This is a genomic window from Actinomadura darangshiensis, assembly GCF_004349235.1.
In the GTDB taxonomy this organism is placed as follows: domain Bacteria; phylum Actinomycetota; class Actinomycetes; order Streptosporangiales; family Streptosporangiaceae; genus Spirillospora; species Spirillospora darangshiensis.
This window is the reverse complement of record NZ_SMKY01000007.1, coordinates 1-56,683: the sequence shown is the minus strand read 5'-3', so window position 1 is coordinate 56,683 and position 56,683 is coordinate 1. Positions and strand designations below refer to the sequence as shown.

Annotated in this window: 55 protein-coding genes, 1 pseudogene and 1 riboswitch; of the genes and pseudogenes, 39 read left to right on the top strand and 17 right to left on the bottom strand. The window is 72.7% G+C overall.

The window, feature by feature from the left end; translation table 11 throughout:
• The first annotated feature begins 146 nt into the window (after positions 1–146).
• Positions 147–1,082: a methylenetetrahydrofolate reductase [NAD(P)H] gene (gene metF / locus E1293_RS03115; RefSeq protein ID WP_132193550.1), complete on the top strand. Its 936-nt coding sequence runs from the start codon at positions 147–149 to the stop codon at positions 1,080–1,082.
• On the opposite strand, the gene E1293_RS03110 is transcribed toward metF, so the two are convergent.
• From E1293_RS03110 to E1293_RS03100, 3 genes are read right to left on the bottom strand one after another with little or no spacing between them, the layout of a single operon-like run.
• Complete coding sequence (locus tag E1293_RS03110; protein WP_132193548.1) at positions 1,019–1,621, bottom strand: GNAT family N-acetyltransferase; 603 nt, start codon at positions 1,619–1,621, stop codon at positions 1,019–1,021. The genes metF and E1293_RS03110 overlap by 64 nt on opposite strands.
• 31 nt (positions 1,622–1,652) lie before the next feature.
• Positions 1,653–2,003, bottom strand: coding sequence for an arsenate reductase family protein (locus E1293_RS03105; RefSeq protein WP_132193546.1), 351 nt, complete (start codon positions 2,001–2,003; stop codon positions 1,653–1,655).
• Positions 2,003–2,467, bottom strand: coding sequence for a YbaK/EbsC family protein (locus E1293_RS03100; RefSeq protein ID WP_132193544.1), 465 nt, complete (start codon positions 2,465–2,467; stop codon positions 2,003–2,005). The genes E1293_RS03105 and E1293_RS03100 overlap by 1 nt, the downstream gene beginning before the upstream one ends.
• Positions 2,468–2,491: 24 nt before the next feature.
• On the opposite strand from E1293_RS03100, the gene E1293_RS03095 reads away from it, so the two are divergent.
• The 3 genes from E1293_RS03095 (at position 2,492) to E1293_RS03085 (ending at position 5,600) form a co-directional block, all read left to right on the top strand.
• A complete protein-coding gene (locus E1293_RS03095) occupies positions 2,492–3,277 on the top strand; it encodes a L,D-transpeptidase family protein (protein ID WP_132193542.1) in 786 nt (261 codons plus the stop codon).
• Positions 3,278–3,511: 234 nt separating this feature from the next.
• The gene (locus E1293_RS03090; RefSeq protein ID WP_132193540.1) at positions 3,512–4,015 is read left to right on the top strand and encodes an SAV_6107 family HEPN domain-containing protein; all 504 of its coding nucleotides are present in this window, start codon (positions 3,512–3,514) and stop codon (positions 4,013–4,015) included.
• Positions 4,016–4,412: 397 nt separating this feature from the next.
• Positions 4,413–5,600, top strand: a complete 1,188-nt coding sequence (locus tag E1293_RS03085; protein WP_132193538.1) for a CoA transferase — start codon at positions 4,413–4,415, stop codon at positions 5,598–5,600.
• Here E1293_RS03085 and E1293_RS03080 read toward each other — a convergent pair.
• The gene (locus E1293_RS03080; RefSeq protein WP_207938641.1) at positions 5,541–6,140 is read right to left on the bottom strand and encodes a hypothetical protein; all 600 of its coding nucleotides are present in this window, start codon (positions 6,138–6,140) and stop codon (positions 5,541–5,543) included. The two genes, E1293_RS03085 and E1293_RS03080, sit on opposite strands and share 60 nt — an antisense overlap.
• Positions 6,141–6,274: 134 nt before the next feature.
• On the opposite strand from E1293_RS03080, the gene E1293_RS03075 reads away from it, so the two are divergent.
• Positions 6,275–7,684, top strand: a complete 1,410-nt coding sequence (locus E1293_RS03075) for an MFS transporter (protein WP_243715977.1) — start codon at positions 6,275–6,277, stop codon at positions 7,682–7,684.
• 18 nt (positions 7,685–7,702) lie between these two features.
• Here the strand turns inward: E1293_RS03075 and bldD are convergent, their stop codons facing one another.
• The gene (bldD, locus tag E1293_RS03070) at positions 7,703–8,197 is read right to left on the bottom strand and encodes a transcriptional regulator BldD (RefSeq protein ID WP_132193536.1); all 495 of its coding nucleotides are present in this window, start codon (positions 8,195–8,197) and stop codon (positions 7,703–7,705) included.
• 439 nt (positions 8,198–8,636) lie between these two features.
• Here bldD and pyrR point away from each other — a divergent pair, with 439 nt between their 5' ends.
• From pyrR to metK, 13 genes are all read left to right on the top strand, one after another.
• Positions 8,637–9,212, top strand: a complete 576-nt coding sequence (gene pyrR, locus E1293_RS03065; RefSeq protein WP_132193534.1) for a bifunctional pyr operon transcriptional regulator/uracil phosphoribosyltransferase PyrR — start codon at positions 8,637–8,639, stop codon at positions 9,210–9,212.
• Positions 9,209–10,150 (top strand): aspartate carbamoyltransferase catalytic subunit, encoded by a 942-nt coding sequence (locus E1293_RS03060; RefSeq protein ID WP_132193532.1) that lies wholly within the window; start codon positions 9,209–9,211, stop codon positions 10,148–10,150. Before pyrR ends, E1293_RS03060 begins: the two co-directional genes overlap by 4 nt.
• Positions 10,147–11,433, top strand: coding sequence for a dihydroorotase (locus E1293_RS03055; RefSeq protein WP_132193530.1), 1,287 nt, complete (start codon positions 10,147–10,149; stop codon positions 11,431–11,433). Before E1293_RS03060 ends, E1293_RS03055 begins: the two co-directional genes overlap by 4 nt.
• Complete coding sequence (gene carA / locus E1293_RS03050; RefSeq protein ID WP_132193528.1) at positions 11,430–12,548, top strand: glutamine-hydrolyzing carbamoyl-phosphate synthase small subunit; 1,119 nt, start codon at positions 11,430–11,432, stop codon at positions 12,546–12,548. Before E1293_RS03055 ends, carA begins: the two co-directional genes overlap by 4 nt.
• Positions 12,548–15,934, top strand: coding sequence for a carbamoyl-phosphate synthase large subunit (carB, locus tag E1293_RS03045; protein WP_132193526.1), 3,387 nt, complete (start codon positions 12,548–12,550; stop codon positions 15,932–15,934). Before carA ends, carB begins: the two co-directional genes overlap by 1 nt.
• A 70-nt stretch (positions 15,935–16,004) precedes the next feature.
• Positions 16,005–16,892: an iron-sulfur cluster-binding protein gene (locus E1293_RS03040; protein WP_132193524.1), complete on the top strand. Its 888-nt coding sequence runs from the start codon at positions 16,005–16,007 to the stop codon at positions 16,890–16,892.
• On the top strand, positions 16,889–17,869 hold the full coding sequence (locus E1293_RS03035) for a dihydroorotate dehydrogenase (RefSeq protein WP_132193522.1): 981 nt from the start codon (positions 16,889–16,891) through the stop codon (positions 17,867–17,869). The genes E1293_RS03040 and E1293_RS03035 overlap by 4 nt, the downstream gene beginning before the upstream one ends.
• Positions 17,866–18,567, top strand: coding sequence for an orotidine-5'-phosphate decarboxylase (gene pyrF, locus E1293_RS03030; protein WP_132193520.1), 702 nt, complete (start codon positions 17,866–17,868; stop codon positions 18,565–18,567). The genes E1293_RS03035 and pyrF overlap by 4 nt, the downstream gene beginning before the upstream one ends.
• Before the next feature lie 746 nt (positions 18,568–19,313).
• A complete protein-coding gene (mihF, locus tag E1293_RS03025; protein WP_026405770.1) occupies positions 19,314–19,640 on the top strand; it encodes an integration host factor, actinobacterial type in 327 nt (108 codons plus the stop codon).
• A gap of 136 nt (positions 19,641–19,776) precedes the next feature.
• A complete protein-coding gene (gmk, locus tag E1293_RS03020) occupies positions 19,777–20,316 on the top strand; it encodes a guanylate kinase (RefSeq protein WP_132193612.1) in 540 nt (179 codons plus the stop codon).
• Between the two features lie 27 nt (positions 20,317–20,343).
• On the top strand, positions 20,344–20,598 hold the full coding sequence (rpoZ, locus tag E1293_RS03015) for a DNA-directed RNA polymerase subunit omega (protein WP_021597645.1): 255 nt from the start codon (positions 20,344–20,346) through the stop codon (positions 20,596–20,598).
• 106 nt (positions 20,599–20,704) lie between these two features.
• The gene (gene coaBC, locus E1293_RS03010; protein ID WP_132193518.1) at positions 20,705–21,925 is read left to right on the top strand and encodes a bifunctional phosphopantothenoylcysteine decarboxylase/phosphopantothenate--cysteine ligase CoaBC; all 1,221 of its coding nucleotides are present in this window, start codon (positions 20,705–20,707) and stop codon (positions 21,923–21,925) included.
• Between the two features lie 168 nt (positions 21,926–22,093).
• Positions 22,094–23,287, top strand: coding sequence for a methionine adenosyltransferase (gene metK / locus E1293_RS03005; protein ID WP_132193516.1), 1,194 nt, complete (start codon positions 22,094–22,096; stop codon positions 23,285–23,287).
• Between the two features lie 92 nt (positions 23,288–23,379).
• Here the strand turns inward: metK and E1293_RS03000 are convergent, their stop codons facing one another.
• On the bottom strand, positions 23,380–24,930 hold the full coding sequence (locus tag E1293_RS03000; protein WP_132193514.1) for an MFS transporter: 1,551 nt from the start codon (positions 24,928–24,930) through the stop codon (positions 23,380–23,382).
• Between the two features lie 255 nt (positions 24,931–25,185).
• Here E1293_RS03000 and E1293_RS02995 point away from each other — a divergent pair, with 255 nt between their 5' ends.
• The 8 genes from E1293_RS02995 (at position 25,186) to E1293_RS02960 (ending at position 34,456) form a co-directional block, all read left to right on the top strand.
• Entirely contained in the window at positions 25,186–27,255 is a 2,070-nt protein-coding gene (locus E1293_RS02995; protein WP_132193512.1) for a primosomal protein N', read from the top strand.
• 16 nt (positions 27,256–27,271) lie between these two features.
• Complete coding sequence (locus tag E1293_RS02990; protein ID WP_132193510.1) at positions 27,272–29,080, top strand: hypothetical protein; 1,809 nt, start codon at positions 27,272–27,274, stop codon at positions 29,078–29,080.
• 88 nt (positions 29,081–29,168) lie between these two features.
• Positions 29,169–29,714 (top strand): peptide deformylase, encoded by a 546-nt coding sequence (def, locus tag E1293_RS02985; RefSeq protein ID WP_132193508.1) that lies wholly within the window; start codon positions 29,169–29,171, stop codon positions 29,712–29,714.
• A 124-nt stretch (positions 29,715–29,838) separates the two neighbouring features.
• Positions 29,839–30,765, top strand: coding sequence for a methionyl-tRNA formyltransferase (fmt, locus tag E1293_RS02980; RefSeq protein ID WP_132193506.1), 927 nt, complete (start codon positions 29,839–29,841; stop codon positions 30,763–30,765).
• Positions 30,765–32,171, top strand: coding sequence for an RsmB/NOP family class I SAM-dependent RNA methyltransferase (locus tag E1293_RS02975; protein ID WP_132193504.1), 1,407 nt, complete (start codon positions 30,765–30,767; stop codon positions 32,169–32,171). The genes fmt and E1293_RS02975 overlap by 1 nt, the downstream gene beginning before the upstream one ends.
• 27 nt (positions 32,172–32,198) lie before the next feature.
• The gene (locus E1293_RS02970; protein WP_132193502.1) at positions 32,199–33,137 is read left to right on the top strand and encodes a phosphatase PAP2 family protein; all 939 of its coding nucleotides are present in this window, start codon (positions 32,199–32,201) and stop codon (positions 33,135–33,137) included.
• A gap of 12 nt (positions 33,138–33,149) precedes the next feature.
• Complete coding sequence (gene rpe, locus E1293_RS02965) at positions 33,150–33,827, top strand: ribulose-phosphate 3-epimerase (protein ID WP_132193500.1); 678 nt, start codon at positions 33,150–33,152, stop codon at positions 33,825–33,827.
• Positions 33,824–34,456 (top strand): HAD-IA family hydrolase, encoded by a 633-nt coding sequence (locus tag E1293_RS02960; RefSeq protein WP_132193498.1) that lies wholly within the window; start codon positions 33,824–33,826, stop codon positions 34,454–34,456. Before rpe ends, E1293_RS02960 begins: the two co-directional genes overlap by 4 nt.
• Here E1293_RS02960 and E1293_RS02955 read toward each other — a convergent pair.
• Together E1293_RS02955 and E1293_RS02950 are read right to left on the bottom strand one after the other, a co-directional pair.
• Positions 34,453–35,943, bottom strand: coding sequence for a P-loop ATPase, Sll1717 family (locus E1293_RS02955; RefSeq protein ID WP_207938640.1), 1,491 nt, complete (start codon positions 35,941–35,943; stop codon positions 34,453–34,455). The genes E1293_RS02960 and E1293_RS02955 overlap by 4 nt on opposite strands.
• A gap of 111 nt (positions 35,944–36,054) precedes the next feature.
• Complete coding sequence (locus tag E1293_RS02950) at positions 36,055–36,948, bottom strand: SDR family oxidoreductase (RefSeq protein WP_132193496.1); 894 nt, start codon at positions 36,946–36,948, stop codon at positions 36,055–36,057.
• Between the two features lie 165 nt (positions 36,949–37,113).
• On the opposite strand from E1293_RS02950, the gene E1293_RS02945 reads away from it, so the two are divergent.
• A complete protein-coding gene (locus E1293_RS02945) occupies positions 37,114–38,031 on the top strand; it encodes a LysR family transcriptional regulator (RefSeq protein ID WP_132193494.1) in 918 nt (305 codons plus the stop codon).
• On the opposite strand, the gene E1293_RS02940 is transcribed toward E1293_RS02945, so the two are convergent.
• A complete protein-coding gene (locus E1293_RS02940) occupies positions 38,024–38,434 on the bottom strand; it encodes a DoxX family protein (RefSeq protein WP_132193492.1) in 411 nt (136 codons plus the stop codon). The genes E1293_RS02945 and E1293_RS02940 overlap by 8 nt on opposite strands.
• A 178-nt stretch (positions 38,435–38,612) precedes the next feature.
• Positions 38,613–38,743: riboswitch (FMN riboswitch) on the top strand.
• Between the two features lie 71 nt (positions 38,744–38,814).
• Here E1293_RS02940 and E1293_RS02935 point away from each other — a divergent pair.
• From E1293_RS02935 to E1293_RS02905, 7 genes are all read left to right on the top strand, one after another.
• Entirely contained in the window at positions 38,815–39,408 is a 594-nt protein-coding gene (locus E1293_RS02935; protein ID WP_132193490.1) for a riboflavin synthase, read from the top strand.
• Positions 39,405–40,046: a nicotinamide riboside transporter PnuC gene (gene pnuC, locus E1293_RS02930; protein ID WP_207938639.1), complete on the top strand. Its 642-nt coding sequence runs from the start codon at positions 39,405–39,407 to the stop codon at positions 40,044–40,046. The genes E1293_RS02935 and pnuC overlap by 4 nt, the downstream gene beginning before the upstream one ends.
• Positions 40,043–41,302, top strand: a complete 1,260-nt coding sequence (locus E1293_RS02925) for a bifunctional 3,4-dihydroxy-2-butanone-4-phosphate synthase/GTP cyclohydrolase II (RefSeq protein ID WP_132193489.1) — start codon at positions 40,043–40,045, stop codon at positions 41,300–41,302. The genes pnuC and E1293_RS02925 overlap by 4 nt, the downstream gene beginning before the upstream one ends.
• Positions 41,299–41,805 carry a 6,7-dimethyl-8-ribityllumazine synthase gene (gene ribH / locus E1293_RS02920; RefSeq protein ID WP_132193487.1) on the top strand — a complete coding sequence of 169 codons (507 nt, stop codon included), beginning with the start codon at positions 41,299–41,301 and terminating at the stop codon, positions 41,803–41,805. Before E1293_RS02925 ends, ribH begins: the two co-directional genes overlap by 4 nt.
• A 136-nt stretch (positions 41,806–41,941) precedes the next feature.
• Complete coding sequence (hisG, locus tag E1293_RS02915; protein WP_132193485.1) at positions 41,942–42,817, top strand: ATP phosphoribosyltransferase; 876 nt, start codon at positions 41,942–41,944, stop codon at positions 42,815–42,817.
• Positions 42,810–43,256, top strand: a complete 447-nt coding sequence (locus E1293_RS02910) for a PH domain-containing protein (protein WP_341770172.1) — start codon at positions 42,810–42,812, stop codon at positions 43,254–43,256. Before hisG ends, E1293_RS02910 begins: the two co-directional genes overlap by 8 nt.
• A 60-nt stretch (positions 43,257–43,316) precedes the next feature.
• On the top strand, positions 43,317–43,943 hold the full coding sequence (locus E1293_RS02905; RefSeq protein WP_243715976.1) for a Uma2 family endonuclease: 627 nt from the start codon (positions 43,317–43,319) through the stop codon (positions 43,941–43,943).
• A gap of 29 nt (positions 43,944–43,972) precedes the next feature.
• On the opposite strand, the gene E1293_RS02900 is transcribed toward E1293_RS02905, so the two are convergent.
• From E1293_RS02900 to E1293_RS02890, 3 genes are read right to left on the bottom strand one after another with little or no spacing between them, the layout of a single operon-like run.
• Entirely contained in the window at positions 43,973–44,611 is a 639-nt protein-coding gene (locus E1293_RS02900; protein WP_132193483.1) for a hypothetical protein, read from the bottom strand.
• On the bottom strand, positions 44,608–46,008 hold the full coding sequence (locus E1293_RS02895) for a selenium-binding protein SBP56-related protein (protein WP_132193481.1): 1,401 nt from the start codon (positions 46,006–46,008) through the stop codon (positions 44,608–44,610). The genes E1293_RS02900 and E1293_RS02895 overlap by 4 nt, the downstream gene beginning before the upstream one ends.
• A gap of 11 nt (positions 46,009–46,019) precedes the next feature.
• Positions 46,020–47,267, bottom strand: a complete 1,248-nt coding sequence (locus E1293_RS02890) for a sulfite oxidase (RefSeq protein WP_132193479.1) — start codon at positions 47,265–47,267, stop codon at positions 46,020–46,022.
• Positions 47,268–47,396: 129 nt separating this feature from the next.
• Between E1293_RS02890 and E1293_RS02885 the strand changes: the two genes are divergently transcribed.
• From E1293_RS02885 to E1293_RS02870, 4 genes are read left to right on the top strand one after another with little or no spacing between them, the layout of a single operon-like run.
• Complete coding sequence (locus tag E1293_RS02885) at positions 47,397–48,299, top strand: AAA family ATPase (protein WP_481725961.1); 903 nt, start codon at positions 47,397–47,399, stop codon at positions 48,297–48,299.
• 2 nt (positions 48,300–48,301) lie between these two features.
• The gene (locus tag E1293_RS02880) at positions 48,302–49,420 is read left to right on the top strand and encodes a vWA domain-containing protein (RefSeq protein WP_341770171.1); all 1,119 of its coding nucleotides are present in this window, start codon (positions 48,302–48,304) and stop codon (positions 49,418–49,420) included.
• On the top strand, positions 49,413–50,537 hold the full coding sequence (locus E1293_RS02875) for an XdhC family protein (protein ID WP_132193477.1): 1,125 nt from the start codon (positions 49,413–49,415) through the stop codon (positions 50,535–50,537). Before E1293_RS02880 ends, E1293_RS02875 begins: the two co-directional genes overlap by 8 nt.
• Positions 50,538–50,555: 18 nt before the next feature.
• The gene (locus E1293_RS02870; protein ID WP_132193475.1) at positions 50,556–51,149 is read left to right on the top strand and encodes a nucleotidyltransferase family protein; all 594 of its coding nucleotides are present in this window, start codon (positions 50,556–50,558) and stop codon (positions 51,147–51,149) included.
• On the opposite strand, the gene E1293_RS02865 is transcribed toward E1293_RS02870, so the two are convergent.
• Complete coding sequence (locus tag E1293_RS02865; protein WP_132193473.1) at positions 51,127–51,636, bottom strand: MarR family winged helix-turn-helix transcriptional regulator; 510 nt, start codon at positions 51,634–51,636, stop codon at positions 51,127–51,129. The genes E1293_RS02870 and E1293_RS02865 overlap by 23 nt on opposite strands.
• Before the next feature lie 90 nt (positions 51,637–51,726).
• Here E1293_RS02865 and E1293_RS02860 point away from each other — a divergent pair, with 90 nt between their 5' ends.
• Positions 51,727–52,602 carry a nitroreductase/quinone reductase family protein gene (locus E1293_RS02860; protein ID WP_132193471.1) on the top strand — a complete coding sequence of 292 codons (876 nt, stop codon included), beginning with the start codon at positions 51,727–51,729 and terminating at the stop codon, positions 52,600–52,602.
• Here the strand turns inward: E1293_RS02860 and E1293_RS02855 are convergent.
• The 4 genes and pseudogenes from E1293_RS02855 to E1293_RS02840 all read right to left on the bottom strand — a co-directional run.
• Positions 52,599–53,819 carry a DUF6986 family protein gene (locus E1293_RS02855; RefSeq protein WP_132193469.1) on the bottom strand — a complete coding sequence of 407 codons (1,221 nt, stop codon included), beginning with the start codon at positions 53,817–53,819 and terminating at the stop codon, positions 52,599–52,601. The genes E1293_RS02860 and E1293_RS02855 overlap by 4 nt on opposite strands.
• 50 nt (positions 53,820–53,869) lie before the next feature.
• Positions 53,870–54,775 carry an aldose 1-epimerase family protein gene (locus E1293_RS02850; protein WP_132193467.1) on the bottom strand — a complete coding sequence of 302 codons (906 nt, stop codon included), beginning with the start codon at positions 54,773–54,775 and terminating at the stop codon, positions 53,870–53,872.
• 29 nt (positions 54,776–54,804) lie between these two features.
• Positions 54,805–56,217, bottom strand: a complete 1,413-nt coding sequence (locus tag E1293_RS02845; protein ID WP_132193464.1) for a YlbE family protein — start codon at positions 56,215–56,217, stop codon at positions 54,805–54,807.
• Positions 56,214–56,683: pseudogene (locus E1293_RS02840) on the bottom strand (FdrA family protein); the annotation flags it as partial. The gene E1293_RS02845 and the pseudogene E1293_RS02840, both read right to left, overlap by 4 nt.

Here is a 56,683-nt window from a genome sequence, read left to right as displayed (position 1 = left end):
CGAGATCGTATCCACCTGGGCGGTTTCAACCTCCCGTCGAAAACGTGAGAGGTCACTGGATTGTCGGAAATAGGGACATAACGCCCGTGCAGTGTGGTGAGCATCACGCGGAACGTCGGCCGGGGCTCCTTCTGTAGGCTTGGGGAATGCGACGCCTACGCCCCGATCGGCCCCCCACCGTGCGAGAGCTGCTGGCCTCCGGAGACCGGTCCTTCTCGTTCGAGTTCTCCCCGCCCAAGACCGACAAGGGCGCACGGAACCTGTGGCGCGCGATCCGCGAACTGGAGTCCCTGCACCCGACGTTCGTGTCGGTGACCTACGGCGCGGGCGGCGGCACCCGCGACAAGACCGTCGACATCGTCGAGCGGATCGCCACCGACACCACGCTCACCCCCGTCGCGCACTTCACCGCCGTAAACCACTCGCAGGCGGAGCTGCGCAACCTGATCGGCCGGTTCGCCGCGGCCGGCGTCCGCAACATCCTCGCCGTGCGCGGCGACCCGCCCGGCGACCCGATGGGGGAGTGGGTCAAGCACCCCGACGGCGTCGAGTACGCCGCCGACCTCGTCCGGATGATCCGCTCCTACGGCGACTTCAGCGTCGGCGTCGCCGCGTTCCCCTACAAGCACCCGCGCTCGCACGACGTGGAGAGCGACACCCGCTACTTCGTGGACAAGTGCCGGGCCGGGGCCGACTACGCGATCACCCAGATGTTCTTCCGCGCCGAGGACTACTTCCGGCTGCGCGACCGCGTCGACGCCGCCGGCTGCGACGTGCCGATCCTGCCCGGCATCATGCCGGTCACCCAGATCAGCACGATCGAGCGGTCCGAGCAGCTGTCGGGCGCGCCGTTCCCGCCCGAGGTCAGGGCCCGGTTCGACGCCGTCGCGGACGACCCGGAGGCGGTCCGCAGGCTCGGCATCGAGCACGCCGCGCAGGTGTGCGGCGAACTGCTCGACCAGGGCGCGCCCGGCATCCACTTCATCACGTTCAACAAGTCCACGGCGACGCGCGAGGTCTACTCGCTGCTGGACGGCGCCGGGTACGGCGCCAGGGGCAGCGTCCCGCCCATGACCGCGTAGCGGGGCCCGCCGCCGGGAAACTCGAAGCCGGCCAGCAGATCGACCATGCCGACCGAGCGGTACAGGGTGCGCGCCGGAGTGTCCGGCGTCCTGTCGAGCGTCGACAGGACGACCGTCCGCTCGGGCCGCCCCTCGCACAGCGCGCCGAGGAGGCCGCGGCCGAGGCCCTTGCCCTGCGCCTGCGGATGGACGTGCAGCTCCGCGACCTCGAACGTGTCCTCCAGCCACCCGTCGGCGTGCTCGGGGCCCTCCAGGTCGCACAGCGCCTGGTGGACGACGTCGTGCCACCACTGGCCGCGCGTCCCGTGGAACCCGTACGCGAACCCCTGGACCGGGCTCGGCATGACGCGCAGCGCACCGGGCCGCTCGGCCACGAACGCGCGGAACCCCGGATACGAGGTGTGCCGCTCCATGATGGTGTGCCGGCCCGGAAGCTGCTCGTTCGGCGGTTCCATCGCGGCCGCGTACACGTCCAGCATGGGGCTGAGCCTGCGCAGGAAGGCGCGTTGGTCGATCTCGCGGAGCTTCGGGTCCCTCACCCGACAGAGACTAGACCCGCGCGGTGCCCCGTCACCGGTCGTCGAGGGCCTTGCGCACCGATTCGGGATCACGCGCCACGACCGCCGTGCCGCCGGTCAGGACGATCGGACGCTGGATCAGCACCGGATTCGCCACCATGACCTCGATCCAGCGGGCGCGGTCGTGCTCAAGCTCCTTGAGACCGAGCTCCTTGGCGACCGGCTCGTTCAGCCGAGCCACGTCCCACGGCTCGGCGCCGATCCGGGTGAGGACCGCGTCCAGCTCCTGCGCCGTGGGCGGCTCGTCCAGGTAGCGGCGCTCGGTGTACTCCACGCCCGCCTCGTCCAGTGCGGCCTTGGCGGCCCGGCTCTTCGAGCAGCGCGGGTTGTGCCAGATCTCCATCACTCCACCTCCACCGGGGTGCCCCCGGTGATCCGCAGCAGTTCGTCGTAGGACGTGGGGAAGACGGTGTGCGGGTGCCCGCCCGCCGCCCACACCTGGCCGTGCTTCTCCAGCCAGACGTCCACGAGCGTGCGGACCGGCGCCGGGTGGCCGATCGGCGCGACGCCCCCGATCGGCTGGCCGGTCGCCTCCCGGACGAACTCCGGCGTCGCCCGCCGCACCTTCGCGGCGCCCACCAGCGCCGCGACCTTCGCCGTGTCGACGCGGTGCGCCCCGCTGGTCAGCACCAGCAGCGGCGCCCCGTCGGCGTCGAACACCAGGCTGTTGGCGATCGCGCCGACCTCGCAGCCCACCTGCTCGGCGGCGGCCTGCGCCGTCCGCGCGGAGTCGGGAAGCTCCACGATGACCCCGGTCGCGCCCTGGTCGAGCAGGGCCTTCGCGACGATTTCGGCATTCGGATGCATGGGTAGCACCTTAAGGTCAAGCGCATGCGAGGGAGACCGATCGACGTGCGGAAGAGCGCGGTCCTGCTGATCGCGGCCGTCCTCCTGGCGGGCTGCGACGACTCCGGCGCCGCGGCGCCGGCCCCACCGGAGGGCTCGCCGTCCACGACGCCGGCGAAGCCGACCCCGAGCCCTACGCCCACCCACCGCAAGCTGAAACCCGGCGCCAAGGGCGCCGACGTCAAGGCACTTCAGCACCGCCTCAAGGAACTGCACTACGACCCCGGCAAGGCGGACGGGAAGTACGGGCCGTCCACCCAGACGGCCGTCTGGGCGTTCCAGGCCGTCAACCGCCTCAAGCTGAAGGGGACGCTCTCCACGTCGTTCTGGGACGCCCTGGACGCCCCCAAGGAACCGCGTCCGATGGCCAAGAAGCGCGAGAAGAACCGCGTCGACGTCGACCTGAAGCGGCAGTACCTCGTCCTCTACAAGGACGGCCGGCCGCGGCTCATCTCGCACATTTCGTCGGGCTCCGGCCAGTACTACTGCGCCAAGGACCGCGGCGCCACCGTCGCGCGCTGCCGCTACGCCTCCACGGGCACGGGCGACTTCCGGACGGGGCGCCGCGCCTCCGGCTGGGAGACGTCGCCGCTCGGGCAGCTCTACAACCCCATCTACTTCAACGGCGGCATCGCCTTCCACGGCGCCCTGGACGTCCCGAAGGACCCGGCCTCGCACGGCTGCGTCCGGATGCCGATGCACATCGCCGAGTACTTCCCGGACCTCCTCGGCACGAACGTTCCCGTGCACGTCAGACGCCCCGGGAAGTGACCTCCGGCACCGCCTCTGACCTGCGGCGCACGACACGCGTTCGAACACGTTGACGAATCGCCGCCGGGGCGGTTTACTGTGAATGCGTCGAACTTATGTTCGAGGTGGTGCGGGACTCGCGGCCCGCGCCAGGGCGACGTCCCCGCCGGTCGCGGTGTTTCGGCGGGACGGACGGCCGGGCGGAGTGAGGGGAAGCTCTCCGCCCGGCCGGCCCGAGCCCGGAAGGAGGCAGACATGTCCGGAACGGTGACCGCACGGGGTATCCACTCCGCCGCCCAGTCCGTCCCATCGCCGAGCCCACGCCCACGCCACCGCCCGCTGCCCGCCCCGCGGCCGGCGCACACGGCCGCCGGCCAGCTGCACGCGGCCCGGATGGGCCTCGCCGAGGCGGCCGAGGCCACCTCGCCCGCCGTCCGCTACGTCTGCGCCCACCTGGCCGCGCTGCGCGCCGCCGCCGCGGTGCTGGCGTCCAAGGAGCCACTGGAGACCCACCGCCGCGGACGTCCCCGCAGCGTGTGGGTGCTGCTGCCCGAGGCCGAGCCCGCGCTGCGCGAGTGGGCCGCCTTCTTCGCCGCCGGCGCCGACAAGCGCGCCGCCGCCGAGGCGGGCCTCCCGCGCGCCGCCACCCCGCGCGAGGCCGAGGAGCTGCAGCACGACGCCGAGGTCTTCGTCACCCTCGTCGAGGACACCCTCGGCATCGACGGGCAGCCGACGCTGCCCGTCCCCGAGGCCGGCTGAGCGATCACGGAGGCCCGTCCCACCTCCCCGGGACCGGCCACGCCGGGGGCCGGGGCCGCCCCGCCGACCTCACCGCAGGGCGGCTCCCGGCCCCCGGCGCCCCGCGCGATCGCGCCGGCGGCGGCCGCAACCCCCCGAGCCGGCCCCGCCGGCGCGATCCCCACCCTGTGCCGGTCGCCCTGTGCCGGTCGCCCTGTGCCGGTCGCCCTGCGGCCGTCGCCCTGCGGCCGTCGCCCTGCGGCCGTCGCCCTGCGGGCGGTCGAAGCGGGGGCGGTCGGCGTGAGGCCGATCCGGTGCGACGCTGATCGGTGCGCCGCGGCCGGCCGGGTGCCGGCGGTGTGCGTCGGGTGACACCCGTTCGCGGGGGCGGGCGGGGTGTGCTGGTAGACATCGCTTCATGACGGGAACGCTGCCGCTGGACGGGATGCGCGTGGTGGAGCTGTCCAGCTTCGTCGCGACGCCGCTGGGTGGGATGACGCTGGCGCAGCTCGGCGCGGACGTCATCCGCGTCGACCAGGTCGGGGGCGGCCCCGACATCGATCGCTGGCCGCTGGCGCCGTCCGGGCGGAGCCTGTACTGGGCCGGGCTGAACAAGGGCAAGCGTTCCGTCACCGTCGACCTGCGTTCAGCCGAGGGACGCGAGGTGGCCGCGGATCTCGTCGCCGAATGCGGTGTCGTCCTGACCAACGCACCGCCGCGCCCGGGGCTCACCTACGACGAGCTGAGCGCGGTGAGGGCGGACTTGATCCACGTCCAGCTCCAGGGGACCCGCGAAGGCGGCAACGCCGTCGACTACACGGTGAACGCCGCCACGGGCTTCCCGTCGATCACGGGCCCGTCCGGCCAGGAGACCCCCGTCAACCACGCTCTGCCCGCCTGGGACGTGGCATGCGGCCTCTACATGGCCATCGGGCTGCTGGCGGCCGAGCGGCACCGTCTGCGCACGGGAGAGGGGCAGCGGCTCCAGGTGGCGTTGCAGGACGTCGCCCTGGCCACGGCGGGAAATCTCGGCTATCTGGCCGAGGCGCAACTGGGCGAGTCCAGGCCTCGCCTGGGTAACCACCTGTTCGGCGACTTCGGGCGCGACTTCGCCACCGCGGACGGACGCGTCATGGTGGCCGTCCTCACCGCCCGGCACTGGCGCGACCTTGTGGACGCCACCGGTCTCGGCGAGGTGGCCGGTGCCCTCGAACGCGCCCTGGGCGCCGACTTCCGCCGCGCGGGCGACCGCTACGGCCACCGTGAGGCGCTCGGCGGCGTGCTCGCCCACTGGTTCGCGTCCCGCACATGCGAGCAGGTGGCGGACGGCCTGAAGGGTGCGTCCGTCCTGTGGTCCCGTTACCGCGACTTCGCGGAAGTGGCCGCCGGCCTCCACGGCGAACCCCTCATGGCCCCGCTGGACCAGCCCGGCATAGGCACGCACCTGGCGCCGGGTTCTCCGGTTCGGCTCGGGGACGCCTCACGTCCGCCCGATCCCGCCCCCCTGCTGGGCGAGCACACCGACCAGGTGCTGCGGGACGTCCTGTCACTGCCCCGGCAGCGCATCGAGGCGCTCCGGGCGAACGGTGCCGTCGGGGGTCCTTGATCTGCTGGAAAGGCCGGCATCGCCCCTCGCGGTCGCCCGTCGGGTGGAGCCGGCCCGGCGCCGGTAGGAGACGGCCAGAGCGGCGAGCAGCGGTGCCCAGGCGACGAGCGGGAGGTAGAGGAAGCCGGTGATGGTGTGGCCGGCCGGGGTCATGTCGTCGGCGGGCATCGTCCACCAGGCCAGGAGCGGCGTCCAGAGGACGGCGAGGACGGCGACGCCCAGCCAGGCCGGGATCAGCGCCGCGGGCGGCGGGACGTTCCTGCCGCCGATGACCGGAATCCAGCGCGGAACCACCTCGCCCCACCGCTGCACGAGACCGAGGCAGAGGAGCGCGGCGCCCTCGCTGACCACGGCGAGCAGCACCAGGTACGCGGGCCCCCAGAAGCCGGGCGGGCAGACGGTCCGGTAGCCGGCGTCGGTGTAGCCGAGGTGGAGGCCCGTGGCGAGGCCGAGCCGCCAGATGCCGGACGGCAGCGCCAGCAGTGTGATGGCGTGTGCGGCCCAGCGCGTCCAGCGCGGGGTGGAGGCGGAGTTCGTCATACATCGATCGTGGCGGGGCCGGGCGCGGCCGTGCCTCCCGCCGCAGGGGCGGCGCCCTCACCCGTATGGGGGATCGCTGACGGTTCGTCCGCTTATGAGATCGTTAGAGCGGCGAACTACAGGAGGGGACCTCGGTGGCGGGGCAGGGCGGGCGCGGGCTGGTGCCGCTGCTGGCGTTCCTCGGGGTGATGGCCTACTCGCTGTCGATGGCCGTGGTGACGCCGGCGCTGCCGCAGATCCAGGACGGCCTGCACACGACCCCGGCGGGTGCGGCGTGGGCGCTCACCGCGATGACGCTGTCCGCGGCGGTCGCCACCCCGGTGGCCGGGCGGCTGGGCGACCTGTACGGGCCCCGGCGCGTGCTGCTCGCGGTCCTGGGGGTCGCCACCGCCGGGATGGTCGTCGCGGCCCTGGCCGGGACCGTGCCGGTGATGCTGGCCGGACGCGTCCTGTCCGGCATCGGCGGCGGCGTCTTCCCGCTGGCGTACACGATCATCCGGGACGTCGTCCCGCCCGCCCGGACGGCCTCGGCCGTCGGCCTCATGTCGTCCATGCTGGGGCTCGGCGGCGCCGTGTCCTGGTGCCTGGCCGGGCCGATCATCGACTACCTCGGCTGGCGGTGGCTGCTGTGGCTGCCGGTCGCGGGCCTCGTGCCCGGGGTGGCGCTCGCCTGGTGGATCGTGCCGCGGTCGGCGCCCAAGGCGGCGGCGAAGGTCGACTGGTGGGGCGCGGCCCTCTTCGGGGCCTGGCTGGTGGCGGCGCTCACCGCCCTCACGGAGGGTATGGACTGGGGCTGGACGTCGCCCGGCGTCCTCGGCCTGCTCGCGCTGTCGGCCGCGGCCGCCGGCGCCTGGCTGTGGACGGAGAACCGCGTCGCCGAGCCGCTGATCGACCTGCGGCTGATGCGGGTGCGCGGCGTCTGGACGGCGAACGCCGCGTCGCTGCTGTCCGGCTACGCGCTCATGGCCGGCGGCCTGCTGTTCCCGCTGCTCGTCCAGCTTCCGGACGGCACCGGCTTCGGATTCGGCGGGACGGCCACCCAGGCGGCCCTCCTGCAGCTCCCCGCCAGCATCGGCATGACGGCCGCGGGCATGACGGCCGGCCTCCTGGACCGGCGCATCGGCTCCCGCATGGTCCTGTTCGGCGGCGCGCTGATGACCGGCCTCGGCTACGCGTTCGTGGCGTTCCAGCACGCCGCCATGTGGCAGCTCTACGTCGGCGGCCTGGCGCGGGGCATCGGGCTGGGCTTCGCCTACGCCGCCGTGGCGAACCTGGTCGTCGCCGCCGTCCCGGCGGGGGAGACGGGCGTGGCCACGGGCATCAACACGCTGATCCGGACGGTCGGCGCGTCCCTGGGGACCCAGATCACCGCGGTCGTCATCGTGGTCGTCCCTGGCGAGGGCGGCTACGCGACCGGCTTCGCCGTGAGCGCCGCCGTGATGGCCGCCGTCCTCCCGCTGGCCCTCCTCGTCCCGCGCCGGAGGCCCCCCGGACGCGGAACGGGGCCCGGCGCGGTGCCGGACCCCGTAACGGCCGTGCGGTGAAACAGGTGAAGCGGTGGATCAGAACGACTCGACGGCGCGGCGCGCCTCCGGGTCGAGGACGCCCCAGCCGATGAGCTCCTCGGTGAGCTCGGTCGGGGACTTGTCATAGATGACCGCGAGTGAACGCAGGTCTTCCTGGCGGATGAACAGGACCTTTCCGTTGTAGTCGCCCCGCTGGCTTTGAATCGTCGCGGCGTAACGGGCGAGAGGACCGGCCTTGTCTTTCGGAAGCTGCTGCAACCGCTCTAGATCGATCACGAGCTTGGGTGTAGGCCCGAGCGGGCTCGGCGCGGCTCCGCCGGGCAGCAACTCGGAAACCGGCACGCCATAGAAATCGGCGAGCTCGGCCAGCTTCTGAACGGTGACGGCGCGGTCGCCCCGCTCGTACGAACCCACGACGACGGCCTTCCAGCGGCCGCGGGATTTCTCTTCCACACCGTGCAGGGACAGGCCCTGCTGGGTGCGGATGGCGCGCAGTCGCGCGCCGAGAGCCTTTGCGTATTCAGACGGCATTCTGCGGCCCCCCAGGCTCACTTTCGTCGTCGTCGGACCCCGGTCTTCAGTCACCGGGGGGAGACGGATTCTCGAAGCCGGAAGGCCGCGGGAGTCCGTCCCCAGGGATGGTTACGGACAGTGACGGTAAAACGGGTACGGCCCCAGGTCAAGCTGATTGGAAAAAAGCGGTCGAAATCCGCAGGACTCGATCGGAGCCGCCCGGACGCCCGCCACGCCCCGCGGGCAAGGCGCGGCGGCCCGTTCCCGGTCCCGTCCGGCGCCCCGGAAGGGTGCCGAATGTGACCCCTCTCACCTGCGAAGACGTGGAGCGGTCCGGATGCGGGCCGGACCCGCCCGGCTGCTAACGTGTGGGGGACAAGACGTCCTTTAAGGCCCGTCCCGTGAGGCGGGGAAGGAGGTTCAGGCGGTGAATGCTGCCCCGAGGCAGGAGCAGCGCGTGGCGGACGGTGACCCCCGGCCCAAGGCCGTTCTGGAGGGTCCCGACATCAGACGCGCGCTCACCCGGATCGCACACGAGATCCTCGAGCGGACCAAGGGCGGGCACGACGTCCTGCTGCTCGGCATCCAGACCCGCGGCGTGACGCTGGCCGAGCGGCTCGCCGGGGCGCTGCGCGAGGTCGAGGGCCGCCCGGTGCCCTGGGGCTCGCTCGACGTGACCATGTACCGGGACGACCTGCGGATGCGGCCGGCCCGCGCGCTCGGCCGCACCGAGCTGCCCGCCGAGGGCGTCGACGACAGGGTCGTCGTGCTCGTCGACGACGTGCTGTTCTCCGGCCGGACGGTGCGCGCCGCGCTCGACTCGCTGAACGACCTCGGCCGGCCCCGCGCGGTCCAGCTGGCCGTGCTGGTCGACCGCGGGCACCGGCAGCTGCCGATCCGCGCCGACTACGTGGGCAAGAACCTGCCCACCTCGATGCGCGAGACCGTGAAGGTCCTGCTGGACGAGAACGACGGGCGGGACGCGGTCCTGCTCGGCCCCGTGCCGGCCGGTTCCGCGGGAGGTGCCGAATGAACCGCCATCTGATCTCCGCCGCCGACCTGAGCCGCGATGACGCGCTGCTCGTCCTCGACACGGCCGAGGAGCTCGCGCGGATCGCGGGCCGCTCCATCAAGAAGCTGCCCACGCTGCGCGGCCGGACGGTCGTCAACCTGTTCTTCGAGGACTCCACCCGGACCCGCATCTCGTTCGAGGCCGCCGCCAAGCGGCTGTCCGCGGACGTGATCAACTTCTCCGCCAAGGGCTCCAGCGTGTCCAAGGGCGAGAGCCTGAAGGACACGGCGCTCACCCTGGAGGCGATGGGCGCCGACGGCGTCGTCGTCCGGCACGGCGCGTCCGGTGCGCCGCACCGGCTCGCCCGCTGGGTGCGGGGCAGCGTCGTCAACGCCGGCGACGGCACCCACGAGCACCCCACGCAGGCGCTCCTGGACGCGTTCACGATGCGCAAGCGCCTCGGCGGCCTGGAGGGCCGCAAGGTCACGATCGTCGGGGACGTCCTGCACAGCCGGGTGGCACGATCCAACGTCCTGCTGCTGGACACCCTCGGCGCGGACGTCACCGTGGTCGCGCCGCCGACGCTCCTCCCGGTCGCCATCGACACGTGGCCGTGCTCGGTGTCCTACGACCTGGACGGCGTCATCCCGAAGAGCGACGTCATCATGATGCTGCGCGTCCAGCAGGAGCGGATGAACGCCGCCTACTTCCCGACGGTGCGCGAGTACAGCCGCCGCTACGGGCTGGACGCCGAGCGCATGGCGGAGCTGCCCGAGCACGCCATCGTCATGCACCCGGGGCCGATGAACCGCGGCGTGGAGATCGCCGCCGAGGTCGCCGACTCCGTCCGGTCCACGATCGTCGAGCAGGTCGCCAACGGCGTCAGCGCCCGCATGGCGGTCCTCTACCTGCTGCTCGGCGGGTCCGAGCCCGCCATCGGCCAGGAGGTCGCCCAGTGAGCGCGTACATCATCAGGGGCGCCCGGCTCCTCGGCGGCGAGGCCGCCGACATCCTCGTCCGGAACGCCTCCATCGCCGAGGTCGGCCCGGGGCTGGACGGGGCCGGGGCCGAGGTCGTCGACGCCCGGGGGCTCGTCGCCCTCCCGGGTCTCGTCGACCTGCACACCCATCTGCGCGAGCCGGGCCGCGAGGACGCCGAGACCGTCGAGTCCGGGACGAAGGCCGCCGCCATGGGCGGGTTCACCGCCGTCCACGCGATGGCCAACACCGACCCGGTCGCCGACACGGCCGGCGTGGTCGAGCAGGTGTGGCGCCTCGGGCGCGAGGCCGGGTACTGCGACGTCCAGCCCGTCGGGGCCGTCACGCGCGCCATCGCCGGCGCGCAGCTCGCCGAGCTGGGCGCGATGGCCGACTCCGCCGCGCAGGTGCGGGTCTTCTCCGACGACGGGCACTGCGTGTCGGACGCGGTCATCATGCGCCGCGCGCTGGAGTACGTGAAGGCGTTCGGCGGCGTCGTCGCCCAGCACGCCCAGGAGCCGCGCCTCACCGAGGGCGCGCAGATGAACGAGGGCGAGATGTCGGCCGCGCTCGGCCTGGCCGGCTGGCCGGCCGTCGCCGAGGAGGCGATCATCGCCCGGGACGTGCTGCTCGCCCAGCACGTCGGGTCGCGGCTGCACGTGTGCCACGTGTCCACGGCCGGGTCGGTGGAGATCATCCGGTGGGCGAAGAGCAAGGGCTGCCCGGTGACCGCCGAGGTCACCCCGCACCACCTGCTGCTGACCGACGGCGAGGCCGGGTCCTACGACCCGATCTTCAAGGTCAACCCGCCGCTGCGCACCGCCGACGACGTCACCGCGCTGCGGCACGCCCTCGCCGACGGGACGATCGACTGCGTCGCCACCGACCACGCCCCGCACCCGGTCGAGGCCAAGGAGACCGAGTGGGCCGTCGCCGCGATGGGCATGATCGGCCTGGAGACGGCGCTCCCGGTCGTCCAGGAGGCGATGGTCGAGACCGGGCTGCTCGACTGGGCCGGGGTCGCCGACCGCATGTCGTCCCGGCCCGCGCAGATCGGCCGCCTTTCCGGACAGGGCCGTCCGCTGGAGGCAGGTTCGCCCGCCAACATCACGCTGTACGACCCGTCGCCTCGCCGCGCCGTGGACCCGTCCGCGCTGACGTCCAAGAGCCGCAACACCCCGTTCGCGGGGCTGGAGCTGCCCGGACGTGTCGTCGCGACGTTCCTGCGCGGCAAGCCGACCGTCCTCGAAGGGAAGCTTCAATGACCCCTGCTCTGCTCGTTCTGGAAGACGGCAGGGTGTTCCGCGGGGCCGCGTACGGGGCCGAGGGGGAGACCTTCGGCGAGATGGTCTTCAACACCGGCATGACCGGCTACCAGGAGACCCTGACCGATCCCTCGTACGCGCGCCAGATCGTGGCGATGACGTCCCCCCACATAGGCAACACCGGCATCAACGGCGAGGACCCCGAATCGCGGCGCATCCAGGTGGCCGGTTACGTGGTGCGTGAGCCCGCCCGGGTCGCGTCCAACTGGCGCGCCACCGGCTCGCTGGGTTCGGCGTTGCGCGACCAGAGCGTCGTGGGCATCGCCATCTCGGGCACGCGCGCGCTGACGCGGCACCTCCGCGACAGGGGTGCGATGCGCGCCGGCATCTTCAGCGGGGCCGACGCGGTAGCGCTGGGCGAGGACGCCCTGGTCGAGCGTGTACGGCAGAGCCCTTCGATGGAGGGCGCCGACCTCGCGCGGGACGTTTCCACCAAGGAGCCCTACGTCGTCCAGGCGGAGGGCGAGAGGCGCTTCACGGTCGCGGCCGTGGACCTCGGCATCAAGTCGATGACGCCGCACCGGATGTCGGAGCGGGGCTGCGAGGTTCACGTCCTGCCCGCGACCAGCACGACCGAGGAGATCCTCGCCCTCGCCCCCGACGGCGTGTTCTTCTCCAACGGCCCTGGGGACCCGGCTGCCGCCGGATACGCGGTGGACGCGCTGAAAGGCGTCCTCGACGCGGGGACGCCGTTCTTCGGCATCTGCTTCGGGAACCAGATCTTCGGCCGCGCCCTCGACCTCGGGACGTACAAGCTGAGGTTCGGCCACCGGGGCATCAACCAGCCCGTCCAGGACCGGACGACCGGCAAGGTCGACGTGTCGGCCCACAACCACGGGTTCGCCGTGAAGGCCCCGACCGACGGCTCCTTCGACACGCCCTACGGCCCCGGCGAGGTCAGCCACGTCAACCTGAACGACGGGTGCGTGGAGGGGCTGAGGCTCCTGGAGAGGCCCGCGTTCAGCGTCCAGTACCACCCGGAGGCCGCGGCCGGCCCGCACGACGCGTCCGGGCTCTTCGACCGTTTCTGCGAACTGATGGAGGGGTCGAGGTAATGCCGCGCCGCGAAGACCTGACGTCCGTCCTGGTCATCGGCTCCGGGCCGATCGTCATCGGGCAGGCGTGCGAGTTCGACTACTCCGGCACGCAGGCGTGCCGGGTGCTGAAGGCCGAGGGCCTGCGGGTGACGCTGGTCAACAGCAACCCGGCCACGATCATGACCGACCCCGAGTTCGCCGACGCGACCTACGTCGAGCCGATCACCCCCGAGGTCGTCGAGAAGATCATCGCCAAGGAGCGGCCGGACGCGCTGCTGCCCACCCTGGGCGGCCAGACGGCCCTGAACACGGCCATCGCGCTCTACGAGAGCGGCGTCCTCGCCGAGTACGGGGTCGAGCTGATCGGCGCCGACGTGGACGCGATCCAGGCCGGGGAGAACCGGGAGAAGTTCAAGGACGTCGTCGCCAAGGTGGCGCGCGAGCAGGGACTGAACGCCGAGTCCGCCCGGTCGGTCATCTGCCGCTCGATGGACGACTGCCTGGCGGCCGCCGGGGGGCTCGGCTACCCGCTCGTCGTCCGGCCGTCCTTCACGATGGGCGGGCGGGGCTCCGGCTTCGCCCACGGCGAGGACGACCTGCGCCGCATCGCCGGCGCCGGGCTGGACGCGTCCCCGACCGGCGAGGTGCTCCTGGAGGAGTCGATCCTCGGCTGGAAGGAGTACGAGCTGGAGGTCATGCGCGACCGCCACGACAACGTGGTGATCGTGTGCTCGATCGAGAACCTCGACCCGATGGGCGTGCACACCGGCGACTCGATCACGGTCGCGCCCGCGCTGACGCTGACCGACCGCGAGTACCAGAACATGCGGGACGTCGCGATCGCGGTGATCCGCGAGGTCGGCGTCGACACCGGCGGCTGCAACATCCAGTTCGCCGTGCACCCCGGCACCGGCCGGATGATCGTCATCGAGATGAACCCGCGGGTGTCGCGGTCGTCGGCGCTGGCGTCCAAGGCCACCGGCTTCCCGATCGCCAAGATCGCGGCCAAGCTGGCGATCGGCTACACCCTCGACGAGATCCCGAACGACATCACCCGGGAGACGCCCGCGTCCTTCGAGCCGACCCTCGACTACGTCGTGGTGAAGGTGCCCCGGTTCGCGTTCGAGAAGTTCCCCGGCGCCGACGGGACGCTCACCACGCACATGAAGTCCGTGGGCGAGGCCATGGCCATCGGCCGCTGCTTCACCGAGGCCCTGCAGAAGGCCCTGCGGTCGCTCGAGCAGAAGGGCTCGTCGTTCAGCTGGGCAGGCGAGGCCGACGCCGCGGCCCTGGTCGAGTCGGCCGGCCGTCCGCACGATGGGCGGCTCAAGGACGTCCAGCGCGCGCTCTGGGCGGGAGCCACCATCCAGGACATGTATGAGGCGACCGGCATCGATCCCTGGTTCCTGGACCAGATCACGGCCGTCAACGAGGTCGCCGAGGAGATCCGCACCGCCGAGGACGCGCTCACCAAGGACAAGATCCTGCGCGCCAAGCGGCACGGGTTCTCCGACGCGCAGATCGGCGAGCTGCGCGGCCTCTCCGAGGAGGTCGTCAGGGAGCTGCGGCACGCGCTCGGCATCCGTCCCGTGTACCTGACCGTGGACACGTGCGCCGCCGAGTTCGAAGCCCGGACCCCGTACCTGTACTCCGCCTACGACGAGGAGACCGAGGTGCCGCCGGGCGCCAAGCCCAAGGTGCTGATCCTGGGCAGCGGCCCCAACCGCATCGGCCAGGGCGTCGAGTTCGACTACTCGTGCGTCCACGCGTCGTTCACGCTGGCCGAGGCGGGCTACGAGACCGTGATGGTCAACTGCAACCCCGAGACGGTCTCCACCGACTACGACACCTCCGACCGCCTCTACTTCGAGCCGCTCACGCTGGAGGACGTCCTGGAGGTCGTCTACGCGGAGCAGCAGTCCGGTGAGGTCGCGGGCGTCATCGTCCAGCTCGGCGGGCAGACGCCCCTGGGGCTCGCCCAGAAGCTCAAGGACGCCGGCGTGCCGATCGTGGGCACGTCCCCGGAGAGCATCCACCTCGCGGAGGAGCGCGGTGCGTTCGGACGGGTCCTGCACAGGGCGGGGCTGCTCGCGCCCAAGCACGGCACCGCCACGTCCTACGAGGAGGCCCGCGAGATCGCCGACGAGATCGGTTACCCGGTTCTCGTCCGTCCCTCCTACGTGCTGGGCGGACGCGGCATGGAGATCGTGTACGACGACGTCACGCTGGAGTCGTACATGGCCCGCGCCACGGTGGCGCTGGGCGCGGAGGCACTGCTCGAACACCCCGTTCTCGTCGACCGCTTCCTGGACGAGGCCATCGAGATCGACGTCGACGCCCTGTTCGACGGCGAGGAGCTCTACCTCGGCGGTGTGATGGAGCACATCGAGGAGGCCGGCATCCACTCCGGCGACTCGGCGTGCGCCCTGCCGCCCATCACCCTGGGGCACGACGACATCCGCCGCATCCGGGAGTCGACGGAGGCGCTCGCACGCGGCGTCGGCGTGCGCGGGCTCATGAACGTCCAGTACGCGCTCTCCGCGGGCGTGCTGTACGTCCTGGAGGCGAACCCGCGCGCGTCCCGCACGGTGCCGTTCGTGTCCAAGGCGACCGCCGTGCCGCTCGCCAAGGCGGCGGCGCGCGTGATGATGGGCGCCACCGTCGCCGAGCTGCGCGCCGAGGGCCTGCTGCCCGCGACGGGCGACGGCGGGACGCTGCCGCTGGACGCGCCCATCGCGGTGAAGGAGGCCGTCCTCCCGTTCGACCGGTTCCGCAACGAGCGCGGCCAGGGCGTCGACATCGTGCTCGGCCCGGAGATGCGCTCGACCGGCGAGGTCATGGGCATCGACGAGGTCTTCGGAACCGCGTTCGCCAAGTCGCAGCAGGCCGCCTACGGCTCGCTGCCGACCAAGGGGCGCGCGTTCGTGTCCGTGGCGAACCGGGACAAACGGCACATGGTGTTCCCGGTGAAACGCCTCGCTGACCTGGGCTTTGAGATTCTTGCCACGGAGGGGACCGCGGAGGTCCTGCGCCGCAACGGCGTGCGTGCCAAGATCGTGCGCAAGCACAGCGAGGGTCCGGGCCCGTCCGGTGAGCCCACGATCGTGCGGCGCGTCCTGGACGGCGAGGTCGACCTCATCGTCAATACTCCCTTCGGCAGCCCCGGGCAGTCCGGGCCGCGGCTCGACGGTTACGAGATCCGTACCGCGGCCGTGCTGCGGGGCGTACCGTGCGTGACGACCGTGCAGGGTCTCGCGGCGGCGGTGCAGGGCATCGAGGCCGTCACCGGCGGCCTCGTCGGCGTCCGCTCCCTCCAGGAGCACGCCGAGCGGATCGGCGGCGCCCGCGGGACCGGCGGTGCCGGCGCGGACGCCGGCGCCGGTGACGCCGTGCAGCCCGGGTGAGGACAGGCCGCGCGGGCCGGGCGGACGCCGCTCCGGCCCGCGCGGCGCACGACTGAGGAGAGGGAGACGGGTGTCCGACACACCGGTGCAGACGTCGGCGACGGTTCTGACGGTCCGCCAGGTGCAGGACTACCACGCGATGACGCTGGTGGCCCCGGCCATCGCCGAGCGGTTCAGGCCCGGCCAGTTCGTGGCGCTCGCCGTCGGCGGCGAGCACACCTCCCGCCTGGTCCGGCGCTTCTTCGGGGTGCACGAGGTCAAGTCCGACTACGGCGGGACCGTCGAGCTGGTGTTCGCCGACACCGAGCCGGGCACCGCGTGGCTCGCCGGGCGCCGCTCCCGCGACCAGATCGACCTCGTCGGGCCGCTCGGCCGCCCGTTCCGGCTGCCGCGCGACCCGGTGAACTGCCTGCTCGCCGCAGGCGGGCCCGGCGGCGCGGCCGTGTTCGCGCTCGCCGACTCGCTGCTGCGGCGCGGCTGCCAGGTGCACTTCGTCCTCGCCGGGACGTCCGCGCGGCAGGTGTTCGGCTCCCGCATGGCGCAGCGCATCGGCGACAGCTCGGCCGTCGTCACCGAGGACGGGTCGATGGGGGAGAAGGGCACCGTCCGCGACGTGCTGCCCCGCGTCATCGAGGAGACGGGCACAGACGTCGTCTACGGCTGCGGACCCACCGGCCTGCTCCGGTCGGTCACGCAGGTCGCCGGCGACTTCGGGCTCCCCTCGCAGGTGTCGGTGGAGGAGTTCCTGCAGCGGACCGGCGCGTGCGGCATCGGCGTGTGCATGACGTGCATGCTGCCCGTCCACGGCGAGGACGGCGTGACCCGCATGGTCCGCGCCTGCGCGGACGGTCCCGTCCTGCGCGGCGACCGCGTCCGCTGGGGCGACCTCGGAACCATCCCGTTCGACGCGCTCGGTGCGCCGCGCGTCCTGAGCGTCAACGAAGGGGGCTCCCAATGAGCGACCGGGTCACGACCACCCTCGGGCCCCTGGAGCTTCCCAATCCCGTCCTGACGGCCTCAGGGTGCGGCGGGACGGGGCGCGAGCTCGCCCCGTTCTTCGACCTCACCCGCCTTGGCGCGTTCGTCACCACGTCCGTGATGGCCCAAGCGCGCGCGGGACGCCCCACACCCCGCGTGACGGAAACGCCCAGCGGCCTCCTGACGGCCATGGGGCTTCCCGGGCCGGGCGTGGAGACGTTCCTGGAGCACGACCTCCCCTGGCTCATGGAGCAGGAGGTCCGCACGATCGTCTCCGTCGCGGGCAACAGCGTCGAGGAGTACGGCGAGCTGGCGCGGCGGCTCCGGCACGTCCCGGGCGTCGCCGCGATCGAGGTCAACATCGCCTGCCCCAACGTCGAGGACCGCGGGCGCATGTTCGCCTGGCACCCGTCCGCCGCCGCGTCCGTCGTGCGGGCGGTCCGCGACCACGCCCGGCCCGGCGTCCCGATCTTCGCCAAGCTCGCCCCCGACGTGACCGACATCGTCACCATCGCGCTCGCCTGCGTCGACGCGGGCGCCGACGGCCTCACCCTGATCAACACCATGGAGGCCATGGCGATCGACCCGGAGACGCTGCGCCCCGCCCTCACCGGCGTGTCGGGGGGCCTGTCCGGGCCCGCCGTCCGGCCGGTCGCGATCCGCTGCGTCTACCAGGTGCACGCCGCGCTGCCCAGCACGCCCGTCATCGGCGTCGGCGGCATCGCCACCGGCCTGGACGCCCTGGAGTTCATCCTCGCCGGGGCGTCCGCCGTCGCCGTCGGCACCGCCCTCTTCCACGACCCGACGGCCGGCCCGCGCGTCCTGCGCGAACTGGAGGAGGCCCTCGCGGCCCGCCGCATCAGCCGCCTCGCCGACGCCGTGGGCCTCGCGCACAAGCCCGCCGGATACGTCCCGCCCCAGGTGCGCCCGCAAGAGCCCGAGAAGGAGAAGCTGTGACCGCCGCCCCCACCGCCGCCCCCATCGCCGTCGCGCTGGACGCGCCCGACCTGGAGACGGCCGCGCGCTGGGCCACCCTGGTCACACCGCACGTCTCCACCGTCAAAGTGGGCCTGGAGCTGTACCTGCGCTACGGGCCGGACGTGGTCGCCAGCGTCCGCGGCGCCAGCCGCGTCCAGGTCTTCCTCGACCTCAAGCTGCACGACATCCCGGCCACCGTGCGCGGCGCCGCCCGCGCCGTGGCGCGCCTCAAGCCGTCGTACCTGACCGTGCACGCCGCCGGCGGGCCCGCGATGATCCGGGAGGCGGTCGAGGCCGCCCCGGCCAGCAAGATCGCGGCGGTGACCGTCCTGACGTCGCTGGGCGAGGCGGATCTGACCGCCCTGGGCCTCGCGGGGCCCGCCCGGGACGCCGTCCGCCGGCTCGCCGTCCTCGCCGTCGAGGCGGGCGCTCAGGCCCTCGTGTGCTCCCCGCAGGAGGCCGCGGCCGTCCGCGCCGAGGTCGGACCGGACATCACGCTCATCACGCCCGGTGTCCGCCCCGCCGGCGCCGACACCCAGGACCAGGCCCGCGTCGCCACCCCCGAGGCCGCGCTGGCCGCCGGCGCCGACCTGCTGGTCATCGGCCGCCCCATCACCGGCGCCCCCGACCCGGGCGCCGCCGCGGCCGCCATCGCCGCCGCCCTGCGCCGGGTGTGAGGTCCGCGCGTGCGGCCGGGGCGCGCGCTGATTGGGGTGCGCGGTGGCACAGAACTGCATTGCGGACGAGTATTGCGGCGCACGGGATCGCGCATTGTGGTTTTAGTCGCATGCGAATGCGGAGGCCGAGTCACGCCGCATTGCGATACGTGCCGGCCGGGCGAACTCGTTCACGCGGAGTGGCGATTCCGGGCCGCGGACGGTCGTCGGCGGCCGGGCGGCGGTTCCGCGTCCATGACGCCGCCCTGGCGGCGGGCTGGGGAGCTGGTGCGGTGCGGGAGTCCTCCGGAGGCGGAGAGCGGATCTTGGCGGGTCGTGCTGTCGAGGATGACAGTAACGCTCCCGCGGCGACGTGCGGAACGGCCCGGCGTGATGAGCGTCACTCGGTCGGGATCATTTGTGGGAGACCTCACAGGGGGGTGCCGGCGGGTGCCGCGAGGCGGTGCCGGGGCCGTCGCGGGACGGTCCGGCGCGGGCGGGAACCGGGCCGGCAAACCGGTGCCGAGTGCCGCATTTGGGGTCCGAAAGGGGGGATTTTCACGATCACGCGAAAGTCCCAGCAAGGCAGGGGGATGTGCCGCCGAGGGCCCCGGATTGTGTACACTCCGTATTGAGGACACTCCGGGGAGTGATTTTCATGAATTTATGGCGGGCTAAACGGCACTTCACGTTGCCTTATGGGCGGTGAACTCGCTAGTTTCCCAACCCGTCCGACTCCGTCGAGTGGAAACCTGAGGTGACCCGGCGTGGCTCTTCCGCCCCTAACCCCCGAACAGCGCGCCGCAGCCCTGGAAAAGGCTGCCAAGGCTCGCAAGGAGCGGGCCGAGGTTAAGAACCGGCTCAAGCACGGGGGAACCTCGCTCGCCGAGGTTCTCAAAGAGGGTCAGTCCGACGACGTCATCGGAAAGATGAAGGTGTCGGCCCTCCTCGAATCACTGCCCGGTGTGGGCAAGGTCCGTGCGAAGCAGATCATGGAGCGTCTGGGCATCGCCGAGTCCCGCCGTGTGCGGGGCCTCGGCGCCAACCAGCGCGCCTCCCTGGAGCGTGAGTTCGGCGGAAGTGCGAACCGCTGACGCGCGACTCGCGGGCGGGCGCGGCGGTCAGGCCGCCGCGGCCGGGCCCGGGCTCCCCGGTCCCGGCACCACCTCGCCCGTCTCCGGCGCTCCCGCGCCGGAATGCTCCAGCCAGCATGGCCCGCTCGCGCGGCGGCTGACGGTCCTGTCCGGGCCGTCGGGCGTCGGCAAGAGCACGGTCGTCGCCGAGATCCGGCGCTCACACCCCCGGGTGTGGCTGTCGGTCTCGGTGACCACCCGGGCCCCGCGCCCGGGTGAGACCGATGGTGTGCAGTACTTCTTCGTCGACGACGCCGGTTTCGACCGGCTCGTCGACGGGGGAGAGCTCCTCGAATGGGCCGAGTTCGCGGGGAACCGCTACGGCACCCCCCGCCGGCCCGTCGAGGAACGCCTCTCCCGGGGCGAGCCCGTGCTCCTGGAGATCGACCTCCAGGGCGCCCGGCAGGTCCGCCGGTCCATGACCGAGGCGCTGCTGGTGTTCCTCGCTCCGCCCAGCTGGGCGGAGCTCGTCCGCCGGCTCACCGGCCGCGGCACCGAGGCCCCCGAGGTCATCGAGCGCCGGCTGGAGGCCGCCCGCGTCGAGCTCGCCGCCGAGAAGGAGTTCGACGTCACGCTCGTCAACACGTCCGTGCGGGACGTCTGCGATGAGCTGCTAGCCTTGATGGCTGTCCAATAGACGTGGAATCTAGCGGAAGGCCACCGAGTGGCAGCCAGCAATGAGGGCATCACCAATCCCTCGATCGACGAGCTCCTGGAGGTCGTCGACACCAAGTACGGCCTCGTGAGCATCGCGGCCAAGCGCGCCCGGCAGATCAACGCCTACTACGCCCAGCTGGGCGAGGGCCTGCTGGAGTACGTCGGCCCGCTCGTCGAGACGCAGGTCCAGGAGAAGCCGCTGTCGATCGCACTCCGCGAGACGCGCGAGGGCCTCCTGAACGCCGAGCCCATCGAGGGCTGACCCCCCAAAGGCGGCGGCCGTCTTCGCCGGTGCCGAAGTGTCCTCTGGGGGGCGACCCCCAGACCCCGATGCGGACACGTCCACCGCCTGATGGGATCGTGGCGACATGACCTCCCCCAAGCCGCGTGTCGTGCTCGGCGTGAGCGCCGGCATCGCCGCGTACAAGGCGTGCGAGCTGCTCCGGCGGCTCACCGAGTCGGGCCACGACGTGACCGTCGTCCCGACCGCTGACGCGCTGCGCTTCGTCGGCGAGCCGACCTGGGCCGCCCTGTCGGGCAACCCCGTCTCGCCGCAGGTGTGGGACGGCGTCGCCGAGGTGCCGCACGTCAGGCTGGGCCAGCACGCCGACCTGGTGTTCGTCGCGCCCGCCACCGCCGACCTGCTCGCCAGGGCGGCGCACGGGCTGGCCGACGACCTGCTCACCAACACCCTGCTCACCGCCAGTTGCCCGGTCGTGTTCGCGCCCGCGATGCACACCGAGATGTGGCGGCACCCGGCGACGCAGGCGAACGTGGCGACGCTCCGGGCGCGCGGCGCGGTCGTCGTCGAGCCCGCGTCCGGGCGCCTCACCGGCAAGGACACCGGCCCCGGCAGGCTGCCCGACCCGGCCGAGCTGTTCGAGGTCGCCCGGCACGTCCTGGCCCGCGGCGCCGCGGGCCGCGACCTCGCCGGACGGCACGTCGTCGTGTCCGCCGGCGGCACCCGCGAGCCCCTCGACCCCGTCCGCTTCATCGGGAACCGCTCGTCCGGCCTGCAGGGCTACGCCCTCGCCCGGACGGCCGCCGCCCGCGGCGCCCGCGTGACGCTCGTCGCCGCGAACGTCGCGCTGCCCGATCCGGCCGGGGCGGAGGTCGTCGCCGTCGGGTCGGCCGAGGAGATGCACAAGGCGGTCGTGGCGGCCGCCGGCGCCGCCGACGCGGTGGTGATGGCCGCGGCCGTCGCCGACTTCCGCCCGGCCGGCTACCGCGGCTCGAAGATCAAGAAGGCGGAGGGCGCGGAGCCGGAGCCGATCCGGCTCGTCAAGAACCCCGACATCCTGGCCGAACTCGGCGCGACACGCCGTCCCGGCCAGGTGATCGTCGGTTTCGCGGCCGAGACCGACGACGTCCTCGCCAACGGCCGCGCCAAGCTCGCCCGCAAGGGTAGCGACCTCCTCGTCGTCAACCAGGTCGGCGAGGACCTGACCTTCGGCCGCCCGGACAACGCGGCGGTGATCCTCGGCGCGGACGGCTCGCGGACCGAGGTGCCGCGCGGCGCCAAGGAGGCGCTCGCCGAGATCGTCTGGGATCTGGTCGAGGCTCGCTTGAGTCCCGTGCCCCCGGATTGACCGTGCCGGTATCGTGCGGTGGTCCCGCTAGACTTCGGGTCCCGGCATCCGCGGGGAGCCCGGGGGCATCTGCGGGGAACCCCGGCGGGGGACGGCGTCCCCCGCCGAACTCGACAACTAATCCGTCCTGCGACGTCAGTCAGCAGCCGCTGCAAGGAGTTCACGTACGTGTCTCGCCGCCTGTTCACCTCCGAGTCCGTGACCGAGGGTCACCCGGACAAGATCGCGGACCAGATCAGCGACGCGATCCTCGACTCGATGCTCAAGGACGACCCGAAGAGCCGGGTCGCCGTCGAGACGATGATCACGACGGGTCAGGTGCATGTGGCCGGTGAGGTCACCACCGAGACCTATGTGGACATCCCGGGCGTGATCCGGGAGAAGATCCTGGAGATCGGTTACGACTCGTCCAAGAAGGGCTTCGACGGCCACTCCTGCGGCGTGTCGGTGTCGATCGGCGCCCAGTCGCCCGACATCGCGCAGGGCGTCGACGACGCCTACGAGACCCGCGAGGGCGAGGGCGTCGACGACCTGGACCGGCAGGGCGCCGGAGACCAGGGCCTGATGTTCGGCTACGCCACCAACGAGACCCCCGAGCTGATGCCGCTGCCGATCACGCTCGCGCACCGGCTCGCCCAGCGGCTCTCGGCCGTCCGCAAGAGCGGCGACGTCCCGTACCTGCGCCCGGACGGCAAGACCCAGGTCACCATCGAGTACGACGGCGAGCGCGGCGTCCGCCTCGACACCGTCGTGGTGTCCAGCCAGCACGCCCCCGACATCGACCTCAAGGAGCTGCTGGGCCCGGACGTGAAGGAGCACGTGGTCGACCCCGTGCTCGCCCAGTTCGACCTCGACATCGACGGCCACCGGCTGCTGGTGAACCCGACCGGCCGCTTCGAGATCGGCGGCCCGATGGGCGACGCCGGCCTCACCGGCCGCAAGATCATCGTGGACACCTACGGCGGCATGGCCCGGCACGGCGGCGGCGCGTTCTCCGGCAAGGACCCGTCCAAGGTCGACCGGTCCGCCGCCTACGCGATGCGCTGGGTCGCCAAGAACATCGTCGCCGCGCAGCTCGCCGACCGCGCCGAGGTGCAGGTCGCCTACGCGATCGGCAAGGCCCACCCGGTCGGGGTGTTCGTCGAGACGTTCGGCACCGAGAAGGTCGCGCCGGAGAAGATCGAGAAGGCGATCGACGACGTCTTCGACCTGCGCCCGGCCGCGATCGTCCGCGACCTGGACCTGCTCCGCCCGATCTACCAGCAGACCGCCGCCTACGGCCACTTCGGCCGCGAGCTGCCCGACTTCTCCTGGGAGTCGACCGACCGCGCCAAGGCCCTGGCCTCGGCCGCCGGTCTGTAACCCGCCGTACGGAAAGGGCCCTGGGGATCGCCCCAGGGCCCTTCTCGTTGTGTGCTGCCCCTTGTGTGCTGCCCGTGGTGCGCCGGCCCGGGTCAGGAGCCGCAGTGGTTGCCGCGGTGCAGGCCGTAGCGGGCGGCGATGGTGTAGCGGCCGGGAGTGTGCGCCTCCAGCCGGACGAAGTCGCCCGCGCGCGCGAGGCACGCGTCACCGCCCGTGGCGCTGAGCCAAGGGGACCAGGCGATCCGCACGAGGACGGACCCCTTGGACGGCATGTCGACGACAAGTTCGCCCGAGTTGAGATTGTGGACGAAGGCGGGCGCGTCCACCAGCGGCGTGGGGCGTGCCACGCGGTACAGGCGCCAGTGCTCGTCCCGCCAGATCTCGGTCAGGTACGGCTGGCCGCCTCCGACCAGCGCGGCCTCGTCCTGCGCGGACCAGTCGACCTCCTGCTCGGGCAGGACGACGTACTGGACGGCCCACTCGTGCAGCCAGTCCCGGTACGAGCCGGACGTCAGCGCGCCTTCCTTGTAGAACAGCCCGTGGCGTTCGGCGTCGACCTGGCGGTTCCAGCCGCGGGCCAGGGTGAACTGGCGGCTGAGGCCCGACGACTCCCAGTGGGAGCGCAGCGGCACGACCTCGATGCGCGAGTCGTCGGCGCCCAGGGCGTCCAGCTCGGAGATGAGGCTGCGGGCGTGGTCGGCGGCCGCACCGGCGGGCTCGGTGTGGATGAGGTCGTCGACGGGCTTCACGACCTGCCAGGACGCGGTGACGATGAACGCCAGCGACAGCACGGCGATGCGGACGCGGCCGTGCGCGCGCGCGACGGCCGACAGCAGGAACATCCCGCCGAACAGCAGTGAGAGGCGCTCGACGTTGCTGCCGACGGGGGAGGGGATCAGCCAGGTCATGAGGATCCCGGCCAGGTAGACCCCGGCGCCGACCCGGATGAACGCCCAGTTCTTCGGCGCGCACGTCAGGATCGCGACGACGCTCGCGGTGGCGGGCAGCACGATCGCGAGGAAGGAGATCGGCTGGACGCCGCTGAACGGGAACAGCAGGCTCGTCGTCCCCACCACGACGGGCAGGCCGACGGCGACGCAGATGCCCGCGCGGCGGCGGCCCGTCAGGAACAGCGCGCCCGCCAGCACCAGCAGGAACAGGCCGGCGACCGGGCTCGCGAGCGAGGCCAGGAGGCTGAGCCCGACCATGCCCGCCGCGCGCAGGGCGGGGGTGCCGCGCGGGGTGAACGCCACGATCGCGGCCATGAGCGCGAACGTCAGCCCCAGGCTGAACGTGACCCGGCCCGAGGCGGAGTTGCACGACAGCGCGAACGCGGCCCACAGGGACGCCGGCAGCGCGACGGGGGCCCGGAACTGCTTGAGCAGGTATCCGGTCAGCGCGGCCGAGAGCGTGCCGGTCACCACCGCGACCGTGCGGATGCCGAACAGCGCCATCAGGTACGGGGACATGACGCTGTAGGAGGCGGGGTGCATCCCGCCGTACCAGGCGAAGCTGTAGGCCGCGTCAGGGTGCTTCCAGGCGAAGTCCGTCCACGCGGCCTGGGCGGCCAGGTCCCCTCCCTCGGTCGCGAGGTACAGCGCCCACACCAGGTGGAGGACGCCGGCGGTCAGCGTGGCGGCCACGACGGGATGGCGCGCCCACTTCTTCCACTTGGCGGCGGACGGGGGACTCGTGGAACGGCGTGACGCCCCGGATCGAACCTGGGCGTCCGTCCGCTCTTGGGTATGCGCTGTTGTCACTTCGCCTGCATCGGCTCGTCGGACGGCGGGGAGTGCGGTACGGCCTCGGACATGGGCCGGAGGATGCGCGCCCCCGTTCAAACGGATCAACCCTAGCGTGCCGGGCGGGCTGTCGGATCGATCTGGTAGGACGGGGGCGTGACGAAGGACGGCGGGGGGACGGACCTGATTCCGGGGCTGGACGACCTGCCGCGGGTTTCCGCCGACAAGCCGAAGAAGCCCGGTAAACCGGCCAAGTCAGGGAAAAAGGGGACGCGCCGTCCGGCCGCGGAGCTGCCCGTCGCGCGGATCGCGGTCGACATGCCGCTGCCGCATCTGGACCGCCCGTTCGACTACCTCGTGCCCGCCGAGCTGGACGCCAAGGCCGTCGCCGGCTGCCGGGTGCGGGTGCGCTTCGCCGGCCAGCTCGTCGACGGCTTCCTGCTGGACCGGGTCGCCGAGAGCGGCCACGACGGCAAGCTGCTGTTCCTGGAGCGGGTCACCTCGTCCGAGGCCGTCCTGCCTCCGGCGATGGCCGCGCTGGTGCGGGAGGTGGCCGACCGGTACGCGGGCACGTTCGCGGACGTGCTGCGGCTGGCCGTCCCGCCCCGGCACGCGCGGGTGGAGGCGGAGCCGGTGGCGGCGACCGAGCCCGCCGTGCCCGAAACGTCCGGTGCGGGTGTCTGGGGTGAGTATCCGGCCGGGGAGTCGTTCCTGAACGCGCTGGCCGCTGGGAGGGCGCCACGGGCCGTCTGGACGGCGTTGCCGGGCCCTGACTGGACGGCGGCCATAGCGCGCGCGGTCGCCGTCACGCTCAAGGGCGGGCGCGGTGCCCTCGTCATGGTCGCCGACGGGCGTGACGTGGCACGGGTCGACGCGGCGCTCAAGGCGGAGCTGGGGGAGGGCCTGCATGTGGCCCTGACCGCGGAGCTGGGCCCTGCCGAGCGCTACCGGAGATGGCTGGCCGTCCTTCGCGGTAAGGCGCAGGCACTCGTCGGCACCCGCGCCGCCATGTTCGCGCCCGTGCAGGCCCTCGGGCTCGTCGTGCTCTGGGACGACGGCGACGACGTGCACGCCGAGCCGCACGCGCCGTATCCGCATCCGCGCGACGTCCTCGCCTTGCGTGCGCATAGGGCGGGGGCGGGGGCGCTGATCGGAGGCTTCACACGGACGACCGACGCCACGCAGCTGGTGGAGACCGGCTGGGCGCACGCGCTCGCCGCCGACAGGAACCGGGTCAGGGCCGCCATGCCCCGCGTCCGGTACGTGGGTGAGGACGCGCAGCTCGCCCGCGACGCCGCCGCCCGCACGGCGCGCCTGCCGAACGTCGCGTTCGAGGCGGCCCGGCAGGCGATGGAGGACGGCCCCGTCCTGGTGCAGGTGCCGAGGCGCGGATACGTCCCGGGCATCGCGTGCGGGCGGTGCCGTACGCCCGCGCACTGCCGCGCCTGCCAGGGGCCGTTGGCGCTGGCCTCGTCCCATGCCGCCCCGTACTGTCGCTGGTGCGGGCAGATCGCGGGTGACTGGCATTGCCCCGAGTGCGGCTTCTTCCAGGTGCGCGCCGTCGTCGTGGGCGCGAAACGCACGGCGGAGGAACTGGGCAGGGCGTTCCCCGGCGTCCCCGTACGCACGTCCGGCCGCGACGCCGTTCTCGAACGTGTCGGCCCGGAGAAGGCCCTCGTGGTGTCCACTCCGGGAGCCGAGCCACCTGCCGAAGGGGGGTTCGCGGCGGCGCTTCTCCTGGACGGCTGGGTGCTGCTGGGACGACCGGACCTGCGCGCAGGTGAGGAGACATTGCGGCGCTGGATGAACGCGGCGTCGCTCGTCCGCCCGCAAGGCCCGGTGATCGTGGCCGCCGAAGGGTCGCTTCCTCCCGTCCAGGCGCTCGTCCGGTGGGATCCGGTCACGTTTGCGGAGCGGGAGTTGGCCGAGCGCAAGGAAGCGGGTTTCCCGCCCGCCGCGCGGATGGCGTCGCTGACCGCGTCCCCCACCGCGATCCGGGAGCTCCTGGCCGATGCCCGGCTGCCCGGCGGCGCGGAGGTTCTCGGACCCGTTCCCGTGCCGCAGCCGGGCACCGACGTCCAGGAGAAGGAGCGCGCGCTGGTACGCGTACCCCGTGCGGCGGGGCAGGCCCTGGCGCGCGCGCTGAAGGAGGCCCAGGGGGTGCGCAGTGCGCGCAAGGCGGCGGAGACCGTCCGCGTCCAGATCGACCCCCTGGAGCTGATCTGACCAATAGGGTTCTCGGGTGGCCGACAACTGGGTGGAGACCATCGCCGGAGACCTGCGGCGGTGGGCGGACGAACGCGGCGAGACGCCGGACGAGCAGGGCGTGCGCATCCTGCTCGACCTGGCGCGGGAGGAGCTGGCCCTCGCGGGGCCGGAGGCGCTGACCCCGCAGGGCGTCCGCGAGCTGCTCCTGGAGGCCTTCCCCGAGTCGGTGGTCGCCGGCCGCGACGACGTCCCCACCGTCCTGGACGCCCTGCGCCGGATCGTCGCCTACCTGCGCGACACCGGCGCCGTCGCGGCCGCGGACGCCGACGCCCTGGAGGCGGAGGTCGACCGGACGGGCCTCGAGTTCGCCGAGGTCGTGGCCTCGGTCGACAGCGAGGAGCGGCAGGCCGCCGCCGAGGTCATCGCCGGGCTCATGGAGGCCGACGGCGTGTCCCTGGACGACCAGGGCGCCGTCGACGCGTGGGTGCGCGAGTTCGAGTCCCGGCCGGAGGAGGAGCGCTTCGCCCGCACCGAGGAGTACCTGCGGCAGGCCGCCGAGCTGGTCGTGCCGCCCGTCCGGCTGGCGCCGGAGGCCGAGCTGGCGGACGCGGCGCGCCGCTCCGGCCTCACCGGCGCCGTCCTGGCGCTGGCCCGCTGGACGGGCGAGCGGCCGCTCACCGGGCACGGCACGCTCACCGAGGACGACGCGGAGGCCGCCCGCGGCGCCCTGGGCCTCGACGCCCCGCGGCGCCACGGGCAGATGGAGGACGAAGGCGAGCTGGAACGGCTCTGGTGGGCCGCGGTAGAGGCGCACGTCATCACGGCCGAGAACGAAGCCGCCGCCCTGGGGCCTGCCCAGCCGGACCTAGAGGCGGACGACGACGCGGCACTGCTCGCCGCATGGCTCCCGCTCTTCGACGCGGTCGTCGTGCCGGAGCACGACTACGCCGACGGCCTGGACGCGGTCGAACTCGTCCAGAACGAGCTGACCGGCGTCCTCATCCACCTGTACGAGCAGGAGGAGCCGACCGAGCCCGCGGTCCTGGCCGAGGCCCTGCTGGCCCATGTCGAGGAGGCGTACGACCTCACCGACACCGAGACCATGCCCGCCCTCGTGTCGGACGCGTTCGCTCTGGAACTCGCGTCCCTTGAGGACTGGGGCATCGTCGAGCGGTCCGGCACGGGACGCGCGCTGACCCCGCTCGGCGTGTGGGCGGTCAGGAAGCTGCTCCTGGCGGACGGGTTCACCGCGCCCGTCGTCGGCGAACTGGCGGGCGCGCGCGCGTCCGAGCTGATCACCGGCCTCACCTGGTACCGGCCGGAGGCCGCCGACGAGGAGATCGACGGCTGGCTGGCGTCGCACGACCCCAAGGACGCCGCCGCCGACCTCCTCGACGTCATGCGGACCGGCGGCCCCGGCGCCCGCAACCTCGCCGCCGCCGTCCTGCACCGGATCGGCCAGGAGGCCGCCGGTGTCGTGCGCGCCGCCCAGGAGCATCCGCTGGTGTCGCCCTATGCCGCGATGTGGCTGAACGCCGCCGGAGACCCGTCCGGGCGGGAACTGGCGCGCGAGGAGTACCTCTGGGTGTTCGTCGACACGGTCGCCGGGATGATGGAGACCGCCGAACCGGAGGAGGCGGTCGAGGCCGCCCTCATCGACGCGCCTCCGGGAGCGGAGATGCGGGCCATGGTCGACGAGCTGTGGCGCACCCACCATCCGGCCGTGGCCGACGTCCTGGAGGCGTTGGGCGCCCACCATCCGGACAAGGCGACCGCCAAGGCCGCCCGTACGGCCGCCTACAAGGCGCGCTCCGCGAGCCAGGGTGCGCACCGCGGCGTGTGAACATGCCGTGAATATCCCGGGGCACACCTCCGTAGACTGGACGGTGCGTCCCAGCCCGCAGTGGAACCCGCAGGAAACGGAGCCCTCGTTGGCCGTCAAGCCCATCCGCCTCTTCGGCGACCCCGTGCTCCGCACGCCCGCGGAGCCGGTGAAGGACTTCGACAAGGAGCTGCGCCAGCTCGTCAAGGACCTCACCGACACGATGATCGACGCCCCCGGTGTGGGCCTGGCCGCGCCGCAGCTCGGTGTGGGCCTGCGCGTGTTCACCTACTACGTCGACGACCGCCTGGGCCACGTGGTCAACCCGACCCTCGACCTGTCCGACGACCAGGAGACCGACGACGAGGGCTGCCTGTCCCTGCCCGGCCTGGCCTTCCCCACGCCCCGCTCGGTCGGCGTGGTGGCGAAGGGCTTCAACATGCACGGGGAGCCGATCACGCTGGAGGGGACGCACCTGCTGGCCCGCTGCGTCCAGCACGAGAGCGACCACCTCGACGGGATCATCTTCGTCGACCGGATGGATCCCGAGCAGCGCAAGGCCGCGATGAAGGCGATCCGGGAGGCCGAGTGGTTCGGCGACCCGGCCCCCGTCGTCAAGGAGTCGCCGCACCGCACCCTCGGGAAGGCGATCTAGATGCGCCTCGCCAATCGGAGAGCACAGCGCCGGGACCCCCTTCCCAACGAGGAGCGGTACTGATGCGCCTCGCCAATCGGAGAGCACAGCGCCGGGACCCCCTTCCCAACGAGGAGCGGTACTGATGCGGCTCGTCTTCGCCGGGACCCCCGAGACCGCGCTGCCGGCCCTCACGGCGCTTCTGGGGTCCTCGCACGAGGTGGTGGCGGTCGTGACCCGCCCGGACGGGCGTTCGGGCCGCGGGCGGCATCTGAGCGCCGCACCGGTGGCCTCCCTGGCCGCCGAGGCGGGCGTCGAGGTGCTGAAACCGGCGAAGGCACGCGATCCCGAGTTCCTCGACCGGCTGCGGGAGATCGCGCCCGACTGCTGCCCGGTCGTCGCCTATGGCGCGCTGCTTCCCAGCGAGGCGCTGGAGATCCCCCGCCACGGCTGGGTGAACCTGCATTTCTCGCTGCTGCCCGCCTGGCGCGGCGCCGCACCGGTGCAGCGCGCGATCCTGCACGGCGACGACATGACCGGCGCGGCCACGTTCCAGATCGAGGAGGGCCTCGACACGGGCCCGGTCTACGGCGTCCTCACCGAGCCGATCCAGCCTGCGGACACCTCCGGCGACCTTCTGGGACGGCTCGCCGTCGCCGGTGCGAGCCTCCTCCTCGACACGATGAACGGCATCGAGGCGGGCGTCCTCGAACCCAGGCCACAGCCGACCGAGGGCGTGTCCCACGCGGCCAAGCTGACGCCCGACGACGGGCACGTCGACTGGGGGAGCCCGGCCCTGCACGTCGACCGCCTCGTGCGCGCGTGCACGCCGGCGCCCGGTGCGTGGACGAACTTCCGCGACACGCGGGTCAAGCTGGGGCCCGTCCGCCCGGCGCCGGACGCCGGCAAGCTGCCGCCCGGTGAGATCCAGACCGCCAAGAGCGAGGTACTGGTCGGGACGGCCACGCACCCTGTCGCACTGGGCGAGGTGCAGCCTCAGGGCAAGCGCCGCATGGCCGCCGCCGACTGGGTCCGCGGCGTCGACCTGACCGGCAAGGACGCGCTGCACTGATGCCGCCAGCCCGCAACCGCCGACACACGCAGAACCGCAGGCCGGGCGGCCCCCGCAAGACGGGCCGCCCCCAGGACCTCGTCCGCCGTACGGCGTTCGACGTGATCCGCGCGGTCGAGACCCGCGACGCGTACGCGAACCTGCTGCTGCCCGCCCGCCTGCGCGACCGCGGCCTCACCGGGCGCGACGCCGCCCTCGCCACCGAGCTGACCTACGGCACCCTGCGCGGCCGGGGAACCTACGACGCCGTGCTCGCCCTGTGCAGCGACCGCGAACTGCGCCGTATCGACGCCCCGCTCCTGGACGTGCTGCGCCTCGGCGCGCACCAGATCCTCGCCACCCGCATCCCGCCGCACGCCGCCGTCGGCACCACCGTGGAGCTGGCCCGGTCCGTCACCGGCCCCGGGCAGGCCAAGTTCGCCAACGCGGTGCTCCGCAAGGTCGCCTCACGCGACATGGACGCCTGGCTGGAGATCGTGGCGCCCGCCGGCGCCGACCCGACGACGCGCCTGTCGATCGCCCACAGCCACCCGAAGTGGATCGTCTCCGCGTTGCGCGACGCCGTCGGGCCGGACGAGATCGACGAACTGCTCGCAGCGGACAACGCTCGCCCCCGCGTGACGCTTGTGGCCCGCCCTGGCCGGTCCACACTCGAAGAGCTTCACGACGCGGGCGCTGAGCCCGCCCCCTACTCGCCCTACGCCGCTGTTCTGCCCGAGGGCGACCCGGCCGGTATCGCGGCCGTCAACGAGGGGCGCGCCGCGGTCCAGGACGAGGCCAGCCAAATGGTCACCTTGGCTTTGGCCGAGGCCCCCTTGGACGGACCTGACGCACGCTGGGCCGACCTCTGCGCGGGGCCCGGAGGCAAGGCCGGTCTCCTGTCGGCCATCGCGACGCAACGCGACGCGCGGCTTCTCGCCGCCGACGTCCAGCCGCACCGCGCCGGCCTCGTCCGGCGCGCCGTCGATGACCGGACGGGCGTGGTCGCCGCGGACGGCACGGCACCGGCCTGGCGTCCGGGGTCGTTCGACCGGGTCATGGTCGACGCGCCCTGCACCGGCCTGGGGGCGCTGCGCCGCCGTCCAGAGGCGCGCTGGCGCCGGGGCCCCGAATCGGTCGCCGAACTCGGTCCCCTGCAGAGGGCACTGCTCACCACGGCGCTGGAGTCGGTCCGCCCCGGCGGTGTGGTCGCCTATGTCACCTGCTCGCCCCACCTGGCCGAGACCCAGGTGGTCGTGGACGACGTCCTCCGGAAGCGCGACGACGTCGAACGGCTCGACGCCCCGGCGGTCCTGAAGGGGCTCGCCCCGGACCTCACCGGCCTGGGGGACGGCCCGTACGCGCAGTTCTGGCCGCACCGCCACGGCACCGACGCGATGTTCCTGGCCCTCCTGCGACGCACATAGCCCTGGAGGACCCGTGCTGGAGGACCCGTGCTGACCGGCTTCATGCAATTCATGTCGTACCTGGGCAGCGCGGCCTTCTACGTCCCGCTGCTGCTGGCGCTCTTCTGGTGCGTGGCGCCCCGCCTCGCCGCGAGGGCCGCGGTGGTCCTGCTGTTCGGCGCGGTCGTGAACACGATCCTCAAGCTGGTCTTCCACGCGCCGCGCCCGTACTGGACGGACCCGTCCGTCGACGGCAGGCAGTCGCTCACGTCCTTCGGGATGCCGTCCGGCCACTCCCAGAACAGCGTCGCCGGGTGGGGGTTCTTCGCCGCCCAGACGAGGCGCTGGATCCTGTGGGCGGGAGCAGCCGTCGTCGTCTTCCTGATCGGGCTTTCCCGCGTTTACCTGGGGGTCCATTCGATCGGCCAGGTGCTGGCGGGCTGGGGCATCGGCCTGGCTCTTCTCGTCGCCGTCCTTGGTCTGGAGCCGATCGTCGTCCCCTGGTGGACACGTCAGCATCTCGCCGCACAAATGGCCCTCTCCCTGGGCGTCTCCCTGCTGCTGCTGGCAGCGGCCTGGGGTGCGCTCCAGCCGCTCCAAGACTGGCAATGGCCGCAAGCCTGGTCGGAGGCAATCCAGGCCGCCGGAGGCGTCATCGGACCGATAACGCTGACCGACTCAGCCCAGGCGTCGGGCGCGCTCTGCGGCACTCTCATGGGCCTGTCCCTCTGCGCCGCACGCGGCTGGTTCGACCCGGGCGGGAAGGCTTGGCAGCGCCTGGCGCGCCTCCCGGTGGGTCTCGCGGGTACGGCTGTCATCGCCTTCTTCCAGGGCACCAGCGTGGTCCAGGCGTTCGTCGTCCAGGCGTTGCTCGCCCTGTGGGTCACGGCGGGCGCGCCGGAGGTCTTCGTCCGCCTGGGCCTGTCCGCCCGCCCCACCCCCGGTCTCACCCGGGCGGGTGACGAGCGGGCCGGGCAGCCTCAATAGAATCTGGGCATCATGGCTCCTCAGATCGCACCCAGCATCCTGTCCGCCGACTTCGCCCGCCTGGCCGAGGACGTCGCGCGCATCGCCGACTCCGCCGACTGGGTGCACGTCGACGTGATGGACAACCACTTCGTCCCGAACCTCACCCTGGGACTGCCCGTCGTCCAGGCGCTGCTCCAGCACAGCACGCTGCCGCTCGACTGCCACCTGATGATCGAGGACCCCGACCGCTGGGCCCCGGAGTACGCCGAGGCCGGAGCGAAGAGCGTCACCATCCACGCCGAGGCGGCGAAGGCCCCCATCCGCACTCTGCGCACCATCCGCGCGGCGGGCGCGCGCGCGGGCCTCGGCGTCAACCCGGCCACCCCGGTGGACGGCTTCGAGGACATCCTCGGGGAAATCGACATGCTGCTGCTGATGACCGTCGAGCCCGGCTTCGGCGGCCAGAGGTTCCTGGACGTCGTCCTGCCGAAGGTCCGCCGCGCCCGCGAGCTCATCAAGGGACGCGACCTCCCCATCTGGCTCCAGGTCGACGGCGGCGTCAGCGCCGAGACCATCGAGCGCTGCGCCGACGCCGGCGCGGACGTGTTCGTCGCCGGCAGCGCCGTCTACGGGGCCGACGACCCGGCCGAGGCCGTCGGCAAGCTGCGCGCCCAAGCAGAGGAGGCCACGGCCAAGGCGGACTGGTGATCCTCTCTTGCGCCGCGGTCCTGTTCGACGTGGACGGCACCCTCGTCGACTCGACACCCCTGGTCGAGCGAGCGGCCCGTGAATGGGCGGCCGCATACGGCATCGACCCGGACGAGTTCCTGTCCGACGCCCACGGCCGCCGGACGAGCGACCGCGTCGCCGACTTCCTCCCGGCCGGCCAGGTCCGCGAAGCCACCCAACACCTCGACGCACTGGAAGCCGCCCGCACCGACGGCATCACCGCCCTCCCCGGCGCCGTGGAACTGCTCGCTCACATGAACGGCCTGCCGCACGCCTTCGTCACCTCCATGGACAGGGCGCAGTTGAAAGTCCGCACGGACGTGGCCGGTGTGCCGCTCCCGCCCACGGTCGTGACCGCCGAAGACGTCGAGGACGGCAAACCGGACCCGTCCGGCTATCTCCAGGCAGCACGGCGGCTGGGCGTGGACCCGTCCGCCTGCGTCGTCATAGAGGACGCGCCCGCCGGCATAGCCGCCGGCCGTGCGGCCGGAGCGACGGTCGTGGCCGTGGTCACCAGCCATCCGCTGGAGTCCTTGACGGCGGCCCACCACACCGTCGAGAACCTGACCCGCGTCAGGACGACCCAGGCCGGACTGCACCTCGGCTAGGGGCGGTCGTCGATGCCGAGGGACGCGTGGAACATCTCGTGGACGCGGAAGCGCGGGACGGCCGCCAGGTTGAGGTGCTGCACCTGGTGGCTTCCGAGGTACCGGCCGTTCTGGGCGGGCTGCGCGGTGAGCAGGCCCGCCCGCCACAGGATCTCGATGAGCTCGTTCGGGTAGCAGGAAGGCAGCCATGAATCGGTGCCGTGCGTGGGGATGTCGCCGCAGGCGAGTTCGAGGCAGAGCAGTTCGAGTTCGCCGCGTTCGAACGTGTGCGGGCGGCTGCGGAACACTTCGAAGACGCTCAGCAGGCCCGGGTACTGAGAGCGGTACTCGGCGGCGATGTCCTTCGTCCGCTCGGCGGAGTAGCCGTACTCGGACCGCTCGATCGCCGCGTACGGGACGGGCAGCTTCGAGGCGCCGCCCCTGGCCTGCTCCAGGGCCTCCGAGCAGAACTGGATGAGCTCCCTCGGCCGGTACAGCGTCCGGTCGACCATGTAGCCGAACGACCCGTCGCGGCTGCTGCCCGGCGGCGGCGAGGCGAAGACCGCCGACCAGCAGGCCCGGTCGCCGGCGCGTTCCAGGGCGTCGATGTCGAAGCCCTTCTCGTGCGCCGAGTGCCGGATCCGCTTGGCGATCAGTTCCAGCAGCGACTCCTCCGACCAGTGGATCCTCTCCAGGAGGTCCCGGTGCTTCTGCGCGTCCTCGTACAGGGCGGGGATGTCGTCGTACAGCTCCTGCCGCAGCGAGATGTAGACCCGCAGGTTCCGGTGCAGGGCGTTGATGGAGACGCACGCCTGGAACAGCCCGGACACGAACGCCTTGGCGTCCTCGGAGGAGTCCCAGCCGCGGTCCAGTTCGTCCACGAGCACCACCACGCGCTGGGTGTCCAGCACCTTCCGCAGCGCCGGCAGCAGGTTCTGGATCTCCTCCAGCTTGTAGAGCCGGTCCAGCTCCCGGGTCCGCAGCCCGGCCTCGATCGGCCCGATCTTGATGGCCTCCAGCCGCTTCAGGTAGGACACGAGCAGCGACAGCGTGCCGAGCTGCTGGGCGCCGTGGCTGTCGCGGATGTAGCGGTGGATCTCCCGGCCGCCGCCCTTGGTCAGCCGCATCCCCTTGCGCGCCAGCGCCTTCATGACCAGGACGTAGATCAGGTACTTCCAGGCGGCGGCGTAGGCGCCCTGCTTGGCCCAGGAGCCGGCGTTCTCCGCCTCCATCGTCGAGCTGAGCAGCTCGTAGGAGTAGTCGTCGGGCGACAGCTCGATGACGTGGCTGCCGATGGCGCGCTCCCGCTTCGCCAGAATCTGGAAGATCGCGCTCTTCCCGGCCCCGCGGTTGCCCATCAGGATCGTCTTCGCCCCGGACCGGACGCGCTGGTAGGCCGGGGACTCCACGAAGTACTTCTCCAGTCCGCGGGAGATGTCGCGTTCCGCGGACGGCGTGCCGAAGTCGAGAACATCGAAGATCTTGGGCGACAAGGACAGCTTGGCCATGGGCCTTCCCGGATCCGCGTCAGGGGGTTCTCCGCCACCAAGTTTCACCCCTGCCTCCGGCCCCGGCAAGACCCGCCGCCGTGCGGCCGGGTACGGGCGCGGATCGCCGCCCTAGCCGCCGAAGTAGTGGCCCTCGTCCAGGTCGGGGATGAGGGCGGGCTGCTCGGGGCGCCAGCCGAGGAGCTTCTCGGTCAGGGCGCTCGACGCGGGGCCGTCGGCCGAGGCGAAGTGGGCGAGCCAGCCGAAGTGGGCGGCGGCCTCGTCCGGGGAGATGCCGGTGACCGGCACGTCCAGGTGGCGGCCGATGACGCCGGCGATCTCGCGGAACGGGACGCCCTCGTCGCCGACCGCGTGCAGCCGCGAACCCGCCGGCGCGTCCTCCAGGGCGAGCCGGAACAGGCGGGCCGCGTCGCGGCCGTGCACGGCGGGCCAGCGGTTGGCGCCGTCGCCGACGACGGCCGAGACGCCCTTCTCGCGGGCGATGCCGATGAGGGCCGGGATGAAGCCGCGGTCGCCGCGGCCGTGCACGATCGGGAGCCGGACCGCCGCCGACCGCACCCCCCGGTCCGCCAGCGCGACCGCCGCCCGGTCGGCCGGGATCCGGTGCGCTCCCGTCGAGTTCGCATCGGGCTCGACGTCCTCGGTCGCGACTCGCCCCGGCGCCGCCAGCATGATCACCGAGGCGACCGCGAAGGGCTTCCCAGAGCCCTCCAGGGCCGAGCCGATCGCCTCGATCGCGCGCAGATCGGCCGCTTCCGCGCCGGCCGTGTCGGAGAAGTCGTGCTTGTACGCCAGGTGGGCGACGCCGTCGGCCCCGGCCGCCGCGTCGCGCAGGCCGCCGGGGTCGTCGAGCGACCCCCGGCGCACCCGGGCGCCGGCGGCCGTCAGCGACGCGGCGGCCTCGTCCGAGCGGGCGAGGCCGACGACCTCGTGCCCGGCGCCGATCAGTTCGCGGACGGTGGCGGACCCGACGAACCCGGTCGCACCCGTAACGAATACGCGCATGCTGCATTCCTCCGATGAGAGCTCTGTGCTTGCGATGAGCGCTGTGCCTGCGATGAGCGCTGTGCCTTCATCGTGCGGAAAGGAGGCGGCCCCGGTCCAAAGCCTGTTCTTCACCGCGCAATACGTTTCAGGCATCACCGCACGTCCATGGCTTAGGCTGCGGGCATGCCCGACTCAGGCCCGGATCTCGACCTGCGGCTGGTGCGGTACTTCACCGTCGTCGCGGAGCAGCGGCACTTCGGCCGCGCCGCGGAGGCGCTCCACATCACGCAGCCGTCCCTGAGCCGGCAGGTCCGCCGCCTTGAGCAGCAGCTGGGCGCGCGGCTGCTGGACCGGACCCCGCAGGGCACCCGGCTCACAGAGGCGGGGGAGGCCTTCCTGCCCAGCGCCAAGGCGCTGCTGCGGTCCGCGGCCCAGACCGTGGCGGAGACCCGTGCCGCCGCCCGCCCCAGCCGGATCGCCATCGGGTTCATGACGGGCCTCATCGTCACCCCGGCGGTGCGCGAGCTGCGGCACCGCCACCCGGACGCCGACGTGCGGACCCAGCACCTCGACTGGAACGAGCCGCGCCCCTTCCTGCTCGGACACCGGGTCGACGTGGCGGTGGCCCGGCTGCCGATGAGCACCGACGGGCTGCACGTGACGGTCCTCTACGACGAGCCCAGGATGCTGCTCGTCCCCGCAGACCACCGGCTGGCCGGGAAGGAGTCGGTCACGCTCGACGACATCGCCGACGAACCCATGCCGGTGCTGCCCGACGCGTCCTGGAACGCCTTCTGGCGGATCGACCCCAGGCCGGACGGGAGCCCCGCGCCCGGCGGTCCCCTCGTCGAGGCCGTCGAGGACAAGTTCGAGCTCATCGCGTCCGGGCAGGCCGTCGCCATCGTCTCGGCCGGGCTCCGTGCGGACAGTGTCCGCCCCGACCTGACCACCGTCCCCCTGCACGGTGTCGAGCCGAGCCATGTCGTCCTGGCCACCCGCAGTGGCGACCGCAACCGTCTCGTGGGCGCTTTCCGCAAGTACGCCCGAGCCCACCTCACCGGCACCGTCCAAGCGGGGCCGGAAGGCGGGTCACTCAGGTGAACAGGGGGCCCACCAGGTTCAGACCGGGGTGCGAGTCCGAGGCGTAGAGGACGAAGAGCGCGAGGGCGCCGCCGGCCAGGGAGAGGTCCTTGAGGAACTGCTGCTGCTCCTGCTGGCGCATCTCCGGTGACTCCTGCTTCCAGAAGTCGTGGAACACGAAGGCCGTGATGAGCAGGAACGGGACGAAGGCGATGGCGGCGAGGTCGGGCCAGATGCCGAGGACGAGGAGCGCGGACGCGACCAGGATGTAGGCGCCCGACACCTGGACGGCGAGCTTGGGCTGGGGCAGTTTCTTCGCGGCCGCGTAGCCGGCCATGGCGTCGGCGGCGGTGAGGTGGCCGACCGCGGCGCCGAGGAAGATCGCCGTGAAGACGATGCGGGCGATGAGGGCGACGACGTCCATGACTGCCTCCAAGGGGGGTTTTGCGCGTCATGCGTCACTTGTGTCCCGTGATCTACCCCTCGTTCAAGATCGTTGAACGTTTAAGTATCTACCTTTCGGTGCCTGCCGCCGGTGATCGTGGCGATGGTCACAGGGGCGCGGAATGGAATGCGTGGCACACTGGTTGGCAAAGCATGAAACGCGTGCTCCGGGGTCGGTGAAATTCCGAACCGGCGGTGACAGTCCGCGACCCGGCCGAAACCATCGGCCGGTTGACCCGGTGGAACTCCGGGACCGACGGTGAAAGTCCGGATGGGAGGCAGCGCGCGGCACGCCCCTGGCCAGGGGCGTGCGCCGGCGTATGAACGTCCCCCGGAGCCCTGAACGAGGAGGCTCGGGAGATGTTCACCGGCATCGTCGAGGAGCTCGGCGAGATCGCGGCGATCGGCCCCCAGGGGGATTCGGTCACGCTCACGGTCCGCGGGCCGCTCGTCACCGAGGACGCCGTCCACGGCGCGTCGATCGCCGTCAACGGCGTCTGTCTCACCGTGGTGGACGCCAAGGACGGAACCTTCACCGCCGACGTCATCAAGGAGACCCTCGACAAGTCCAGCCTGGGCGCGCTGGAACCGGGCTCCAAGGTCAACCTGGAACGCCCCGTCCGGCTGTCCGACCGGCTCGGCGGGCACCTCGTCCAGGGCCACGTGGACGGCGTCGGCCGGATCGTCTCCCGCGAGCCGGGGGAGCGGTGGGACGTCGTCACGGTGTCCCTGCCCCCGCACCTGGGGCGCTACCTGGTCGACAAGGGCTCCATCACCGTCGACGGGATCAGCCTCACGGTCGTAGAGGCCGGCGCCGACCGCTTCAGCATCGCCCTCATCCCGACGACGCTCGCGCTCACCACCCTCGGCCACAAGGGCCCCGGCGACCCGGTGAACCTCGAAGTGGACGTCGTCGCCAAGTACGTCGAGCGCATGATGGGCGACCGGTCGTGAACTGGCTCGGCGCGGGATTCGAGATGTTCGGCGAGCACATCCTCTGGACCGACCTCACCGGCAACGTCCTCTCGCTCGCCGTCGTCTGGCTCGCCATGCGCAAGACCCTCTGGACGTGGCCGGTGCAGCTCGTCGGCGCGGCGCTGCTGTTCGCCGCGTCGCTGCACGCGAGCGTCCCGGGGAACGCGCTCAAGCAGGTGCTGTTCTGCGGGCTCGCCCTCTACGGGTGGGTCATGTGGACGCGCGGGCGGCAGGGGAGCGCCGGACTGGTCGTCCGGCAGGCCACGCCGAAGGAACGCGCCGTGCTGATCGGCGCGCTCCTGGTCGGGACGGCCGTGGTCGCCGAACTGTTCGTCCACCTCGACTGGCTGAAGGTCGCCTGGTCGCCGTGGGCGAACGCCTACATCTTCGTCGGCAGCGCCGTCGCGACGTTCGCGCAGAGCCGCGCGCTGGTCGACTTCTGGATCGTCTGGGTGCTCGTCGACCTGGTCGGGGTGCCGCTGGCGCTCAAGTCCGGGCTGTACGTCTCCGGCGCGGTCTACGGGATCTTCTTCGTGATGGTGATGGTCGGGTTCAGGAACTGGCTCCGGGAGTCCCGGGGCGTGGATGCCCCCAGGCAGAAGGCGGTGACCGCATGAACGGCGGCAACGACACAGGAATCGATCACACGGGGACCGGCGATGCGGGGATCTTCGACTCCATCGAGGCGGCGGTCGCCGACATCGCGGCGGGGCGCCCCGTCGTGGTCGTCGACGACGAGGACCGCGAGAACGAGGGCGACATCATCTTCGCCGCGGCCAAGGCGACGCCCGAACTGCTGACGTTCACGATCCGCTACACCAGCGGCGTCATCTGCGTCCCGATGGAGGGCGCCGACCTCGACCGGCTGCAGATCCCGCTGATGACGGCGCAGAACAGCGAGCGGATGCGCACCGCGTACACGGTCAGCGTGGACGCCCGCCTGGGGGTCACCACCGGCATCTCCGCCGCCGACCGGGCGCGGACGATCCGCACGCTGTGCGACTCGGCGTCGGAGCCGCGCGACCTGGTCCGCCCCGGGCACATCTTCCCGCTCCGCTACCGCGAGGGCGGCGTGCTGCGCCGCCGGGGCCACACCGAGGCCGCCGTCGACCTCGCCAGGCTCGCGGGGCTCACCCCGGCCGGCGTCCTCGCCGAAGTGGTGAACGAGGACGGCACCATGGCGCGCCTGCCCGAACTTCAGATCTTCGCCAAGGAGCACGGCCTCAAGCTCGTCTCCATCGAACAACTCGCCGAGTACCGCAGGCGCACCGAGGCGATGGTGACGCGCGTCGTCGAGACCCGCCTGCCCAACCGGTACGGGACGTGGCGCGCGGTCGGCTTCTCCAGCGCCATCGACGGCGGCGAGCACATCGCGCTGGTCCTCGGCGACATCGGCGACGGCGACGACGTCCTGATCCGCGCCCATTCGGAGTGCCTCACCGGCGACGTCCTGCATTCCGAGCGCTGCGACTGCGGTACCCAGCTGGACGCCGCCATGGAGCGCATCGCGGAAGAGGGGCGCGGCGTCGTCCTGTACCTGCGCGGGCACGAGGGCCGCGGCATCGGCCTGCTCGCCAAGCTGCGGGCCTACGCGCTCCAGGACAACGGGTCCGACACGGTCGACGCCAACCTGGAGCTCGGGCTGCCCGCCGACGCGCGTGAGTACTCCAACGCGGCGCATATGCTGCGTGACCTGGGCGTACGCTCGATCCGGGTGCTCACCAACAACCCGGACAAGCTCAAGGGCCTGGACGGTTTCGGCGTGCGGGTGCGGGGGCGCGAGTCCATGCCGGTCATCGTCACCGAGCACAACCGGCGCTACCTGACGGTCAAGCGCGACCGTCTCGGACATCGGATCGAGGGACTCTCATGAGCGGCGCGGGACGCCCCGGGGACATCACCGTCGACGCGGCCGGGCTCACGCTCGGCATCGTCTGCACCCGCTGGCACGAGCCGATCACCGACCGGCTCCTGGAGCGGTCGCTGGCCGCCGCGAAGGCGTGCGGCGTCGACGAGCCCGTGGTCGCCCGCGTCGCCGGCGCGCTCGAACTGTCCGTGGTCGCCCAGCAGATGGCCCGCGACCTGGACGCCGTCGTCTGCCTCGGCGCGGTCATCCGGGGCGCGACCGCCCATTTCGACTACGTGTGCGATTCGGTGACCGCCGGAGTGACCCGGGTCGCGCTCGACGAGTCGACACCGGTGGGCAACGGGGTCCTCACATGTGACACCATTGAGCAGGCACTGGAACGCAGCGGGCTGCCGGGCAGCCCCGAGGACAAGGGATGGGAGGCGACTGTGGCCGCACTCGACACGGCACTGACCCTGCGAGGTCTGCGGCATCACGGTCACGCCGGGCACGGCATGGAGCATTTGTAGCGGGTACAGGGGTTCCGCCCCTGACTGACTCGCGCATCCGTAGCGGGTACAGGGGTTCCGCCCCTGAACGACTCGCGCATCTGGGCTCCTGATCGGCTCCGGTTTCCCGTACGCATCCTCACCGAAAGGCAATTTCGTGCTGTCACTCGTCCTGCCCAAGGGGTCGCTGGAGAAGGCGACCATGCAGCTGTTCGACGCCGCCGACCTCACCGTCCAGCGCTCGTCGGACCGCGACTACCGCGCCTCCATCGACGACCCCCGCATCGACCGGGTCCGGGTCCTGCGCCCGCAGGAGATCCCGACCTACCTGGAGCAGGGGCTGTTCGACCTCGGCATCACCGGCCGTGACTGGATCACCGAGACCGACGCCGACGTGGTCAGCCTCGGCGAACTGAAGTACTCCAAGGCGACGTCCAACCCGGTCCGCGTGATCATGGCGGTGCCGGACGGCGCGCCCTGGCAGTCGGTGTCCGACCTGCCGGAGGGCGTCCGGATCTCGACCGAGTTCCCGGCGCTGACCAAGCGGTACCTGGAGCAGCACGGCGTCAAGGCGACGGTCGTCCCGTCCTACGGCGCGACCGAGGCGAAGGTGCCCGACATCGTGGACGCGATCGTCGACCTCACCGAGACCGGCTCGTCGCTGCGCAAGAACGGCCTGCGCATCCTCGACACGCTCCTGACCAGCTACACCGAGCTGGTCGCCAACCGCGAGGCCTACGAGAACGCCGAGAAGCGCGCCGCGATGGAGGACGTCGCCCTGCTGCTGCAGGGCGTGATCCGCGCACGCGGCACGGTGCTGCTGAAGCTGAACGTCGCGCAGGGCGACCTGCAGGACGTCCTCGACATCATGCCCGCGATGTCGTCGCCCACGGTCACCTCGCTCGCCGGCGGCGAGTCCAACGCCGTGGAGTCGGTGGTCGCCAAGCGCGGCGTCAACACGCTGATCCCGGCGCTGAAGGCGGCCGGCGCCCACGACATCCTCGAGATCCCCATCGCGAAGATCGTTGACTGACACTCCGGCCCTGCCGGCCGTGTGGCGCCCCCGCACCACCCGGACCGTGGCCTACCTCACGGCGGGCGTGATCATGCTGGGCCTGATCGTGCTCGCCGTGGTGGTGGCGCCGCAGTTCAAGCTGTTCGACCGCGTCCTGATGGTCGGGTTCGGCGCGGTCGTCGCGTGGATCCTGCACATGCTGGCCCGCTGCCGCGTCACCGCCGACGAGTCCGGCCTCACGGTCGTCAACGCCTTCCGCACCCGCCGGCTCGAATGGCCCGAACTCGTGGACGTCTCGATGGGCGAAGGCGAGCCCTGGCCCACCCTCGACCTCGCCGACGGCACCTCCATCGGCGCCATGGGCATCAACGGCGCCGAGAAGACCCTCGCCGCCCGCCAACTAGCCGAACTCCGCTCCCTCCTCCGCACCCGAGGCGAAGCCCCCGACCCGGTCTGAGGGTGCCTGACTTAGGCTATTGACCGGACCAGGGCGCGTTCGTGTGCGAAAGTGGTGCACATGACCGCTCAGAGTATTGAGGCGATTGCGGAAAGTAGCTCCATGGAACTTGATCCGCTGCCAGACTGGGTGCTCCCCCCACCGGGCGGCTACACGGCCGACCTCTTCCTGCGCATGGACGGTCTGCCCCGGCACACGGAGCTGATCGACGGGAGCCTGGTCTTCGTGAGTCCGCAACGCAAGTGGCACGTGCGTGTGATCGACCTGCTGCGGGCCGAACTCAACCGCCAGGCGCCGGAGAATCTGTGCGCGGACCGCGAGATGACCGTCAGGCTCTCCGAGCGGCACGCACCCGAGCCGGACGTGCTGATTGTCTCAACTGAGGCCTACGAGCGGGACGAGCCGTCGACCTACTATCTCCCGGAAGATGTCCTCCTCGTGGTCGAGGCGGTCTCCCCTGATTCGGAGATCCGTGACCGGGAGACCAAACCGCGCAGATACCGGGAGGCCGGGATCCGGTACTACTGGCGCGTCGAGGAGGACGAGGGAAGCACCGTCGTCTACGTGTACGAGTTCGACCCCGCCTGTCATGCATACGTCATGACGGGCATCCACCATGACCAGCTCAAAGTGACCGGGCCGTTCCCCATCGAGATCGACCTCACCGCGGTCATCAAACGTCGGTAGGTGCGCCGCTCCTCCTGAGGAAACATGGGTTACAGGGCGGTGAAGACGGTTACGGTGCCGGCGGTGATGAGGGCGGCGGCCCAGAGGCGGTCGAGGTTGAACCAGGCGCGGCGCAGGACGGCCAGGCCGACGACCTCGTAGACGAGCACCGCGATGACGCCCGCGACCACGAACATGGCGAGGGTGTGGACGGCGGTGACGAAGACGCCCGTCGACAGGGCGCTGCCGGAGGACGAGGCCAGGCCGTGGTCGTGGCCCGCCGGGGCCGTCCCGGACGAGGTGAGGACGGGCAGCAGCATCAGGCCCGCGCCGTGCGCCGACGACATCAGGAACGACCAGCCGGCGAGCTGCCACAGCGAGATCCGCATGCCGACCCAGCGGAAGTGGCGCTGCGACAGCAGCCGCCACAGCCCGAACCCGACGAGCACCGCGCCGCCGCCGATCGCGACCGCCTGGGTCGCGACGACGGAGCGGGTGAGCGCGACGAGCACGGCGACCGCGCCGACGGACGCGGCATGGCCCGCGGCGATCGCCGGGAGCGACTGAAGGACGAGGGCCCTGCTGCGCTCCTGGAGGCCGCGGGCCACCGCGAACAGCCAGCCCATGGCGGGGTTGACGCCGTGGAACGCGCCGAGCGCCAGCAGCGCGGCGAGCGATCCGTCGTTCACGGGTAGCAGTACGAGTCCGAGGACGCGTCACCGCCCTGCAGGCGTGTCTGGTGCGGACGGCGGCCCCGGAAGGCGTCGCCGTTGGGGAAGAACCGGTCGTCGAAGGTGAAGGCGTCCGGGGTGGAGTCGAGCTTGGCCATCCAGGCGCCGACGCCGTCCGGGTAGAACTGGTCGTCCCACGAGCCGTAGAGCGAGTTGGTGACGTAGACGCGCTCGCCGTCGCGGCTGACCTCGACCATCTGCGGGCCGCCCGCGAGGGGCGTGTCCCGCGCCGCCGGGTGCGGGGTCCGGTTCACGATGCCGCCGATGCGCACCGAGCCCGCCTCGACCGGGTTGAACGGGTCGCTGACGTCGTAGCGCTTCAGCTCGCCGGTGCCCCAGCACGACACGTACAGCCACTGGTCGTCGACGGACAGGTCGATGTCGGTGACCAGCGGCGGCACCGCGCCGAACGGCTGGATGACCGGGGGCAGGGACGCGGCGTCGGCCGGTTCGGCGGGGATCGTGATGACCTTCGTCGCCGCCCACGCGTCGCCGTCGCGGTGCCAGACCCAGACGGACGCCGACAGGTCCTCGACGCTGACGACCACGCCCGCGAACCCGTACTGCTTCGTCGGGTCGTGCGCGGGGCGCAGCTCCAGGACCATCTGGTGCTCGTCGCCGAGGTCGACGGTCTGGACGTGCTTGCGTTTGCGCAGGTCGAAGAAGTTCAGCGAGTGCCCGTACTTGCGGCCGAGCAGGAGTTCGCCGACGACGCCGTCCTCCACCATGGACGGCGTGCCCCACTCGGAGGTGATGAGGACGTCGTGCGCGATGTGCCACCACGCGTCATAGGCGAGGTACTGCGGCCCGCGGTCGACCTCCCACCGCCCGAGGACCTCGAAGGAGGTGTGGTCGAGCAGTGCGATGCCGCCGGGCCCGTCGTCGCCGTTCGCCCCGCCGAGCGCCGTCAGGTAGAGCCCCTCGGGCCCGCAGTGGACGGTGTGCGGACGCGAGTAGCCGGCGCGTTTCGCCAGCTCGTCCGGCTCCAGCGTTTTGATGATCTTCGGTGCGACCGGGTCGTCCTTGGTGTCGATCACGTACACCCGCGACGAGCGCAGCCCGGGGACGATCAGGTACCGGCGCTCCACATGCGGGTGCGGGGAGCCGGGGCACAGGGCGCTGCTGCACGCGTTCCACCCGAAGTGGTGCAGCTCGTCGCCGAGGTAGGGCAGGTCCGTCCAGCCGACGACGGAGCCGTAGGACGCCGAGCCCGGGTCCACGTCCAGCACCGCGATCGCGTCCGGTTTCTCCGCGGCCCGGTCGAACGCCGCCACGTAGGCGAGTTTCTCGGGCGGTGCGGACGCGGCGTCGCGCGGGGACGCGTAGAAGGTCGGGTCTGGCTTCCACAGTGCCATTTGTGGTCCTTTCAGGCGATGGTTACCGGATGCCGGACGACGGCGCCGAAGAGATAGCCGAACGTGTTGTAGGGGACGGTCGCGGGCTGGGTGGCGCCGGTCTCGTCGGTGGCCCGCGCCAGAAGCTCGTACCGTCCCGGACGTGGGGGCCGCCATGGGAGCTCCCACCGCACCCACCCGCGCGGGTTCGGGTGACGGTCTTGCAAGCGCGCGCGGCGCCACGTCCGCCCGCCGTCCGCGCTGACCTCGACTCGGCGTACCCGTCCATTGCCCGACCAGGATCGTCCGTGCAGGACGTGCGGGCGCCCGGGCAACACGGCGTCCCAAGGCAACTCGAACGCGGACTTGACGTTCATGCGGGTCAGCGGCGGCGAGCCCTCCTCCGGGTAGGAGGGCCCGAAGAGCTTGTAGTAGCGCGTGTTCCACGGCGAGAACAGCGGCTCGTCGGCGACCTGGATGTCGCCGAGCCATTTGATGGACGCGATACCCACCCACGACGGCACGACCAGGCGGACGGGGTGGCCGTGGTCGGGCGGCAGGGGAGCGCCGTTCATCTCGTAGGCGAGCAGGGCGTCCTTCATGGCCTTCGCGACCGGCAGGGGCCGCCGCACACGGCCGAGGTTCTCGCCCTTGTCCACGAAGTCAGCGTCCAGCCCGCGCGGCATGATGTCCACGGCCTCGCGGGTTATACCTGCGCGCCTCAGCACCGCCGACAGGCGTACCCCGCGCCACTGCGCCACGCCCGCCGCGCCGAGCCGCCAGCCCGTGCCCGACACCTCCTGCCCCTGCTGGGACGCGTAGGACCCGCGCCCGTTGCCCGTGCACTCGATGAACGACGTGATCGTCTCCGCGGGGAACCGGCGGAGGTCCGCGTACGAGAATTCGAGCGGACGGTCCTCGGCGGGGGAGCCGCGCAGCCCGGTGCCCCACAGCCTGAGCCGCCACGTACGTGCGTCGAGCAGGGGCGTGGCCACGTGGTTGCGGACGAAGAACCGGTCGGCCGGCGTGAGGTACCCCTGGCCGCGCATGGCCTCCCACCGCATCTCGGCGTTGGTGCCGTGCTCGATGAACAGCTCGGGCGGCAGCGGCTTCACGATTCCGGTGGCGGCCGCCACCGGCCGCCCGCCGAACGCCGACAGCCCGGCGGTCAGCCCCACCCCCGCCGACAGGCGCAGCAGCCCGCGCCGCGACGGGGAGCGGACGCTCTCGTAGGTGGCCTCGTCGGTCAGGTCGGCTTCGCCCTCATCACCCGCTCGCATGCGTCCGATGCTGCTGACCGCCGACCGAAAAGTCAACTTTCCCTACTGTTTTAACCTGCAATGTCGGCCTCCGCTCGCCGTACCGGCGCGGGGTGTGAGGCACGGGCCGGGGTGAGTAGATTGTGAGCCGTGGGGGAGGCGGCGCCGATGACCGTGGACCAGGCCGGATCGCCCGCGGAGCTCGCGGGCCTGCTCGACCGGCATGCCTACCTGTGCGACGAGGGGCTGGCGACGGCCTGCTTCCTCGCGCTGCGGATGGGGCGGCCGCTGTTCCTGGAGGGCGAGGCCGGCGTCGGGAAGACCGAGCTGGCCAAGACGCTCGCGCGCGGGCTCGGCGCGCCGCTGATCCGGTTGCAGTGCTATGAGGGGCTGGACGCGTCGCAGGCGCTCTACGACTGGGACTTCCCCCGCCAGCTCCTGCACCTGCGCGCCGCCGAGGCCGCGGGCGTCAGCGACGTGTCGCGGCTGGAGGGCGAGCTGTACGACCGGCGGTTCCTGCTGGCGCGGCCGCTGCTCCAGGCGCTGGAGACGTCCCCGAGCGTCCTGCTCGTCGACGAGTTGGACCGTGCCGACGACGAGTTCGAGGCGTTCCTGCTCGAAGTGCTGAGCGACTTCACGATCACCGTCCCGGAGCTCGGGACGATCCGGGCGGAGCGGCCGCCGGTCGTCGTGGTCACCTCCAACCGCACCCGGGAGGTGCACGACGCGCTGAAGCGGCGCTGCCTGTACCACTGGCTGGAGCATCCGTCGTTCGACCGCGAGGTCGCCATCATCAGGCGGCGGCTGCCGGACGCGGCGGAGCGGCTCGCCGGGCAGGTCGCCACGGTCGCGCAGCGGATGCGCGCGGCCGACCTGCTGAAGCCGCCCGGCGTCGCCGAGACCCTGGACTGGACCGAGGCCCTGGTGGCGCTCGGCGTCCGCGACCTGGACCCGGGGGCGGCGGCGGTCACGCTCGGCGCCGTCCTGAAGTACCGCGAGGACCAGCAGCGGGTGCTGGGCGGCGGGCTAGAGGCCCTGCTCAACGGGGGCTAGCCGTGCGACGGGACGTCACCGAGACGATGGTCGGCTTCGCCCGGACGGTGCGGGCGGCGGGCGGCGCGGCCGATCCCGAGCGGGTGCAGGCGATGCTGGCGGCGCTCGACCACCTCGACGTGCTCGACCCGAACGACGTGTACTGGGCGGGGCGGCTGACCCTGTGCGCCGACCCCGGCGACCTCGCCCGCTACGACCGGTGCTTCGCCGCCTATTTCTCCGGCGCGACCGCGAGGCCGGGGCGCGGGAAGCCGCCCGTTGTGGTGCGCAGGGTGACGGTGTCCGAGCCGGGCGCGCCGGGGGGCGAGGAGGAGGCCGAGGATCTGAAGGCGGCCACGGCCAGCGAGGTGGAGGTGCTCCGCGACCGGGACGTGGCGCGGCTCAGCGCCGCCGAGCGGGCCGAGGTCGCGCGGCTCATCGCCCTGCTGGACGCGAGCGCCGAGCAGCGCAGGTCGAGGCGGTTCTCGCCCGCGCCGACCGGACGCCTCGACCCCGCGCGGACCGTCCGGGAGACGCTGCGGCGCGGTGGCGAGACGTCCCTGCTGAAGCACCGCGCGCACCGCACCCGGCCGCGGCGCGTGGTGCTGATCGTGGACGTCAGCGGGTCGATGAGCCCGTACGCGGACGCGCTGCTGCGGTTCGCGCACGCCGCGGCCCGCTCCGGCGGCCGCGGCGTCGAGGTCTTCAGCGCCGGGACGCGCCTCACCCGCCTCACCCGGGAGCTGCGGCACCGCGACCCGGACGCGGCGATGGCGGCGGCGTCCGCGAGCATCCCGGACTGGAGCGGCGGCACCCGGCTCGGCGAGGAGCTGAAGGAGTTCCTCGACCGGTTCGGGCAGCGCGGCGTGGCCCGCGGCGCCGTCGTGGTGATCGCCTCGGACGGCTGGGAGCGCGGCGACGCCGGGCTGCTCGGCGAGCAGATGGCGCGGCTGCACCGGCTCGCGCACCGGGTCGTGTGGGCGAACCCGCACAAGGCGCGGCCCGGGTACGAGCCGCTGACGGCCGGGATGGCGGCGGCGCTGCCGCACGTCGACGACTTCACCTCCGGGCACAGCCTCGGGGCGCTGGAGGAACTGGCCCGCCTTGTCGCGGGCACGGGAAAGAGGAGGGTCCATGCGTGACGTGCTCGGCGACATCGCCGGCTGGTACGCGTCCGGGGAGACGTTCGGGCTCGCGACCGTCGTGAACACCTTCCGCAGCGCGCCGCGCCCGCCGGGCGCGGCGATGGCGGTGTCGCCCGGCGGCGAGGTGGCGGGCAGCGTGTCCGGCGGCTGCGTCGAGGGCGCCGTCTACGAGCTGGCTCAGTCGGTGCTGGAGAGCGGCGAGCCCGTCGTCCAGCGGTACGGGGTGACCGACGACGACGCGTTCGCGGTGGGGCTGACCTGCGGCGGGATCCTGGACGTCCTGGTCGAGCCCGTCGGGCCCGCCACCTTCCCGGAGTTCGCGGACGTCGCCGCCGCGATCGAGGCGCACGAGCCCGTCGCCGTCGCCACGGTCGTCGCGGGACCCGGGAGGATCGGCGCCCGGCGCGTCATCTGGACCGATCGCGCCTCCGGCTCCCTCGCGCCCGGCGAGCCGCACGCCGCCCGCCTCGACGCGGCGGCCGACGACGACGCCCGCGGCATGCTCGCCCAGGGCCTGACCGGGCAGCGCCACTACGGCCCCGAGGGGGAGCGGCGGCTGGACGACCTGACCGTCTTCGTCCACTCGTTCGCGCCGCCGCCGAAGCTGCTGGTGTTCGGCGCGATCGACTTCGCGGCGGCCGTCGCGCGGGTCGGGAAGTTCCTCGGCTACCACGTGACCGTGTGCGACGCGCGGCCCGTGTTCGCGACGCCGAAACGCTTCCCGGAGGCGGACGAGGTCGTGGTGAAGTGGCCGCACAAGTTCCTGGACGAGACCCGCGCCGCCATCGACGAGCGGACCGCGATCTGCGTCCTCACCCACGACCCCAAGTTCGACGTGCCGCTGCTGGAGGTGGCGCTGCGCACGGGCGCCGGCTACGTGGGCGCGATGGGGTCCCGCCGCACCCATGACGACCGGCTGGCGCGGCTGCGCGAGGCGGGCCTGTCCGAAGCCGAGCTGGGGCGGCTGCGCTCGCCGATCGGCCTCGACCTCGGCGCCCGCACCCCGGAGGAGACGGCCGTGTCGATCGCGGCGGAGCTCGTCCAGCTCCGCTGGGGCGGTTCCGGGCGCCCGCTCACCGACACCAGCGGCCGGATCCACGCCGACGCGACCTGAGCGCACTACCCTCGCCAGATGACGATGCGCGGTGAGGGGAACCCGGCCGGCCTGCTGCTCGCGGCGGGGGAGGGCAGCCGCCTCGGCCGCCCCAAGGCGACCCTGGAGCTGGACGGCGAGCGCCTCGTCGACCGGGGCGTCCGGATGCTGCGCGACGCCGGCTGCGCACCCGTGCTCGTGGTGGCCGGGGCCGCGCAGATCGAGGTCATCGGCGCCGTCGTCGTCCCCAACCCGGACTGGCGGGACGGCATGGGCTCGTCCCTGCGCGCCGGCCTCGCCGCGCTGCCGCCCGGCTGCCCGGCCGTGGTCGTCGCGCTCGTCGACCAGCCCCTCGTCACCTCCGGTGCCGTCGGACGGCTGATCGCCGCGTTCGACGAGGGCGCCGGGATCGCCGTCGCGACCTACGGGGGAGCGCCGCGCAACCCCGTGCTGCTGGGCGCCGGGCACTTCGCCGGCGTGGCCGAGGCCGCGGTCGGCGACCAGGGGGCGCGCGGCTACCTGCGCGCCCACCCGGAGTCGGTCACCCGCGTCCCGTGCGACGACGTCGCCGCCCCGGACGACATCGACACCCCGGACGACCTGGCCGCCTTCAACCGCCGCGAGCCTCGGTGACGGCCCGCTCGTAGGCGAGCAGCGTGTCGATGAACATCCCGCGCTGCTCGGCGGTGAGGGGTTCCAGGGCGGTGCGCCAGGCGCCCGCGCCCTGACCGAGCCAGCCGTTGATCGCGGGCAGGTGCCCGGCGGCGACGCTGACGATGGTGCGGCGCCGGTCGGCGGGGTCCTCGCGGCGTTCGAGGATGCCCTGCCGGCTGAGGTCGCCGACCATCAGGCTCACCGTCGCGGGCGCGACCTCCAGCCGCCCGGCCAGGGTGTTCACGGTCATCGGGCCGTCGAACAGCAGGTAGGCGAGCAGCGACAGGTGCCGGGGGGCGAGGTCGAAGGACGCCAGCTCGGCGGGCACCTTGATCTTCTTGGCCGCCGAGACCAGCCGCGGCATCAGCAGCAGCATCGTCCGGATGCCGTCGTCCACGCCGGGTGCCGTGCCGGGGCCCGTGCCGGGTCCGGTGCCGCCCGGCCCGCCGTGCTCATCGGTTGACATCGTCCGCCCGCCCAAAATAGCTTTGCACTACAAAAGACTTTGCTTCCAAAGCAAAAATTCTCATCGCGTCCAGGATAGGAGACCCCGGTCATGAGCGACTGGAACCGGCAGGTCATCGAGGAGTTCCGGGCGAACGGCGGCAAGGTCGGCGGCGCGTTCGCGGGCGCGGACCTCCTGCTGCTGACCAGCACCGGCGCCCGGAGCGGCGAACCGCATCCCACCCCGCTCGGCTACCTGGCGGACGGCGGCCGGCTGCTGGTGTTCGCCTCCAACGCCGGCGGCCCGCGGAACCCGGCGTGGTACCACAACGTCCGCGCCGACCCCCGCGTCACCGTCGAGGTCGGCACCGAGACCTTCGACGGCGTCGCGATCCCCGTGGAGGGCGAGGAGCGCGACCGGCTGTACGCCCGGCAGGCCGAGCGCGTCCCCGCCTACGCCGAGTACCAGCGGACGACCGGCCGCGTCATCCCGGTCGTGGCCGTCCACCGGGGCTCCCTGGACGGCCGGGCCTGGGCCCTCGGCGACGAACTGGTGAAGATCCACGACGATCTGCGGACACGGCTGGCGGAACTCCGCGAGGACGTCCGCGCCTTCTACGACGGGTCGCGCGGCGTGCCCGACCTGGCGAGCCGGCTGCGCGAGCACTGCGTGTCGGTCTGCGACGTCCTCGGCGAGCACCACGACAACGAGGAGGGACGCGGCTTCCCGCGCCTGGCCGCCCAGTTCCCCGGCCTCGCCCCGGTCATCGGCAGGCTCCGCCGCGAGCACGTCAAGGTGGCCGAGGCCAGGCGTACGCTCCAGACCCTGCTGGACGACCCCGGCGCCCGCGACCCGGCCGCTGTCCGCACGGAACTCGACCGGATGACCGCCGAACTGGAGGCCCACTTCGCCTGCGAGGAGGAGCAGCTCGGCAGCGTCCTCAACGCGGTCGGCCCCCTCTGGCTGACCGGACCGCCCCGGGGTTAAAGGGCGGGCACGGCGCTCTCGTCCAGGGCGCCGCAGTCGACGGCGCGGCGCAGCCGGGCGGTGAGCGCCTTGATGGTGGCGGGCTCGTCCAGGACGCCGCTCGCATCGCCGGCGGCCTGCTCATGCCACGCCTGGACCCGTCCGATCACGTCGTCGACGCCGCTCAGGTGGAACGCGTACACGGCCGCGTACCGGCTCGGCAGGTGCGCGGGATGCAGGTCCCAGCCCTGGTAGAAGCCGTGCCGCAGCGAGTGCCGGACGTGCCCGGCGTGCACCGCCCAGGCCGCGTTGACCTCGTCGGGCCCGTCGTTGCGCGGGATGACGTTGGTCGACCCGTCCGACAGCCGCACGCCGGTGCCCGCGAGCGACAGCTGCATGAGGTGCCGGGCGAAGTCGCAGGCGGGATGGTCGAGCCGCTGCTCGTGCGGCGGCAGGCCCAGCGCCGCGGTGTAGTCGAACACGCCGAAGTGGGCGGCGGTGACCCGGCCCTGCGCCTCGGCGACGAGGGAGCGCAGCCCGACCCGCCGCTCCCCGTCGTCCAGCAGGGCCTGCGGCGTCTCGACCTGGAGCTCGAACCGCAGGATGCCCTGCGGCAGCCCGAGCGAGGTCTCCAGCTGCTCCAGGAACTCCGCGAACAGCCGGACGTGCTCGATGGTGACGACCTTGGGGAAGGTGATCGTGAACCCGCCGGGCAGCCGGCCGAGCCGGTCCCGCAGCGCCGTGAGGAACCCGTCCAGCGTCCGCATCGCGCGCTCGTGGCCGCCGTCGGCGAACGACTTGATCCGCAGCCCCCAGTAGTGGGGGAGGCCCTTCACCTGGTACGCGGCGGCGACCGCCTCGACGACCTGCTCGACGTGGGCGTCCTCCTCGGCGTCCGCGCGCACGCCGTAGCCGTCCTCGAAGTCGATCCGGACGTCCTCGACCGGCTCGGCGGCGAGCTTGGCCGCGACCCGCTCCCGGACCGCCTCGGCGAGCTGCGGGTCCAGCCCGAACGCGGCGCCGAACGACCCGGCCCCCGGCGTGTGGGTGTTCAGCAGCCGCAGCGCCTCGGCGCCGAACTCGGCGGGCGTCGACCGCGAGAACCGGTCGGCCGGCACGTACACCGTGTGCACGGGCTGGCGCCCCTCCGCGCCACCGGGGAACCGCTCGCCGTGCGCGTCACGGACGGCGGCGATGCGCGCGGACAGATCGTCATACGAGGGCACACTGAGGTTCACCTGCACATGATCCCCCAACCCGCACCGGCTAGGGAACCGGTCCGGGGCGATCAGGAGGCCCGAATGCCCCAGGTGCCGTGGAAATCGGCGCCCGGCTCCAGGTCGACGACGCCCTCGCCGGAGGCGAAGGCGTTGGGCGGGCAGGTCATGGGCTCGACGCCGAGGCCCTCGCGGGGGTCGGGCGTGTTGTCGGCGGTGTAGACCATCATCCACGGGTGCGCGTCGTCGGCCCAGAGGCGGACCGTGCGGGCGGCGCCCGCGAGGACCACCCAGACGCGCCCCCCGCCGTCGCGGTTCAGGCCGGTGAACGCGGTGTCGATCCGCCGGTCGCTGAGGACCGGGCCCTTGCGCAGGTCGTACTTGGTGCCGGTGACGTCCTCGGACGGCCCGGACGGGATCATCCGCTCGTCCACCGGGACGTACCGGTCGGCGCCCAGCGTGACCTCGCAGGCGTCGATCGGCTCGCCGACCGTCAGGTAGGGGTGGGCGCCGTGGCCGTAGGGGGCCGGCTTCGTGCCGGCGTTGCGCACGCTCATCCGGACGCGGAGGCCCTCGGCGGCGTCCAGCGCGTACTCGGCCTCCAGGTCGAGGCGGAACGGGTAGCCGGCCGTCGCGAGCAGGCGGTGCGTCAGCCGGACCCGGTCCGGCTCGTGCTCGGCGGCACGCCACGGCGCCCACCGGGCGAGGCCGTGGATCGCGCAGTCGCGGGCCGGTTCGGAGACGTCCAGCTGGTGCTCGGCGCCGCCGTAGGAATAGCGGCCGCGGTCGATGCGGTTCGGCCACGGGACCAGCAGGTGCCCGAACGCCGCCGGGGCCGGCTCGTCGGCGCCGTGCGACAGCACCAGCGGGCGCCCCTCGTGCGTCAGCTCGCGCAGGCTCGCGCCCGACTCGGTGATGACGGCCTGGTACGGCCCGGCGCTCAGGGCGTACTGCTCCCCGGTGATCGACTCGCTCATGCCCGGGACGTTACCCGGTGCCGCGGCGGCTACGCGATCTCCGCGAGGGCGTGCAGGGCGTCGGTGAAGACGTTCGCCGGGGGCTCGACCAGACCCGCGCCGACCTGGCCGGTGCCGGCCTCCCGCCCGGCGATGCCGGTGTCGATGACGGGCAGGATCCCGGTGCGCACGACGCGGGTGACGTCGACGCCCACCGGGGTGCCGCGGAACGACAGCAGCGGGATCTGCAGCGCCGGGTGCTCGGCGAGGGTGATCTCGTACATCCGCTGCGTGGCGGCGACCGCGTCCGGGACCTCGCCGCCGACGAACCGGACGATCGCGGGCGCGGCGGCGAGCGCGAACCCGCCCATCCCGGCCGTCTCGGTGATCGCCGAGTCGCCGATGTCGGGGTTGGCGTCGTCCGGGCCGTAGCCGCCGAGGTAGAGGCCGTCGGGGACGCCGGCGGGCCCGGTGAACCAGCGGTCGCCCGTCCCCGACACCTGGATGCCGAAGTCGGTGCCGTTGCGGGCCATCGCGACGACCAGGCTGGAGCCGGGGACGCCGCGGGCCGCGTCCGCGCACGCCTTCGCCGCCGCCATCCCCGCGTTGAGGAAGAAGTGGTCGTTGCCGGCCGCGAACTTCAGCGCCTCGGCGGCCCGCGCCCGCGGCACGTCCTCGGCCGCGGCGAGCGCGGGCGCCAGCTCGCGCAGCAGCAGCGACGTCGCCGCCCGGTTCCGGTTGTGCAGCTCGTCGCCCATCTGCAGCGCCTGCGCGATCACCGAGATCAGGTCGAGGGGGCCGTGCCGCCGGACCGCCGCCTGCAAAGCGGGGCCGAGGACCTCGCCCATCCAGGTCAGCCGCTCGACGACCTCCGGCCCGTACGCCCCGTACCGCAGGACCTTGCCGAGGCCCTCGTTGAGCGAGCAGTACGACGTCCCGCCGTGCTCGGCGTCCTCGACCACGAGCATCCACATGGACGAGCTGACGAGGCCCGCCATCGGCCCGACGGCGGCGTGGTGGTGGCACGGCTCCCACGTCGCGGCGCCGCGGCCGAGCTCGCGTTCGGCGCCGCGCGGCGTCTCGGCGAGCCCTTCGAGGAGCATCGCGCCGATGAGCGCGCCGCGCATCGGCCCGGACGCGCGGTCCCACTCGATCGGCGGGCCCGCGTGCAGGAACGTGCCGGGCTCCAGGCCGAGGACGTCGCGCGCCGGGCGGACGTCCACCAGGTGCGGGCGCGCCGTCACCATCCGCTCGACGGCGCGGGCGTTGGCGTCGGCGTGGCCCGGGTCGCCGAGCACCGCGGTGAGGGCGGCCTCCGTCCCGGCGGGCGGCGGCCTCCAGTCGACCCGCTCCACCGGGACGGCCTGGTCGGCGAGTGCGCCGGCGAGCACCTCCACGCCGGTCGCGACGACGCTCGGCTCGCGGGTTAGCAGCCCGCCGAGCCGGTGCCGCTGGTCGCTCATCCGGAGATCCCTTCCACCAGAGACCCTTCCACCAGGGACAGGGCGTGCCGGGTCGCCTCCGCGTTGGAGGCGAACACGTCCGCGCCCGCCTCGCACAGCGCCGCGGCCTGCCGGTCGCGGTCCTGCGGGTCCGCGGGCGTCCCGCACAGGGACACTACGACGCCGAGGCCGGGACGGTCCTTCACCGCCGCCTCGACGGCGGGCGCGAGCAATGCGGACGGATCGGGCTCGGCGCCGTGGCCGAGCACCACGTCCAGGAGCAGGACGCCGCACCCGTCGTCGGCGGCCTCGGCGCGCAGCGCCTCCAGCCGCAGCGTCGGGTCGATCATCGGGTGCGCGCGGCCCCGGGTGTAGGCGTCGTCGCCGAAGTCGGTGAGCCGGTGGCCGCGCGCCTCCAGCTCCCAGCCGAGGGCGTCCCGCGCGATCATCTCCGCCTCGTCGCGCAGCGTCCCGCCCGCGAACAGCC

Coding starts and splice junctions, on each gene's coding strand:
- metF (WP_132193550.1), top strand. CDS start 147: ATGCGACGCCTACGCCCCGATCGGCCCCCCACCGTGCGAGAGCTGCTG.
- E1293_RS03100 (WP_132193544.1), bottom strand. CDS start 2,467: ATGCATCCGAATGCCGAAATCGTCGCGAAGGCCCTGCTCGACCAGGGC.
- E1293_RS02975 (WP_132193504.1), top strand. CDS start 30,765: ATGCCGCCAGCCCGCAACCGCCGACACACGCAGAACCGCAGGCCGGGC.
- E1293_RS02895 (WP_132193481.1), bottom strand. CDS start 46,008: ATGGCACTGTGGAAGCCAGACCCGACCTTCTACGCGTCCCCGCGCGAC.
- E1293_RS03080 (WP_207938641.1), bottom strand. CDS start 6,140: ATGACGAACTCCGCCTCCACCCCGCGCTGGACGCGCTGGGCCGCACAC.
- E1293_RS02875 (WP_132193477.1), top strand. CDS start 49,413: ATGCGTGACGTGCTCGGCGACATCGCCGGCTGGTACGCGTCCGGGGAG.
- E1293_RS02860 (WP_132193471.1), top strand. CDS start 51,727: ATGAGCGACTGGAACCGGCAGGTCATCGAGGAGTTCCGGGCGAACGGC.
- E1293_RS03090 (WP_132193540.1), top strand. CDS start 3,512: ATGTCCGGAACGGTGACCGCACGGGGTATCCACTCCGCCGCCCAGTCC.
- ribH (WP_132193487.1), top strand. CDS start 41,299: ATGAGCGGCGCGGGACGCCCCGGGGACATCACCGTCGACGCGGCCGGG.
- E1293_RS03095 (WP_132193542.1), top strand. CDS start 2,492: ATGCGAGGGAGACCGATCGACGTGCGGAAGAGCGCGGTCCTGCTGATC.
- carB (WP_132193526.1), top strand. CDS start 12,548: ATGCCGCGCCGCGAAGACCTGACGTCCGTCCTGGTCATCGGCTCCGGG.
- E1293_RS03060 (WP_132193532.1), top strand. CDS start 9,209: ATGAACCGCCATCTGATCTCCGCCGCCGACCTGAGCCGCGATGACGCG.
- E1293_RS02940 (WP_132193492.1), bottom strand. CDS start 38,434: ATGGACGTCGTCGCCCTCATCGCCCGCATCGTCTTCACGGCGATCTTC.
- E1293_RS02925 (WP_132193489.1), top strand. CDS start 40,043: ATGAACGGCGGCAACGACACAGGAATCGATCACACGGGGACCGGCGAT.
- E1293_RS02890 (WP_132193479.1), bottom strand. CDS start 47,267: ATGCGAGCGGGTGATGAGGGCGAAGCCGACCTGACCGACGAGGCCACC.
- E1293_RS02850 (WP_132193467.1), bottom strand. CDS start 54,775: ATGAGCGAGTCGATCACCGGGGAGCAGTACGCCCTGAGCGCCGGGCCG.
- fmt (WP_132193506.1), top strand. CDS start 29,839: ATGCGGCTCGTCTTCGCCGGGACCCCCGAGACCGCGCTGCCGGCCCTC.
- E1293_RS02870 (WP_132193475.1), top strand. CDS start 50,556: ATGACGATGCGCGGTGAGGGGAACCCGGCCGGCCTGCTGCTCGCGGCG.
- E1293_RS02945 (WP_132193494.1), top strand. CDS start 37,114: ATGCCCGACTCAGGCCCGGATCTCGACCTGCGGCTGGTGCGGTACTTC.
- coaBC (WP_132193518.1), top strand. CDS start 20,705: ATGACCTCCCCCAAGCCGCGTGTCGTGCTCGGCGTGAGCGCCGGCATC.
- E1293_RS03085 (WP_132193538.1), top strand. CDS start 4,413: ATGACGGGAACGCTGCCGCTGGACGGGATGCGCGTGGTGGAGCTGTCC.
- E1293_RS02955 (WP_207938640.1), bottom strand. CDS start 35,943: ATGGCCAAGCTGTCCTTGTCGCCCAAGATCTTCGATGTTCTCGACTTC.
- E1293_RS02865 (WP_132193473.1), bottom strand. CDS start 51,636: ATGTCAACCGATGAGCACGGCGGGCCGGGCGGCACCGGACCCGGCACG.
- E1293_RS02935 (WP_132193490.1), top strand. CDS start 38,815: ATGTTCACCGGCATCGTCGAGGAGCTCGGCGAGATCGCGGCGATCGGC.
- E1293_RS02905 (WP_243715976.1), top strand. CDS start 43,317: ATGACCGCTCAGAGTATTGAGGCGATTGCGGAAAGTAGCTCCATGGAA.
- carA (WP_132193528.1), top strand. CDS start 11,430: ATGACCCCTGCTCTGCTCGTTCTGGAAGACGGCAGGGTGTTCCGCGGG.
- E1293_RS02845 (WP_132193464.1), bottom strand. CDS start 56,217: ATGAGCGACCAGCGGCACCGGCTCGGCGGGCTGCTAACCCGCGAGCCG.
- bldD (WP_132193536.1), bottom strand. CDS start 8,197: ATGCCGTCTGAATACGCAAAGGCTCTCGGCGCGCGACTGCGCGCCATC.
- E1293_RS02950 (WP_132193496.1), bottom strand. CDS start 36,948: ATGCGCGTATTCGTTACGGGTGCGACCGGGTTCGTCGGGTCCGCCACC.
- rpe (WP_132193500.1), top strand. CDS start 33,150: ATGGCTCCTCAGATCGCACCCAGCATCCTGTCCGCCGACTTCGCCCGC.
- E1293_RS03035 (WP_132193522.1), top strand. CDS start 16,889: ATGAGCGACCGGGTCACGACCACCCTCGGGCCCCTGGAGCTTCCCAAT.
- E1293_RS03105 (WP_132193546.1), bottom strand. CDS start 2,003: ATGGAGATCTGGCACAACCCGCGCTGCTCGAAGAGCCGGGCCGCCAAG.